The 55805-nt window shown below is 71.4% G+C and carries 51 protein-coding genes and 6 pseudogenes (1 of these 57 only partly in view); 34 read left to right on the forward strand and 23 right to left on the reverse strand.

Annotated elements, in window-relative coordinates; translation table 11 throughout:
* Positions 1-26 precede the first annotated feature (26 nt).
* The 5 genes from ACFWB8_RS01945 (at position 27) to ACFWB8_RS01965 (ending at position 5987) form a co-directional block, all read left to right on the forward strand.
* Positions 27-395, forward strand: coding sequence for a PRC-barrel domain containing protein (locus tag ACFWB8_RS01945; protein WP_385221040.1), 369 nt, complete (start codon positions 27-29; stop codon positions 393-395).
* 82 nt (positions 396-477) lie between these two features.
* A complete protein-coding gene (locus tag ACFWB8_RS01950) occupies positions 478-2061 on the forward strand; it encodes an FMN-binding glutamate synthase family protein (protein ID WP_385221042.1) in 1584 nt (527 codons plus the stop codon).
* 48 nt (positions 2062-2109) lie between these two features.
* Positions 2110-3837 (forward strand): thiamine pyrophosphate-dependent enzyme, encoded by a 1728-nt coding sequence (locus ACFWB8_RS01955; protein WP_385221045.1) that lies wholly within the window; start codon positions 2110-2112, stop codon positions 3835-3837.
* Positions 3838-3938: 101 nt separating this feature from the next.
* Positions 3939-4424 carry a DUF6328 family protein gene (locus tag ACFWB8_RS01960; protein WP_385221048.1) on the forward strand — a complete coding sequence of 162 codons (486 nt, stop codon included), beginning with the start codon at positions 3939-3941 and terminating at the stop codon, positions 4422-4424.
* Between the two features lie 39 nt (positions 4425-4463).
* Entirely contained in the window at positions 4464-5987 is a 1524-nt protein-coding gene (locus tag ACFWB8_RS01965; RefSeq protein WP_385221051.1) for an MFS transporter, read from the forward strand.
* Between the two features lie 214 nt (positions 5988-6201).
* On the opposite strand, the gene ACFWB8_RS01970 is transcribed toward ACFWB8_RS01965, so the two are convergent.
* The 3 genes from ACFWB8_RS01970 to ACFWB8_RS01980 are packed head-to-tail and all read right to left on the reverse strand — an operon-like array spanning position 6202 to position 7863.
* Positions 6202-6699, reverse strand: coding sequence for a flavin reductase family protein (locus tag ACFWB8_RS01970; RefSeq protein WP_385221054.1), 498 nt, complete (start codon positions 6697-6699; stop codon positions 6202-6204).
* Positions 6700-6752: 53 nt separating this feature from the next.
* Positions 6753-7319 (reverse strand): hypothetical protein, encoded by a 567-nt coding sequence (locus ACFWB8_RS01975; RefSeq protein WP_385221056.1) that lies wholly within the window; start codon positions 7317-7319, stop codon positions 6753-6755.
* A gap of 1 nt (position 7320) precedes the next feature.
* Positions 7321-7863, reverse strand: coding sequence for a hypothetical protein (locus tag ACFWB8_RS01980; RefSeq protein WP_385221057.1), 543 nt, complete (start codon positions 7861-7863; stop codon positions 7321-7323).
* Between the two features lie 160 nt (positions 7864-8023).
* On the opposite strand from ACFWB8_RS01980, the gene ACFWB8_RS01985 reads away from it, so the two are divergent.
* The 3 genes from ACFWB8_RS01985 to ACFWB8_RS01995 are packed head-to-tail and all read left to right on the forward strand — an operon-like array spanning position 8024 to position 9800.
* Positions 8024-8527: a hemerythrin domain-containing protein gene (locus ACFWB8_RS01985; protein ID WP_385221059.1), complete on the forward strand. Its 504-nt coding sequence runs from the start codon at positions 8024-8026 to the stop codon at positions 8525-8527.
* Positions 8524-9543, forward strand: a complete 1020-nt coding sequence (locus ACFWB8_RS01990; protein WP_385221062.1) for a cation diffusion facilitator family transporter — start codon at positions 8524-8526, stop codon at positions 9541-9543. Before ACFWB8_RS01985 ends, ACFWB8_RS01990 begins: the two co-directional genes overlap by 4 nt.
* 23 nt (positions 9544-9566) lie before the next feature.
* Positions 9567-9800, forward strand: a complete 234-nt coding sequence (locus ACFWB8_RS01995) for a hypothetical protein (protein WP_385221065.1) — start codon at positions 9567-9569, stop codon at positions 9798-9800.
* 171 nt (positions 9801-9971) lie between these two features.
* Here ACFWB8_RS01995 and helR read toward each other — a convergent pair whose 3' ends face one another.
* Positions 9972-12155, reverse strand: a complete 2184-nt coding sequence (helR, locus tag ACFWB8_RS02000; RefSeq protein ID WP_385221067.1) for an RNA polymerase recycling motor ATPase HelR — start codon at positions 12153-12155, stop codon at positions 9972-9974.
* 279 nt (positions 12156-12434) lie between these two features.
* Positions 12435-13940, reverse strand: coding sequence for a cellulose binding domain-containing protein (locus ACFWB8_RS02005; RefSeq protein ID WP_385221070.1), 1506 nt, complete (start codon positions 13938-13940; stop codon positions 12435-12437).
* 176 nt (positions 13941-14116) lie between these two features.
* Here ACFWB8_RS02005 and ACFWB8_RS02010 point away from each other — a divergent pair, with 176 nt between their 5' ends.
* A complete protein-coding gene (locus ACFWB8_RS02010; RefSeq protein WP_385221073.1) occupies positions 14117-14710 on the forward strand; it encodes a DinB family protein in 594 nt (197 codons plus the stop codon).
* Between the two features lie 229 nt (positions 14711-14939).
* Here ACFWB8_RS02010 and ACFWB8_RS02015 read toward each other — a convergent pair whose 3' ends face one another.
* Positions 14940-15839, reverse strand: coding sequence for a hypothetical protein (locus ACFWB8_RS02015; RefSeq protein WP_385221076.1), 900 nt, complete (start codon positions 15837-15839; stop codon positions 14940-14942).
* A 180-nt stretch (positions 15840-16019) separates the two neighbouring features.
* A complete protein-coding gene (locus tag ACFWB8_RS02020) occupies positions 16020-16664 on the reverse strand; it encodes a PE-PGRS family protein (protein ID WP_385221079.1) in 645 nt (214 codons plus the stop codon).
* Positions 16665-16915: 251 nt separating this feature from the next.
* Between ACFWB8_RS02020 and ACFWB8_RS02025 the strand changes: the two genes are divergently transcribed.
* From ACFWB8_RS02025 to ACFWB8_RS02040, 4 genes and pseudogenes are all read left to right on the forward strand, one after another.
* The gene (locus tag ACFWB8_RS02025) at positions 16916-17341 is read left to right on the forward strand and encodes a glycosyl hydrolase (protein ID WP_385221083.1); all 426 of its coding nucleotides are present in this window, start codon (positions 16916-16918) and stop codon (positions 17339-17341) included.
* Between the two features lie 206 nt (positions 17342-17547).
* Positions 17548-17915 (forward strand): annotated as a pseudogene (locus tag ACFWB8_RS02030) (hypothetical protein).
* A 110-nt stretch (positions 17916-18025) separates the two neighbouring features.
* Entirely contained in the window at positions 18026-18733 is a 708-nt protein-coding gene (locus ACFWB8_RS02035; protein WP_385221086.1) for a hypothetical protein, read from the forward strand.
* Positions 18734-18883: a hypothetical protein gene (locus ACFWB8_RS02040; protein WP_385221089.1), complete on the forward strand. Its 150-nt coding sequence runs from the start codon at positions 18734-18736 to the stop codon at positions 18881-18883.
* A 94-nt stretch (positions 18884-18977) separates the two neighbouring features.
* Here ACFWB8_RS02040 and ACFWB8_RS02045 read toward each other — a convergent pair whose 3' ends face one another.
* The 3 genes and pseudogenes from ACFWB8_RS02045 to ACFWB8_RS02055 all read right to left on the reverse strand — a co-directional run bounded on the left by ACFWB8_RS02045 (position 18978) and on the right by ACFWB8_RS02055 (position 21568).
* Positions 18978-19748: a delta-60 repeat domain-containing protein gene (locus ACFWB8_RS02045; RefSeq protein ID WP_385221091.1), complete on the reverse strand. Its 771-nt coding sequence runs from the start codon at positions 19746-19748 to the stop codon at positions 18978-18980.
* Between the two features lie 45 nt (positions 19749-19793).
* A complete protein-coding gene (locus tag ACFWB8_RS02050; protein WP_385221094.1) occupies positions 19794-20651 on the reverse strand; it encodes an ABC transporter permease subunit in 858 nt (285 codons plus the stop codon).
* Positions 20648-21568, reverse strand: a pseudogene (locus ACFWB8_RS02055) (ABC transporter ATP-binding protein). The gene ACFWB8_RS02050 and the pseudogene ACFWB8_RS02055 overlap by 4 nt, the downstream one beginning before the upstream one ends.
* A 210-nt stretch (positions 21569-21778) precedes the next feature.
* Between ACFWB8_RS02055 and ACFWB8_RS02060 the strand changes: the two are divergent.
* Complete coding sequence (locus ACFWB8_RS02060) at positions 21779-22996, forward strand: sensor histidine kinase (RefSeq protein ID WP_385221097.1); 1218 nt, start codon at positions 21779-21781, stop codon at positions 22994-22996.
* Positions 22993-23676 carry a response regulator gene (locus ACFWB8_RS02065; RefSeq protein WP_385221100.1) on the forward strand — a complete coding sequence of 228 codons (684 nt, stop codon included), beginning with the start codon at positions 22993-22995 and terminating at the stop codon, positions 23674-23676. Before ACFWB8_RS02060 ends, ACFWB8_RS02065 begins: the two co-directional genes overlap by 4 nt.
* On the opposite strand, the gene ACFWB8_RS02070 is transcribed toward ACFWB8_RS02065, so the two are convergent.
* Entirely contained in the window at positions 23657-24565 is a 909-nt protein-coding gene (locus ACFWB8_RS02070) for an aminoglycoside phosphotransferase family protein (protein ID WP_385221297.1), read from the reverse strand. The two genes, ACFWB8_RS02065 and ACFWB8_RS02070, sit on opposite strands and share 20 nt — an antisense overlap.
* A 186-nt stretch (positions 24566-24751) precedes the next feature.
* Between ACFWB8_RS02070 and ACFWB8_RS02075 the strand changes: the two genes are divergently transcribed.
* Both ACFWB8_RS02075 and ACFWB8_RS02080 read left to right on the forward strand, forming a co-directional pair.
* Positions 24752-26362, forward strand: a complete 1611-nt coding sequence (locus ACFWB8_RS02075) for a N,N-dimethylformamidase beta subunit family domain-containing protein (protein ID WP_385221103.1) — start codon at positions 24752-24754, stop codon at positions 26360-26362.
* A gap of 70 nt (positions 26363-26432) precedes the next feature.
* Positions 26433-27764 (forward strand): LCP family protein, encoded by a 1332-nt coding sequence (locus tag ACFWB8_RS02080; protein ID WP_385221106.1) that lies wholly within the window; start codon positions 26433-26435, stop codon positions 27762-27764.
* 20 nt (positions 27765-27784) lie between these two features.
* Here the strand turns inward: ACFWB8_RS02080 and ACFWB8_RS02085 are convergent, their stop codons facing one another.
* On the reverse strand, positions 27785-28774 hold the full coding sequence (locus ACFWB8_RS02085; protein ID WP_385221109.1) for an Acg family FMN-binding oxidoreductase: 990 nt from the start codon (positions 28772-28774) through the stop codon (positions 27785-27787).
* A gap of 634 nt (positions 28775-29408) precedes the next feature.
* Between ACFWB8_RS02085 and ACFWB8_RS02090 the strand changes: the two genes are divergently transcribed.
* Both ACFWB8_RS02090 and ligA read left to right on the forward strand, forming a co-directional pair.
* Positions 29409-31820, forward strand: coding sequence for a SpoIIE family protein phosphatase (locus ACFWB8_RS02090; RefSeq protein WP_385221112.1), 2412 nt, complete (start codon positions 29409-29411; stop codon positions 31818-31820).
* A gap of 90 nt (positions 31821-31910) precedes the next feature.
* Entirely contained in the window at positions 31911-33971 is a 2061-nt protein-coding gene (gene ligA, locus ACFWB8_RS02095) for an NAD-dependent DNA ligase LigA (RefSeq protein WP_385221115.1), read from the forward strand.
* Positions 33972-34085: 114 nt separating this feature from the next.
* Here the strand turns inward: ligA and ACFWB8_RS02100 are convergent, their stop codons facing one another.
* Positions 34086-34526 (reverse strand): nuclear transport factor 2 family protein, encoded by a 441-nt coding sequence (locus tag ACFWB8_RS02100; RefSeq protein ID WP_385221117.1) that lies wholly within the window; start codon positions 34524-34526, stop codon positions 34086-34088.
* 121 nt (positions 34527-34647) lie between these two features.
* Between ACFWB8_RS02100 and ACFWB8_RS02105 the strand changes: the two genes are divergently transcribed.
* Entirely contained in the window at positions 34648-35220 is a 573-nt protein-coding gene (locus tag ACFWB8_RS02105) for a TetR/AcrR family transcriptional regulator (protein ID WP_385221120.1), read from the forward strand.
* Between the two features lie 112 nt (positions 35221-35332).
* Here the strand turns inward: ACFWB8_RS02105 and ACFWB8_RS02110 are convergent, their stop codons facing one another.
* Complete coding sequence (locus ACFWB8_RS02110; RefSeq protein ID WP_385221123.1) at positions 35333-36034, reverse strand: NAD(P)-dependent oxidoreductase; 702 nt, start codon at positions 36032-36034, stop codon at positions 35333-35335.
* Between the two features lie 131 nt (positions 36035-36165).
* On the opposite strand from ACFWB8_RS02110, the gene ACFWB8_RS02115 reads away from it, so the two are divergent.
* A complete protein-coding gene (locus ACFWB8_RS02115) occupies positions 36166-36879 on the forward strand; it encodes a TetR/AcrR family transcriptional regulator (RefSeq protein WP_385221126.1) in 714 nt (237 codons plus the stop codon).
* A gap of 39 nt (positions 36880-36918) precedes the next feature.
* Here ACFWB8_RS02115 and ACFWB8_RS02120 read toward each other — a convergent pair whose 3' ends face one another.
* Positions 36919-37614: an SDR family oxidoreductase gene (locus ACFWB8_RS02120; RefSeq protein WP_385221129.1), complete on the reverse strand. Its 696-nt coding sequence runs from the start codon at positions 37612-37614 to the stop codon at positions 36919-36921.
* A gap of 142 nt (positions 37615-37756) precedes the next feature.
* On the opposite strand from ACFWB8_RS02120, the gene ACFWB8_RS02125 reads away from it, so the two are divergent.
* Positions 37757-38614, forward strand: a complete 858-nt coding sequence (locus ACFWB8_RS02125) for a helix-turn-helix transcriptional regulator (protein WP_385221132.1) — start codon at positions 37757-37759, stop codon at positions 38612-38614.
* Positions 38615-38755: 141 nt separating this feature from the next.
* Here ACFWB8_RS02125 and ACFWB8_RS02130 read toward each other — a convergent pair whose 3' ends face one another.
* Together ACFWB8_RS02130 and ACFWB8_RS02135 are read right to left on the reverse strand one after the other, a co-directional pair.
* Positions 38756-39211, reverse strand: a complete 456-nt coding sequence (locus ACFWB8_RS02130) for a hypothetical protein (RefSeq protein WP_385221134.1) — start codon at positions 39209-39211, stop codon at positions 38756-38758.
* A gap of 448 nt (positions 39212-39659) precedes the next feature.
* Positions 39660-40277: a TOPRIM nucleotidyl transferase/hydrolase domain-containing protein gene (locus tag ACFWB8_RS02135; RefSeq protein ID WP_385221137.1), complete on the reverse strand. Its 618-nt coding sequence runs from the start codon at positions 40275-40277 to the stop codon at positions 39660-39662.
* Positions 40278-40693: 416 nt separating this feature from the next.
* Here ACFWB8_RS02135 and ACFWB8_RS02140 point away from each other — a divergent pair.
* The 4 genes and pseudogenes from ACFWB8_RS02140 to ACFWB8_RS02155 form a co-directional block, all read left to right on the forward strand.
* Positions 40694-41671 (forward strand): annotated as a pseudogene (locus ACFWB8_RS02140) (glycoside hydrolase family 26 protein); the annotation flags it as partial.
* A 475-nt stretch (positions 41672-42146) separates the two neighbouring features.
* Positions 42147-42509 carry a DUF1330 domain-containing protein gene (locus ACFWB8_RS02145; RefSeq protein ID WP_385221140.1) on the forward strand — a complete coding sequence of 121 codons (363 nt, stop codon included), beginning with the start codon at positions 42147-42149 and terminating at the stop codon, positions 42507-42509.
* Between the two features lie 575 nt (positions 42510-43084).
* The gene (locus tag ACFWB8_RS02150; protein ID WP_385221143.1) at positions 43085-43771 is read left to right on the forward strand and encodes a DUF4232 domain-containing protein; all 687 of its coding nucleotides are present in this window, start codon (positions 43085-43087) and stop codon (positions 43769-43771) included.
* 325 nt (positions 43772-44096) lie between these two features.
* Complete coding sequence (locus tag ACFWB8_RS02155; protein ID WP_385221146.1) at positions 44097-45413, forward strand: HEAT repeat domain-containing protein; 1317 nt, start codon at positions 44097-44099, stop codon at positions 45411-45413.
* 214 nt (positions 45414-45627) lie between these two features.
* On the opposite strand, the gene ACFWB8_RS02160 is transcribed toward ACFWB8_RS02155, so the two are convergent.
* The gene (locus tag ACFWB8_RS02160) at positions 45628-46272 is read right to left on the reverse strand and encodes a DUF4304 domain-containing protein (protein WP_385221149.1); all 645 of its coding nucleotides are present in this window, start codon (positions 46270-46272) and stop codon (positions 45628-45630) included.
* Positions 46273-46412: 140 nt separating this feature from the next.
* Here ACFWB8_RS02160 and ACFWB8_RS02165 point away from each other — a divergent pair, with 140 nt between their 5' ends.
* On the forward strand, positions 46413-46868 hold the full coding sequence (locus ACFWB8_RS02165; RefSeq protein WP_385221152.1) for a hypothetical protein: 456 nt from the start codon (positions 46413-46415) through the stop codon (positions 46866-46868).
* A gap of 100 nt (positions 46869-46968) precedes the next feature.
* Entirely contained in the window at positions 46969-47397 is a 429-nt protein-coding gene (locus tag ACFWB8_RS02170) for a DUF6234 family protein (protein WP_385221155.1), read from the forward strand.
* A 176-nt stretch (positions 47398-47573) separates the two neighbouring features.
* Here the strand turns inward: ACFWB8_RS02170 and ACFWB8_RS02175 are convergent, their stop codons facing one another.
* Entirely contained in the window at positions 47574-48191 is a 618-nt protein-coding gene (locus tag ACFWB8_RS02175) for a hypothetical protein (RefSeq protein ID WP_385221158.1), read from the reverse strand.
* Positions 48192-48502: 311 nt separating this feature from the next.
* Here ACFWB8_RS02175 and ACFWB8_RS02180 point away from each other — a divergent pair, with 311 nt between their 5' ends.
* Complete coding sequence (locus ACFWB8_RS02180; RefSeq protein WP_385221161.1) at positions 48503-49294, forward strand: DUF2785 domain-containing protein; 792 nt, start codon at positions 48503-48505, stop codon at positions 49292-49294.
* Positions 49295-49468: 174 nt separating this feature from the next.
* Positions 49469-50785 carry a DUF6236 family protein gene (locus tag ACFWB8_RS02185; RefSeq protein ID WP_385221164.1) on the forward strand — a complete coding sequence of 439 codons (1317 nt, stop codon included), beginning with the start codon at positions 49469-49471 and terminating at the stop codon, positions 50783-50785.
* An 84-nt stretch (positions 50786-50869) separates the two neighbouring features.
* On the opposite strand, the pseudogene ACFWB8_RS02190 reads toward ACFWB8_RS02185, so the two are convergent.
* Both ACFWB8_RS02190 and ACFWB8_RS02195 read right to left on the reverse strand, forming a co-directional pair.
* A pseudogene (locus ACFWB8_RS02190) lies at positions 50870-51068 on the reverse strand (DUF885 family protein); the annotation flags it as partial.
* 1 nt (position 51069) lies between these two features.
* Positions 51070-51435 (reverse strand): annotated as a pseudogene (locus ACFWB8_RS02195) (DUF885 family protein); the annotation flags it as partial.
* A 155-nt stretch (positions 51436-51590) separates the two neighbouring features.
* Between ACFWB8_RS02195 and ACFWB8_RS02200 the strand changes: the two are divergent.
* Genes ACFWB8_RS02200 through ACFWB8_RS02210 form a run of 3 tightly spaced genes read left to right on the forward strand, consistent with a single transcriptional unit; the run spans position 51591 to position 54378 of the window.
* Complete coding sequence (locus ACFWB8_RS02200) at positions 51591-52451, forward strand: CPBP family intramembrane glutamic endopeptidase (protein ID WP_385221166.1); 861 nt, start codon at positions 51591-51593, stop codon at positions 52449-52451.
* A complete protein-coding gene (locus ACFWB8_RS02205; RefSeq protein WP_385221169.1) occupies positions 52448-53770 on the forward strand; it encodes a sensor histidine kinase in 1323 nt (440 codons plus the stop codon). Before ACFWB8_RS02200 ends, ACFWB8_RS02205 begins: the two co-directional genes overlap by 4 nt.
* Positions 53734-54378 carry a response regulator gene (locus ACFWB8_RS02210; RefSeq protein ID WP_385221172.1) on the forward strand — a complete coding sequence of 215 codons (645 nt, stop codon included), beginning with the start codon at positions 53734-53736 and terminating at the stop codon, positions 54376-54378. Before ACFWB8_RS02205 ends, ACFWB8_RS02210 begins: the two co-directional genes overlap by 37 nt.
* A gap of 42 nt (positions 54379-54420) precedes the next feature.
* On the opposite strand, the gene ACFWB8_RS02215 is transcribed toward ACFWB8_RS02210, so the two are convergent.
* Positions 54421-54984, reverse strand: a complete 564-nt coding sequence (locus tag ACFWB8_RS02215; RefSeq protein ID WP_385221175.1) for a DM13 domain-containing protein — start codon at positions 54982-54984, stop codon at positions 54421-54423.
* A 129-nt stretch (positions 54985-55113) separates the two neighbouring features.
* Here ACFWB8_RS02215 and ACFWB8_RS02220 point away from each other — a divergent pair.
* Positions 55114-55293 (forward strand): annotated as a pseudogene (locus ACFWB8_RS02220) (LuxR C-terminal-related transcriptional regulator); the annotation flags it as partial.
* Positions 55294-55509: 216 nt separating this feature from the next.
* Here ACFWB8_RS02220 and ACFWB8_RS02225 read toward each other — a convergent pair.
* Positions 55510-55805, reverse strand: partial view of a chloride channel protein gene (locus tag ACFWB8_RS02225; RefSeq protein WP_385221178.1) — the end only. Its footprint extends 991 nt past the window's final position; the window shows 296 of its 1287 coding nt (coding positions 992-1287); its start codon lies beyond the right edge, outside the window; the stop codon is at positions 55510-55512.

The raw sequence follows: 55805 nt of genomic DNA on the forward strand, positions 1-55805 counted from the left end.
CTGTTGACCGGAGGAGTTGTTTTCGCGTGACTGAGCATGTGTGGAGTTACAAGTCGACCTCGGGCCACCTGGCCGGTGCCGAGCTGACCGGCTACAAGGTCGAGGCGACCGACGGCGGCATCGGCAAGGTGGACAAGCACTCCGACGAGGTCGGTGACGCCTACCTGGTGGTCGACACCGGGGTCTGGATCTTCGGCAAGGAGGTCCTGCTGCCGGCGAGCACCGTCGTCAGCATCGACCCGGAGGAACGGAAGGTCTTCGTCGACCGCACCAGGGAGCAGATCAAGGACGCCCCCGAGTTCTACCGGGAGAAGCACCTCGGCGACGCCAGGTACCGGGAGGAACTGGCCACCTACTACGGCACCGGATTCCCCTTCGGTACCCCGCGCGCCTGAGCGGCTGGGGACAGTGGGCCCGAACTCCCCGAGTTCGGGCCCACCGCTGATTGACGGCCGGACTTCGGGACACAAGCACGACGTGCTGAAATCACTCGCTGTAGCCCTCCTCGCTTCGCTCGCGGTGACCGCCGCCGGCGCCACCGTCCTGGTCTCGCCCTGGTGGGCGGCCGCGGCCGCTCCCCTCTTCCTGCTCGCGCTGGTGGCCGTCCACGACCTCGTGCAACGCCGGCACTCCATACTGCGGAACTACCCGCTGCTCGGACACCTCCGCTTCGCGCTGGAGGCGCTGCGGCCGGAGCTCCAGCAGTACTTCATCGAGCGGAACTTCGACGGCCGCCCCTTCGACCGCGACACCCGCAGCATCGTCTACGAGCGGGCCAAGGGCACCGCGGCGGAGGAGCCGTTCGGCACCGAACTCGACCTCTACCGGCCCGGCAGCGAATACCTCGTCCCCTCCATGGCCCCCCGGCCCGTACGCACCGACCCGCCCCGGGTCCGGATCGGCGGCCCCGACTGCACCCGGCCCTACGACATGGCCCTGCTCAACGTATCGGCGATGAGCTTCGGCTCGCTGTCGGCCCCTGCCGTACTCGCGCTCAACACCGGCGCGCAGCTCGGCGGCTTCGCCCACGACACCGGCGAGGGCGGCCTGTCGGAGTACCACCTGCGCCCGGGCGGGGACCTGATCTGGGAGATCGGCACCGGATATTTCGGCTGCAGGACGGACGACGGAGACTTCGACGAGCGGCAGTTCGCCGAGAAGGCGGCCCACGAGCAGGTCAAGTGCGTGTCGCTGAAGATCAGCCAGGGCGCCAAGCCCGGCATCGGAGGCGTACTGCCGGGTACCAAGGTGAACGCGGAAATCGCGAAGGTCCGCGGTGTTCCGCAGGGGCGGACCGTCATTTCGCCGCCTTACCACCGCGTGTACTCCACACCGCGCGAGCTGGTGCGCTTCCTGGCCCGGATGCGCGAGCTCGCCGACGGCAAGCCCGTCGGGTTCAAGCTGTGCGTCGGATCGCGCCGCCAGTTCCTCGCCGTGTGCAAGGCCATGCTGGAGGAGGGCAGCACACCGGACTTCATCGTCGTCGACGGTGCGGAGGGCGGTACGGGCGCGGCGCCGCTGGAGTTCGCGGACAACGTCGGCCTGCCGCTCGGCGAGGGGCTGATGACCGTGCACAATGCCCTCGTGGGCGTCGGGCTGCGCGACCGGATCCGGATCGGGGCCGGCGGCAAGGTCGCCACCGGCAGCGACCTCGTCAAACGCCTGCTCCAGGGAGCCGACTACACCAACGCCGCCCGCGCCATGATGTTCGCGATCGGCTGCATCCAGGCCCAGCGCTGCCACACCAACACCTGTCCCGTCGGGGTCGCCACCCAGGACGAGCGGCGCGCCCGCGCCCTCGACATCCCCGACAAGTCGCAGCGCGTACGGCGCTACCAGCAGGCCACGGTCGAGAGCGCCCTGCAGATCATGGCATCGATGGGGGTCGACGACCCGCGCGGACTGCGACCCCACATGCTCCTCCAGCGGGTGGACCCGCACACCGTCCGCTCCTACGCCGAACTCCACACGTGGCTCACCCCCGGACAACTGCTCGCATCGGCGCCCGCCGACTGGGCATCCGACTGGCGGGCGGCCGACCCGGACCGCTTCACCCACTGAACCAGGCACCCGCACCCAGGGGGCCGCACCGGACCGAAAGGCACTCCCGTGGCACGCACCGTCGCCCACGTCATCGTCGACGCACTCAAGGAACTGGGCGTCCAGCACGTCTTCGGAGTCGTCGGAGACGCCCTGAACCCGCTGACCGACGCGATCCGCACCACGGACGACGTGGACTGGATCGGCTGCCGGCACGAGGAGGCGGCGGCCTTCGCCGCCGGCGCGCAGTCCCAGCTCTCGGGCACCCTCGGGGTGTGCATGGGTACGGTGGGACCGGGCTCCGTACACCTCCTCAACGGACTCTACGACGCGGCCAAGAGCCGTACACCGGTGCTCGCGATCTGCGGACAGGTGCCCCTTGCCGAGATGGGCAGCGACTACTTCCAGGAAGTCGACAACGACCTGCTCTTCCGGGACGTGGCCGTCTACCGTGCCACCGTCACCTCCCCGGACCAGATGCCCCGCATGCTGGAGTCCGCCGTACGCGCCGCCGTCAGCCAGGGCGGAGTGGCCGTGCTGACCGTGCCCGGAGACCTCGGTGACCAGGAGCTGGGCGACGACCGTCCCGCCCGCTTCGCCCTCGACCGCGCCGTCACCCGCCCCGACGACCCCGCCCTCACCGAGGCCGCCGAACTCCTGAACGGCGCCGCCCGCGTCACCCTGCTCGTCGGCCGCGGAGCCCGCGACGCCCGCACCGAGGTCCTGCGTACCGCAGAGCTGCTCGCCGCCCCCATGGTGCTCACCCTCAAGGCGAAGGAGGGCTTCGAGGAAGACAACGCCTTCCAAGTGGGGCAGACCGGCCTGATCGGCAACCCCGCGGCCTCCCACGCGCTCGAACACGGCGACGCGCTCCTCATGCTGGGCACGGACTTCCCCTACCGCGACTGGTACCCGAAGCGCTGCAAGGTGGTCCAGATCGACACCCGCGAGGAGCACCTGGGACGCCGGGTGCCCGTGGACGTGGGCCTGGCCGGGGACGTGGGGGCGACGCTGCGGGCCCTGCTGCCGCTCCTGGAGGAGGCACCGGACCGGTCCCACCTGGAGGACGCGCGGGAGCGTTTCGCGCACTGGCAGGAAGGTCAGCAGCGCCTGGCCGACCCGACCCACGAGGACCGCTGGACCGGCAAGCTGCGGGCGGCCCTGGACAACAGGGACCACGAGATCCGCCCCGAAGCCCTGGCCGCCGCGGTGGACGCGTACGCCGCCGAGGACGCCGTCTTCACCTCCGACACCGGCATGGCCACCGTGTGGCTCTCCCGCTTCGTCACCATGCGCGGCAGCCGGCGCCTGATCGGCTCGTACAACCTCGGGTCGATGGCCAATGCCATGCCCCAGGCCCTCGGGGCACAGCTCTGGGCGCCCGACCGCCAGACCGTCGCCTTCTGCGGCGACGGCGGCCTGAGCATGCTGCTCGGCGACCTCATGACGATCAAGACGCACCGGCTGCCGGTGAAGCTCGTCGTCTTCGACAACCGCCGCCTGGGCATGGTCAAACTCGAACAGGAGCAGGCCGGCCTGCCCGAGTTCGGCACGGAACTCGACAACCCCGACTTCGCCGCGGTCGCCACCGCACTCGGCATCACCGGCATCCGCGTCACCGACCCGGCCGAGCTCCACGACAGCGTCCGCAGGGCGCTCGAAACTCCGGGCCCGGTCCTGCTGGACGTCCTGACCAACCCGCAGGAGGTGGCCGTGCCCGGAAAGCCGACCGTGAGCCAGGGGTGGGGCTTCGCCATCGCCAAGGTCAAGGAGATCCTTCCGAGCCGGGAAGGCTGAACGGTGCGCCCGCTGCGCCCGGCGCGCGGCGGGCTTCGGAGCATGAGGCGGCGGCCCCGGGGCAGGTGCAGCCGTACGGGACGACGTGCCAGGGAGGCGTCATGCCGGATGTCAGTGGAGCCGGACGGAACGAGACCGTGGAGGAACGCGCGGACCGGCAGTGGCAGGAGCTCATCCAGGAGATCCGCGTCGCCCAGACCGGCGTCCAGATCCTCTTCGGCTTCCTGCTCACGGTCGCCTTCACCCCCGTCTTCCACGGGCTCGCACAGACCGATAAGACGATCTACATCGTCACCGTGGTGCTGGGCTCGCTCGCGACGGGCGCGCTCATCGGCCCGGTCGCCTTCCACCGCATCGTCTCCGGCCGGCGGATCAAGCCCGAGGCCGTCGCGTGGGCCGCGCGCCTGACCTTCACGGGCCTCGTCCTGCTGCTGGCCACCTGTACCGCGGCCCTCTTCCTCGTGCTGCGGGTCGCGACCCACAACGCCCTCGCGCCGTGGCTCGTGGGAGGCGTACTGGCCTGGTACCTGTTGTGCTGGTTCGCGCTGCCCCTGTGGGCGCGGATCCGCTACACCGCCGAGTACTGACCGAGTTTGCGTCGAGGGCGTCCGGGAAAACGCGGCAGCATGTCGCACCCCATGGAGCAGTCGGAGACCATCACCACCAAAGTGCCGGCGCGGTTGGACCGGCTGCCCTGGTCCCGGTGGCACTGGATGATCGTGATCGGGCTCGGCACGGTATGGATCCTGGACGGTCTCGAAGTCACCGTCGTGGGCAGCATCGCGAGCCGGATCTCCGAAGACGGCAGCGGGCTCTCGATCACCGACACCCAAGTCACCGGGATCGCGGCCGCCCTGTACGTGGCGGGTGCCTGCGCGGGCGCGCTGGTCTTCGGCCGGCTCACTGACCTGTACGGGCGCAAGAAGCTGTTCCTGATCACGCTCGGCGTCTACCTGGCGGCGACGGCGCTGACGGCCGTGTCCTTCTCCGCATGGTGGTTCTTCCTCTTCCGCTTCCTCACCGGCTTCGGCATCGGCGGCGAGTACGCGGCCATCAACTCGGCGATCGACGAGCTGATCCCGAGCAGGTTCCGCGGCCGCGTCGACCTCATCATCAACGGAAGCTTCTGGATCGGCGCCGTCGCGGGCGCCCTCCTGTCGGTCGTCGCCCTGAACACCGAGATCTTCCCGAAGTCGGTGGGCTGGCGGCTGACGTTCGCCCTGGGGGTCGTGCTCGGCCTGGTCATCCTGCTGGTGCGGCGCCACGTGCCCGAAAGCCCCCGCTGGATGATGCTCCACGGCCGCGCCGGGGAGGCGGAGGCGCTGGTCTCGGACGTGGAGCGGCAGATCGAAGCGGAGAAGGACCTGCGGCTGCCCGATCCGGAGCAGGGCATCACGGTCACCCAGCGCCACAGCATCGGCTTCGGCGAGATCGCGAGGACGGTATTCCGCTCCTATCCGCGCCGCGCCGTCCTCGGCCTGTCCCTCTTCGTCGGACAGGCCTTCCTGTACAACGCGATCACCTTCGGCTTCGGTTCCATCCTCGTCACCTTCTTCCACGTCTCCAGCGGGGTGACCGGCTACTACTTCGCCGTCGTCGCCTTCTTGAACTTCCTCGGCCCGCTCCTGATGGGGCGCCTGTTCGACACCGTCGGTCGACGGCCGATGATCGCGGGCACGTACATGCTGTCCGGCGCGCTGCTCTTCGCCACCGCATGGCTCTTCGGCGCCGGCCGGCTCGATGCCGTGACCATGACCGCCTGCTGGTGCGTCGTGCTCTTCTTCGCCTCGGCCGGAGCCAGCTCGGCCTACCTCACCGTCAGCGAGATCTTCCCGATGGAGACCCGGGCGATGGCGATCGCCTTCTTCTACGCCGTCGGCACGGCGGCGGGCGGCATCTCGGGCCCGCTGCTCTTCGCGAACCTCACCTCCAGCGGGGTGGTGTCCGACGCGGTGCTCGCCTTCTGCGTCGGCGCCTCGCTGATGGTGGCGGCCGGACTGGTGGCCGTCTTCTACGCCGTCGCCGCCGAGGGCCGGTCCCTGGAGCAGATCGCCCCCCCGCTTTCCGCCCGGACCTCCGCCGCCCCGCTTGAGGCCCGTCCGGCGGGGCAGGTGCACAGCGCACCCCCGAGCCAAGGAACCCCGAGGTGAAGCGCATGGACCGGACCACCGAACCGCAGCCCGAGGGCCCCGGGCCCACGCCGAGGAAGCCGGATCCGGTACCCCGCGATCCGGAGCCCGCGGCTCCCGGTCCCCGGCCCCGTGACCCCCGTCCGGCTCCCGAACAGCCCTCGCCCGGCGAGCGGCCCGTGGTGCCGGAACCCCCCGACTGAGGGAAGCCCCGAGGGGAGCGACGCCGTGGACCTCAGGCCGGGTGGCCCGGCGTGAGGTCCACGACGTCGCTGAAGAGCAGCAGCGGCGGCCGCACCGGACCGGGAGGGCTCTGCTCGACGGGCGAGAGCAGGAATCCGACGTGGTCTCCGCCGTCGATCTGTTCCTCGACCCGGCCGAGGAACCAGGCGCAGGCGTCCTGGAGGACCGGAGCGGCCCCGCGGTCCGGGTCGGCCGGCCATCGCCAGGCGATGTGCTCGAATTTGTCGATGTCGTCCCCGGACCGGCTGCCGAAGAGCTCCGCCGTGTCCTTCTGATCGCCCCGCAACGCGTGCACCGCGAGGTGGGACGCGTCGCGTGCGATCCGGTACGTACGGTTGGCCTTGGAGAGCCACACCATGAAGCGGGGCGGGTCGATCGAGCACTGGGAGGCGAAGCCCACCAGGCAACCGGCCCGCTCGTCTCCGGCCGCCGCCGTCACCAGATACATCGGATAGTCGAGTACGTCGGTGAACGCGTCCAGCTCTCCCACGATCAGGCCCCTGCCTCTATGGCGTGCGCGTCCTGGGCAGCGCTATCGCGCGCTCAGGTGTCGAGCAGCCGGTTGATCAGCGAGCGGTAGGCCCGCAGGGCCTGCCTCAGGTCCTCGGTGGCCACCTGCTCGCCGCGGTCCCACTGCTTCTCCAGCCCGCTCCGGTGTTCGGAAAGGGTGCCCGCGAACGTCTGCATGACCTCCGCCACCAGAGTGTCCGCGGCCCGGACCGCCTCCTGCGGGTCGTCCACGAACCGGCCCTGGATCTCGCTCCAGGTGGTGCGGTAGCGCTCCGCCTCCGCGGCGTCCAGCAGTGGTTCCTCCTCGCCCTCGGACCCTCGACCCGCGTCCGCGTCGCCGGCGGGCCGGTCCGCGGATGTTTCCGTCGCGTCGCCGGTGTCCATGGCGTCGCCGGTGTCGCTGACGTCCCTGGTCTCCATGGCGTCGCCGCGGTCCATGGCGTCGCCGGTCTCGGGCACCTCGTGCCGCTCGCCCGTGGCCTCGCCCGGGTAAACGGCCGCGTCCCGCTCCCCGGTCCGCGACGCCCCGGGGTGTGCCAGGTCTTCCGTCGTCGGGACAGGCTCGGTCGCCCGTCCCTCCTGCTCCTCGTGGTTCTGCATGTCATCGGCTCCTCTGGTCGGAGAGCAGCTCCTCGAACAGGGTGCGGTAGTGCACCATCGCCCCGCGCAGCTCCTCTGTCGTCGCCTCTCCCGCACCGCTGCGCACCTTGGCCGCGTGGGCGGTCCGGTAGTGCTCCAGCGTGGTGCCGTGCTCCACCGAGAGATCCCGCAACTGCCCCTGGTACCCGTCGGTGGGATAGCCGCGCTCACCCATCAGCCGGGTCACCAGCTCGTCGGCCTCGGCGACGCAGCGTTCCGGCTGGTCCACGAACTGCTGCTGCACGCCGGACCACTCGTCCGCGTACTCGTGCCGGCGCTCAGGCGACAGTTCCTTGATGTCGAGTTGATCGTGCCGCTCCTCACGGGCGCGCAGTTCCCGCTCGGCGGAGCGCTTGTCGCCCTCTTCCTCGACCGTGCGCTCGTACTCGGGCCCGAACCGTTCCCGCAGGTGGCGACGTCGGGCCAGGGTCCACAGCAGCGCCGTGAGCGCGAGCACCACCACCGCCGCCACGACGATGACGGCTATCAGCGAATTGGTTGACATCTCTGGCCTCCGTCCGGGGGCTCTTCGTACCCGTTGACGCGGCTGCCCCCGTGGGCGCCCGGGAAACCCGTACGGGCGACCCCGCACACTCCGGGGTTTGAACTCACCGCCATCGAGCAAGCGCCCTGTGCAGCAAACCCGAACGCAGGAGGGACGTGGCATGGCCGCGGACAAGCAGGAGAACCAGGACGTCGTCGCCGTGATCCTCAAGGACCACCGCACCATGGAGGACCTGTTTCGCCGGATGCGCAGTGTGGAGGCGGACCGGGCGGCCGCCCGCGCGAAGTTCTCCGCCCTTCTCATCGCGCACGGCGAGGCCGAGGAGGCCGAGGTCTACGGCGCCCTGAAGAGGTTCAAGGACGTCGACAACGAAGAGGTCGAGCACGGCGCCGAGGAGCACGCCGAGGGCAATGAGGCGCTGCTGGCGCTCCTCGAGGTGTCCGAGGTGGGCTCCGACGAGTGGGACGAGCGCCTGGAGGCCCTGGCCAAGGCGGTCTCCCACCACCTCGACGAGGAGGAACGGACGATCCTCAACGATGCCCGGGAGAACGTCCCCGACGAGCGCAGGGCCGAGCTCGGGGCGGCGTTCCTGCGGGAGCGGGAACGGCAGCTCGCCGCCGACTGCGGCAGCATCGAGAACGTGCGCGCAATCGTACGGGGATGACGGCGACGGCGGAGGTGGAGGGGGCCGCGCAGGAGCCGGACCGCCCATCGGGCGGCGTCGGCCGGGACGGCGAGACGCGCAGGACCGTATGGGTGGCCCTCGCCGCCAACCTCGTCATCAGCGTGGCCAAGGCCATCGGAGGGGTCGTGGCGGCCTCCCCGGCGCTGCTGTCGGAGGCGGCCCACTCGATCGCGGACAGTCTCAACGAGGTCTTCCTGCTGGCCTCCCTCAAGCGCAGCCGGCGCCCCGCGGACGCCCGCCACCCCTTCGGCTACGGCATGGAGCGGTTCTTCTGGTCCCTCCTCGCCGCCGTCGGCATCTTCGTCACCGGCGGCTGCTTCTCGGTCTTCCAGGGCATCGAGGCCTTCCGCTCCGGCGGGTCCGAATCCCGCCACGGCTACGTCATCGGCCTGGTCGTCCTCGTCGTCGCGCTGGCTGCCGAGGGGGCCTCGCTCGCCAGGGCGCTGCTCCAGGTCCGTCGCGCCGCACGGGCTGAGGGCCGGAGCATGGCGGCCGAGGTACGGGCCGGCCGCGATCCGGCCCTGCGGACCGTGCTGGCCGAGGACAGCACCGCCTGCGCCGGTGTCCTCCTGGCGATCGCCGGCATCGTCCTGCACATGGTGACCGGGGAGATCGCGTACGAGGCGTGCGCCTCCATCCTCATCGGGGTCCTGCTCATCTACGTCGCGTACACGCTCGGCCGCGCGGCCCGGGTGCAGCTGGTCGGCGAGGCGGCCGATCCCGGCGTCCAGCGACAGGTGCGCGAGTTCCTGGTGCGGCAGCCGGAGATCGATTCGGTCACCGCGTTGCTGACCATGCGGCTGGGGCCCGACTCGGTCATGGTGGCCGCGCGCATCGACCTGACGCCGGGCTACGACAGTGAGGCCGTGGAGGACGCGATGGTGCGGATCCGGCGCGAGGTCCGCGGTCGCTGGCACGAGCTGGATCAGGTATTCCTCGACGTAACGGACGCGGCGGCGACCCGACAGGGCGCCGCGGCCGACGGACACCCCTGATGAATTGTCCGAAGGAGGACGAGATGACGGCTCACGAGAAGTCCCGGCGTCACCCGCGTACCACCCCGTCCGAGGCAGTGGGCGAGAGCGGCGACCGGGAGGCCCGGCAGCAGGCGGACGACGCCGTCGTGCGGCGTACGGGCGACGGCGACGCGGACGCCGGCGGCCACGCGGCCAAGCGGCAGCGGCCGGGCACCGGCCGCGAGGAGCAGGCCCGCCCGGACGGCCCGCGCGCGTCGAACGGCAAGGACCACTGACAGCAGGGTCGCCCCCCCTCCCGCGAAGGGCCCCGTCGGACCCACGTCCGACGGGGCGCTCCCGCGTGCTTCACCCGGTGGGGATGCGGATGGGGGACTCCGGCCCCCGCTCTCGCCCTAGACGCCGAGGAGCCGCGACGCGGGGCGAGTGGCTGGGGTCGGTGCTACCGATCACGACGGGCTCGTGAGGATGACGAGTTGCCGGGTCGCCCGGGTCATCGCGACGTAGCGGTCCACCGCACCTGCGATGCCCTCTCCGTACGCCTGCGGGTCGAGGAGGACGACCAGGTCGAACTCCAGCCCCTTCGAGAGCTCCGGGGTCAGCGACCGCACGCGGGACGTCGTGCGGAACGCGCCCTCGCCGGTGTCACCAGTACCGATGTCACCAGTGCCGATGACGCAGGCGATCCCGTCGGCATGCGCGGCGAGCCAGGTGTCGAGGACCGAGTCCAGCTCCGAAACGGCTCCGTGTACGACGGGGACGCCGCTGCTGCGGATGGAGGCCGGCACGTTGGCGTCCGGGAGCGCGGCGCGGATGACCAGCTCGGCTTCGCTCATGACCTCCTGCGGCGTGCGGTAGTTGACGCTCAGGGAGGACACGTTGATCCGGTCGAGCCCGACCCGCTTGAGCCGTTCCTGCCACGTCTCGGTGAATCCGTGCCTGGCCTGCGCGCGGTCCCCGACGATGGTGAAGCTGCGCGACGGGCAGCGCAGCAGCAGCATCTGCCATTCGGCGTCGGTCAGTTCCTGGGCCTCGTCCACGACGATGTGAGCGAACGGGCCGGCGAGCAGATCCGGTTCGGCGGCGGGCAGTGCGCCCTCGTCGATCAGGGTGTCCTGCAGGTCCCGTCCCCGCAGCATCGTCACCGCGCCTTCACCGTCGTCGTCGGCCTCCAGCAGGCCGTCGATGACGTCGGCCCTGCGCGCACGCTCGGCGGCGACCGAGGCCTCGCGGCGACGCTTGCGCGCCGACGCCTCCGGGTCGCCGAGCCGCTGCCGGGCCGCGTCCAGGAGCGGCAGGTCGGACACCGTCCAGGCCTGGGCGTCCTCGCGCTGCAGCTTGCGTACGTCTTCGGGGGCGAGCCAGGGAGCGCACTTGCGCAGGTAGGCCGGCACCGACCACAGATCTCCGACGAGGTCACTCGGCTCGACCATCGGCCACGCACGGTTGAGGGTCCCGATGAGTTCCCGGTCCTGCATCAGCGACCTGCGCAGCAGTTCGGGGGAGGCGTCGCTGTCGTCCTTGTCCATCAGGATCGTGAGCAGCTCCTCACGGATATGGTCGCGCGCCTCGTTGTGCGGGGTGCCCGGTTCCACCGCTTCGAACGCCGCCGCCCAGTCATCGGCGCTCAGCCAGATGTCGGACCAGTGGGTCGACACCGTCATCCCCCGGGTGGGCGGCTCCTCGTAGATGCGCACGGCCGCCTCGATCGCCTTCACCAGGTCCGCGGACGACTTCAGGAGGGCCACACCCGGGTCGGTCTCGATCGCCGCCGCGGCTCCCTCGGCGACGAGGTCCCGCACGGTGCAGGTCTGCACGCCCTCCTCGCCCAGGCTGGGCAGGACATCGGCGACGTAGGCCAGGTACGGCTGGTGCGGACCGACGAACAGCACGCCGCCCCGACGGTGGCCGAGGCGAGGGTCGGAGTAGAGGAGGTGCGCGGCGCGGTGCAGAGCGACGACGGTCTTGCCCGTACCCGGACCGCCGTCGACGACGAGAGCGCCACGGGATCCCGCCCGGATCACGGCGTCCTGGTCGGCCTGGATGGTGGCGAGCACGTCGCGCATCCGGGCCGACCGGTTGCCGCCGAGGCTCGCGATGAACGCGGACTGGTCGTCCAGCGCGGCGTGTCCTTCGAGCCCGTCGGCGGTGAAGACCTCGTCCCAGTAGTCGCTGATCCGGCCGCGGGTCCAGCGGTACCGGCGGCGGCTCGCCAGACCCATCGGGTTGGCGTGGGTCGCCGCGAAGAACGGCTCGGCCGCGGGGGAGCGCCAGTCGATGAGCAGCCGGCGCCCCGTGCTGTCGGTGAGGCCGAGGCGTCCGACGTACACGGGCTCGGGATCCTCCGCACTGACGATGTGTCCCAGGCACAGGTCCAAACCGAAACGGCGCAGGGCGCGCAGCCGGCCGGTCAGCCGGTGGATCTCCGCGTCCCGGTCCATCGCCTCCCGGCCGATGCCGCCGGGAGCCCTGCGCTCGGCCTCGAGGCGGTCGGAGACTTCGGCGATCGCCTGCTCGAGGCTCTCCGCGACGGCCGCGAAGTGCCGCTCGTCGCCGTCGACCAGCGCCGGGTCGGCCTTGGGGGAGAGGTGGTCGGGCAGTTCGAACGCGCTGGTGGTGGTCAGGTGGTTCATGTCATCGGCCAACAACACTCGCACTTCGTGAATCTCCCATGTCTGCGGGGTCTGGACCTCGGTCCGCGATTCTGCCCCGCCGTGGGAGCCTTGCCGCAAGCCCCCCAGCGCGCTATAAGTTGTAAGTGGCAAGGAGTGGGTCATCCTCTTTGCCCTGGCCGTGTCCCCCTCCTTCTGCTGCGTCCCCGCGACGCCTGGGCCGGACCACCCGCTGGGCGGCCCGGCCCGCACCTTTCGACGCCTCGTCACCTCGTCACCTCGACGCTGACGAAGCGGGCACTAACGGAGGGAGGCGAAGGCTTTGGTGAAAGCCAGGGGCTGCTGGAGGACGGAACTGCACGTCGGGTCGGCGTAATTCACCGCGCCCGCCGGGCACTGCCGGTCGCGGGCCGCGGACCACATCGCCAGCCGGCCGATCCCCTTCGACTTCGCGAAGTCCACGAGCTGGGACGCGTCGGCGACGGTGAAGGTCTCGCTCGCGACGTCGTTCACGCCGATCATCGGTGTGACGGCGACCGCCTTCCAGGCGGCCGTGTCGGAGAGCCCGAGCACCCCCTTGATCTGCGCTTGCGTGGCCGTCGCCGCCTGGATCGCGTACTGGCCCATGTCGCCGCCGTACGAGGGCCCGTAGTCCATCGCCATGATGTTGACGCCGTCGACCCGCACCCCCGCCCGCTTCGCGTCGGCCAGCAGGGCCACGCCCGGCTGGGTGAGGCCCTCCGGCATCACCGGGAGGGTGAACGCCACGTCCAGGCCCGGGTGCGACTTCTGCAGCGCCGCTACGGCCTGCGCGCGGCGCGTGTTGGCCGCGCTGTCGGGCAGCGCCGCACCCTCGATGTCGAAGTCGACTTTCGTGAGCCGGTACTGGTCGACGACCTTGCCGTACGCGGCGGCCAGTTGGTCCGCGGTCGCGCAGTTCAGGGCCAGCTCGCGCCCCGCTGCTCCGCCGAACGAGACCCGTACGTCGCCGCCCTTCGCCCGCAGGGCCCCGATCTGCGCGGCGACCTTGTCGCTCGCGAGGTCGGTGACGCCGCCCCACATCGGGGTGCAGCCGCCGCCGGAGGTGACGAAGGCGAGGTGGAACTCCTTCACGCCGGTCTTGTCCGCGGTGTCGGCCAGGTCGTAGGCGGGGTACAGGGAGGTGTCCACGTACGGGGCGAAACGCGCCGTGCCCGCCGGGGCGCCGGTCCCCGGCGGCGGTGTGGCGGTGGCCGAAGCGGAGGCGGAAGGGGACGCGGTCCGGGTCGGCTGTGCGGTGGGCGTGGGTGCGGAGGTGGGAGCGCCGGTGCTCGGCGCCGCCGTGGGGGTGACGGTGGGGCGGCCGCCGGGCGGGGGCGTCGCGCCTTGTTCCGCCGAGCACTTGGACCCGTTGATGCGACAGGCCGTCGGGTTGCCGGGGCTGCCGGTCCCGCTCGCCACGAAGCCGACCGTGACCGAGGCGCCGGGCGCCAGTTCCTTGTTCCATGCCGCCGGCTTGACGGTGACGTGCTGCCCGTTGGCCGTGTGGGTGCCGTTCCACAGGGAGTCGATCTTCGTGCCGGCCGGCAGGTCGAATTCGAGGGTCCAATCCGACTGCGCCTGCGTGGTGTTGTTGGTGATCACGTACTGGCCGGTGTAGCCGCCGGTCCAGGAGCTGGCCTTCGTGTACACCGCTCCCACGGACGTGGCCTGCGCGGTGCCCGTGAAGGCGAACGCCGCGCCCGCGATCACCGCCGCCACCGCGACCGCGCCCGCGGCCTTCGTCTTCGTACTCGCCCTGCGCCGGTGACTGGTGGTGCTGCCCATCGCGTGCCTGCCTCTGCATTGCCGGGGGTTGGGGTGAGGCAGCACGCTAGCCGCCCCGGAACGGACATTTGTTCGTTTCGGGGCGGGGGAAGTGAGTCTTAGGTTCCGCTTAAGGAAGTGATCGGAAAGGGTTAAGGGCGGGGCCGAGGCGTTCGAGCGGGCGGCAGACTGGCCCCATGACCGCATCGGATCCCAAAGCTGATCTTCACTTTTATCTGCAGTCCGCCCGCGATGCCCTCCTGTGGAAGCTCGAAGGGCTCTCGGAATACGACGTGCGGCGCCCGCTGACGCCCACCGGCACCAACCTCCTGGGCCTGGTGAAACACGTGGCCGGCGTGGAGTTGGGCTACCTCGGCGACACCTTCGGACGCCCGTCCGGCGAACCGCTGCCCTGGCTCGCGGACGGGGCTGAGCCCAACGCGGACATGTGGGCCACCGCCGACGAGTCCCGGAAACAGATCGTGGAACTCTACCGCCGGGCGTGGGCGCACGCGGACGCGACGATCGAGGCCCTGGCTCTGGACACGATCGGCACGGTGCCGTGGTGGCCGAGCGGCAAGGACGAGGTGACGTTGCATCATGCCGTGGTGCGCGTCATCGCGGATACGCACCGGCACGCAGGGCACGCCGATATCGTCCGCGAGCTCATGGACGGCGCCGTGGGGATGAACAAGGGCAACGACAGCATGGTGCCGGGCGATGCGGCCTGGTGGGAGGAGTACCGAAACCGGCTGGAGCGTACGGCTCGGGAAGCCGGCCGGGACGCGTAGGGCAGCAGTCCGCCCCCGGCATGTGGTGCCGGGGGCGGTCCAGCGCTGGGGGTTGCTGCGGTTGCAGTCCCGGAGGTAGAACTGGGTGCCGCCGTTCATGTTGCCGGCGTCGATGCAGCGTCCGGAGGCGGGGTTGTAGATGCCGCCGGTCAGGCCCTGGTGGTAGAAGTCGGCCTTGCCGTTCTCCTTGTGCATCCCACCACCGCGTCACTGCCCAGGCTGACCCGCCTCAGGTCGCCGGTACGACCGCCACCCCGGTGAGGCGTTTGAAGTCCCCGCCCGAGGCGAGCACTTGCTGCGCGCCGGTCGTGGGGTTCACCCGAAACAGGGTGCCCACACCGTTCAACGCCTCGTTGTCCGTGATCAGGATGCTGCCGTCCGCCTCGATCGCCAGCGCCTGCGGGGCGACGAACGCGCCGCCGGAGGCCACGGTGGTCTGGGCCCCGCTCACCGGATCCACCTTGATCACTCCACCACCGAAGCCCGGGAAGGCGTTGGCATCGGCCACGAGGATGCTGCCGCCGCCGTCGACCGCCACTCCGATCGGGCTGCGCAACTCACCGCCGGAGGTCACCGTCGTACGGGCGCCGCTGACCGGGTCGATGCGCACCACCCGGGCCGAAAGGTCCGCCCCGCCCGCCATGGCCTGCTCGACGACGAGCACCGTGCCGTCCGGAGCCACGCACAGGCCCACGGGCCTCGGCGGGGGATCGCCGACGCCGTCGCCCAGCGACAGGACGACCTGGTCACCGGTGGCGGGGTGGATGCGGATCACGGCGCCGGAACCGGCGGCGAAGCCGTCGACGACCAGGATGTGGCCGTCGGCCTCCACGGCCACGTCGCCCGGGGAGGTGAACTTCCCGCCGGAGCTCACCTCCGTCTGCGTCCCCGTCCCTGCGGGCAGCCGGAGCAGTACGCCGGTACCGGGGAAGAACCGGTCCTTGCTCACCAGGACACTGCCGGCCGCCTCGATGGCGATCCCGGTCGCTCCCTGGAGGTCGCCGGCGCTGGAGAGCGTCCTGTGCTCACCGGTCACCGGGTCGACGCGGAACACCGCACCGGCGCAGCCGAACGCTTGGGAGTCGGACAGCAGGATGGTGCCGGCGGGAAGACGTTCCTGGACAGCCATGGCGGCTCCTCGGGAGTAGGGACGGCCCCGCCACTCAACCCCACCCACCGGCGCCGCCGGGCGGACCGACACTCGCCACGCCGTCCGTCCGGGCGGCGAAACGCCCGTTCGAAGCACCGCCCCCGTACGGGTTCCGGCCCCCGCCCCCGTGCCCGCCGGGCCCCACCGGACGGGCGCTCCTCATGAGGGCCGCCCGTCCACGGCGTCTCCCAACTGCACCGGGGCCCACTTGGCGGTGGCTCCCTCCGGGGCCCCCACACACAGGTAGAGCCGGCACGCCCCGTCGGCATCGCTCAGGGTGATGAGCTGCCCGAGCCGGCCCGCCCCGGGCAGCCGCGGGGCGGCGTCCCCGAACCGGGTGTCGGCCGGATGGGGGGCGAGCTCGATCTGCGCGGCCTCCACGGAAGAGAAGCGGCCGCCCACCTCCGCAAAAGAGCTGCAGGCGATCCCGGCGTCGGTCTCGCTCTGCGCCCGGATGCCGTTGCCGTCCTTGCTCATCCCGATCACCCCGACACCGGTGGCCCGCGCCTCCCCGAGGACCCCTTCGCCGAAGAGGGTCTCGCCGCGCACCCCGGTCGCCTCGCTCCGGCCGCGCACCCCGCATTCGGAACCGCGCCCGGCCACGCCGACCGCACCGAAGCCGGCCACTCCGGTGGAGTTCTCGGAATTGTCCGCGATGCCGAGCACGCCCGCGCGTGCCTCCCGTTCCTTGTCCACGTCACGCGGGGCCGGGCGGGCGTACCCGGCGACCCCGCTCACGCCCAGACCGACCACCCCGGCGGCGTCCTCGGAGGTCATTTCGGCGATCGCGTCGGTGTCTGTCATGGCGAGGTCTCTTTCCCTGGTCACCCGTGGTCCCTCCCGGTTCCCGGGAAGGTGCCCCACCCACGCTACGAGCGGGCTCGCACCCCGCACACCGGAGCTGCTCCAACAGGCCGAGCCGTAGCCCGCCCAGCCCCGGCCGGAGGTGAGGGCCGGCTGGTAGCGTCCGGACCGTTCGCTCCACCCTCCGTGTGTTTCTCGAAGGTGCTCTGTGCACATACGCCGTAGGACAACCGCTCTCGCCGCCGCCCTGGGTGCATGCATCCTGGCGATCACGCCGGGACTCGAAATCCCCGCGGCGGCGCACTCGGTCGTCCCCGCCGGGGCAGTACCCGGCGATCGTCGCCTGCGACTACGCCGACGGCTGGGTGAACGGCAAGGGCTCGACCACGGTCAGCACCTACTGCAACGGCTACCTCAAGGAAGCCTGGAGCAAGGGGAGCCTGCCCTCGGTGAGCGTGCACGCACCGAATCCCGGCGGCGGCTCGATGAACGTTCCGCTCGCCGACTTCTCCGACCTCACCAACCCCGCCACCCCTGCCGGCAAGGCCTGGCACTCGACCCTGGACAAGGTCGCCGCCGGGCTGTACGACGGCGCGGGCTTCTATCCCGGGTCCTCGTACGTGGACGTCGTCGGACTGGACTGCTACATCTCGGACCCGATGGCAGCCCAGGGTTAAGACGAACTGGTCCGGCTGGGCCAGCCGTTCGCGTTCACCGAGATCGGCCCGCCCAACGCCCCCGGCAAGGACTACCGGACCCCGGCTTCGACTACGCGAAGTGGACGGAGGCCCTGCACACCCGCTTCCCGGAGACCACCTGCTTCCTGACGTGGGACAGCCCGTGGAGCCCGGACCGCAACGGCAACCTGCACGGCAGCGGGCTCATGAACGACCCGTGGGTGGTCAACCGCGGGGGGATCGACCCGACCCGGCGCACGGAGCGGTCGGGTGTGGAGCTCGCCGGTTTCGAGCCCGGCGCCCAGGGCTGGGCTTCCGGCAACACGACCGAGGGCCCCTGGACGGTCGGCGAATGGGCCGCTCGCGGGGCCAAGTCCCTCAAGGCCGACATCGGCCTGGGCGGGGGCCGCGAACCGCTCCTGAAGTACGCCACCCGGAGGGCGCGACGCTCACGCTGGATCTGTCCAAGGTCGCCGAGCTGCACGATGTGCGGAAGATCGGGGTCGACTTCGTCCCGGCCGCCGGCGCCACCGGCACCAGCGCCGTCTACGTCGACGACCTCACCGTGGAGTAGCCCACGTGCACGGCTCGTCCGAGGTGGCCGGAGGAGGGATCCGTCGGGCTTCGGTGTGTCGGTCAGCGTGGTGCGGTGTGCTGTCCTTCCGGTGGCGGACAGTGGTGACCGTGATCGATGTGGACGCGGTGACGTGGGAGTTGTACGGGTTGCTGCCGGCGGAGTTCACGGCTGCTCGTGAGGAGTCGGCCGCCCGGGCCCGTAAGGAGGGTGACGCGTCGGTGGTGAAGCGGATCACGGGCCTGCGGAAGCCGACGGTGGCGGCCTGGTCCTCGAACCTGCTGGTCAGGGCGGAGCCGTCCCAGGCCGAGGAGCTGCTGCGGCTGGGCGAGGCGTTGCGCACGGCGCACCGCACGCTGGCGGGGGAGGAACTGCGCGAGTTGTCGCACCGTCAGCACGGGGTGATCGCGGCGATGGCCCGCCAGGCCCGCCGCCTGGCCGGTGAGGCGGGCCACCCCGTGTCGGAGGCCGTCCAGCGGGAGGTGGAGCAGATCCTTCACACCGTGCTCGCGGACCCCGAGGCCGCCGCGGAGTGGGCCCGCGGCACGCTGTCCAAGGCCCCGCCCGCGCCGACCGGATTCACCGGCCTCGACATCGCCCCCGACGCCCACCCGCCCCACTCACCCCAGCCGCCCTCCGCCAATCACCCGGCGGCGCCCGAGGCCAAGCGGGCCCGGGCGGCGGCGGAAACGGCGGGTCGGGAAGCGGCGGAGGCGGAGGATCAGCTGCGTATGGCCGACGAGGAGCTCGCCCGGAGCCGGGAGCCGCTCGACGCGCTGGACGAGCAGATCACCGACCTGGAGCGCCGACTCGCGTGAGTGAAGGAGGAACGCCGCCGGGGACGCGCGGAGGCGGGGGCCGCGGAGCGCCGCCACCGTGAAGCCGGCCGGGTCGCGCGGGCGGCGCGCAAGGCCGCCGATGACGCGGCGCGGGCCGCTGCGCGCCTGGAGCCCGGCGCGGACGGCTGACCGCCACACTCGCTGCCGCCCCCGGCTTCGCCCCGCTGCTCCTTCGTACGGGTCACGACCTGCCGTCCTGCGGGGCGGCCGCCCGGCCACAGCACTAGCCGAAGGCGTCGGGCCTGCCGTCCGCCCGATAGCGGGCGACCGCGAAGCTGGTGCCACCCGCCCCGGCCCCGAGGTCGGCGGACCCCACCGCCACGATGCGGCCGCGCCGGTCCAGGGTCATCGCCTTGAACTGGTCCCGCCCGCCGGCGACATCACGGACCACCAGCCCTCCGGAGCCGAAGCTCGGGTCCAGCCGGCCGTCGGGCAGGTACCGGGCCAGTGCCAGATCGCGGCCCGAGCTGTCGGCGCCGGTGCCCGCGAACCCGGCCACGACGATCCGGCCGTTGCCCAGCACCTGCACCGCCTGCGCCTCATCGTCGCCCGCACCCGGCGCGAGCGCGGTGAACACCCGGCCACCGGTGCCGAAAGACGGGTCCAGGCGGCCGTCCGGCAGATACCGGGCCAGCGCGAAGTCTTCCCCGCCCGTCGCGGTGACGGCGTACCCCACGGCGACGATCTTGCCGTCCGGTTGCAGGGCGATCCGCCAGAGGTGCTCGTCATCGCCCCCGACCCCGGACATCTGCGTCAGCACCGTGCCCCGGTGACCGAAGGAGCGGTCCACCGCGCCGTCCGGGGTGAAGCGCTGGAGCCGCCACCGCCCTCCGCCGCCCGCCGGGCCCAGGTCGGACGAGCCTGACACCACGATCCGCCGCCGCCCGTCGACCACCAGCCCGTTCTGGAAGTCGGCGCCGTCCCCGGGCGCGGTCGCATAGGAACCCGGGGAGCGCGCCGCGGGGCGGGCGCTGTGTGTCGGGCGCGAACCCACCGGATGGCCCCGGCGGATCCGTTCGGGCGCGCCCTGGAGGTACGTTCACACGTCGCGGCGGCGCACGACGACCACTGCGAGGGCGATCGCGATCAGCGGCCAGAGTGCGTACGCGCACCACGAGCCGGAGACGGTGGCGTCGCGGACCGGACTACCGCCGGGGATTTCCCCCCAGCTCTGGACCAGGCGCTTCCAGGCGCCGACCACCATCATGTGGTGGACATCGGCGGACCACTGCTTGGACTGCGAGAAGAGCGTCGGCAGCATCAGCAGGGTGAAGAGAGTGGCGACGATGGCGGCCGCGGTGTGCCTGATGAGCACACCGAGCCCCAGGCCGACCAGTGCGCAGACCGGGGCCACCAGCGCGGACGCCACCATGGCGCGGGCCACACCGGGGTGGGTGAGCGGGACCCCGGCGTGCCGCTCGCTGAGGATGGCCTGGGAGACGAGGAAGGCACCGGTGGAGATGATCGCGCCGACGACCGTCCAGACCGCCGCGACGACGCCTGCCTTGGCCAGCACGACAGGGTGGCGGGCGGGAACGGCCACGGTGGTGGTGCGGATCAGCCCGCTGCTGTACTCGCTGACGATCGTGACGGCCCCGATGCTGCCGGCGAGGAGCATCAGCGTCATGTAGCCGGCCGCCGGATAGGCGTCGAAGCACAGGAACTCGGGGGTCTGCAGGGCGTCCGGGCGGGATCGCCCGAGGTTGTTGAGGTCGGCCAGTGACGCCACCGCCGAGGATCCGATGACGAACAGTGCGGTGAAGGCGAGCGTCCACGGCGTGGAGCGCAGGGACCGCATTTTGATCCACTCGGAGGCGAGCAGGTCACGGAAGCGGGCCGGCGGCTCGGCGACGGGTGTGGCCGAGGGGGGCCGGGTGACGGAGGGGAGTGTGGTCATCGGTGCTGTCCTGCCGTGTATTCGACGCTGTCGGCGGTGAGTTCCATGAACGCGTCCTCCAGGGAGGCGGTCCGGGTGGTGAGCTCGTTCAGCAAGATCCCGTTCTCGAGGGCGAGTGCTCCGATCCGGTCCGCGGGCAGCCCGGTCACGGCGATCTTCTCGGCGCCCCCCGAGCCCTCCGGCTCGACCGACGCCCCTGCGGCGGTCAGTACCGCCGACAGCTCGGCGGCCTGCCGCGTTCCCACCACGACGCTGAGGCGGGTGCTGCGGGCCGCGAAGTCCCGTACCGACTCGGCGGCGATGAGCCGGCCCCGGCCGATGACGACGAGCTGGTCCGCGGTGTTCTCCATCTCCGACATCAGGTGGCTGGAGAGGAAGACGGTGCGCCCCTCGGCGGCCAGGCGCCTGAAGAGGTGGCGCATCCAGAGCACGCCCTCCGGGTCCATGCCGTTGACCGGCTCGTCGAACATCAGCACGGGCGGGTCGCCGAGCAGCGCGGTGGCGATCCCGAGCCGCTGCTTCATGCCGAGCGAGAATCCGCCGATGCGGCGGGTCGCGGCCTCGGCCAGCCCCACCTCCTGCAGTACTTCGTCCACCCGACGCCGCGAGATGCCGTTGCTGCGGGCGAGGGCCGACAGGTGGGCCACGGCGCTGCGTCCGCCGTGGACCTAGTTGGCGTCGAGGAGGGCGCCGACGTGCCGCAGTCCGCGCGGATGGCTGTGGAAGGGGACACCGCTGACGGTGGCGGCGCCGCCGGTGGGCGCCTCCAGGCCGAGGATCATCCGCAGGGTGGTGGTCTTGCCGGCTCCGTTGGGGCCCAGGAATCCGGTCACCTGGCCCGGTCGCACGGTGAAGGACAGATGGTCGACGGCGGTCTTGCCGCCGTAGCGCTTGGTGAGTTCGTTGACTTCGATCACAAGCGCAACCCTGCCGGGAGGCCCCCATTCCGGCATCGGGCCGTGGGCGGCAACCGGGCCGCCGGGTTGGCCCGTGGGCGTACGCCCACGGACCGATGCCGCGCCGGCAGCGGCTGGTTAGTCTCGCGGCATGGACACCACACCGCCCATCCCCTTGCCCGCGCGCCCCGTTGCGCAACGCGACCCCGCCCGCGAAGGGGCACACCGCCGATGACGAGAACGAAGGCCAAGGCCATGGCCTGCGGGGGAGGCGTCCTGTACCTCTTCGTGCCGGGTCTGCTGGTGGGGGGTGCGCCGCGGGCCTCGGGGACGGTCCACGCGATCGGGTCACTGCTGGCTGTGAGCCTGCTCGTGGGCGTGCTACGGCGGATGCCGCTACTGGCTCTGGCCATGACGCTCTTCGGGTCCACTGCCGTGGTGGTGGGCACTCCCAGCTCCGTCCACGAGAGCCTTTCGGTGTCGTATCAGGGCCAGTTCCTGTCGTATCTGGCGGTGGACCTCGTCCTGGGTTTCATCGTCGCCACCTGCACGCGGCGAGCGTCTCTCCTCGCCGCGGCCGCATCTTTCACCGTGCAGCTCTTGGTCATCGGTGGTTTCGCGCACGGGGACAATCTGACCGTCAACGTCGTGATCTCCCTCTTGGCGATGGCCGCGTCCGCCACGGTCGGACTGCTGAGCCGCGAGCGCCGCGAGCACGCGGTGGTGCTGCGCTCGCAGGAGGTGGCCGAGGCGGTGACCGCCGAACGGCTGCGGATCGCGCGGGAGTTGCACGACATGGTCGCGCACAGCATCGGCATCATCGCCATCCAGGCCGGGGCGGGGAGCCGGGTCATCCAGACACGGCCAGAGGCGGCCCGCGAGGCACTGCGAGCCATCGAGGCCACCAGCAGAGAGACCCTGTCGGGCCTTCGGCGCACCCTGGTGGCACTCCGTCAGGCCGATCTGGACGAGGCGGCCACGGGAGCCTCAGGGGCCTCAGGGGCTTCGGGGCAGGCACCCCTCGTGCCCTCGCCGGGTCTGGCGGACATCGAACGGCTCGCGGCAGCCACCGCCGACGCGGGGGTGCGCGTCGACGTGCGCCTCAGTGGTGAGCAACGCCCTCTGCCGGCCGAGATCGACCTTTCCGCCTACCGTATCGTGCAGGAGTCGCTGACCAACGTGGTCCGCCACGCGGGCACCGGGCGCTGTCGGGTGGCCATCGACTACGGGGACGAGGAGTTGTCGGTGGAGATCGTCGACGAGGGGCGCGGTGCCACCGGCAACGGATCGGCCCACGGCTTCGGCATCGTGGGCATGCGCGAGCGGGTCAGCCTGCTGCACGGCCACCTCAGCGCCGGACCGCGTCCCGAGGGCGGCGGCTTCCGGGTGACGGCGCGGCTGCCGCTGCCGCTTCCCGCACCCGTCGGAGTTCCGGTGGACGCCCGATGAGCGACGGTCCCGTACGTGTCGTGCTCGCCGACGACCAGCCGCTGGTGCGGTCCGGCCTGCGCATGATCATGGCCGAACACCCCGACCTGGAGGTCGTCGGTGAAGCCGGCACCGGGGCCGAGGCGGTCCAACTGGTCAGGGAGGTCAGCCCCGACGTCGTGGTGATGGACATCCGGATGCCCGGCATGGACGGGATCGAGGCCACCCGCCAGATCACCGCCGGTACGGAAACGACCCGGGTCCTCGTCCTGACCACCTTCGACGAGGACGACCACGTCTACGGCGCGCTCCGCGCCGGCGCGAGCGGCTTCGCGGTCAAGGACATGGCGCTGGACGACATCCTCGCGGCGATCCGGGTGGTCGCCGCCGGCGACGCACTGCTCGCGCCGGGGGTGACACGTCGTCTGATCGCGGACTTCGTCGAGCGCCCCGCAGGCCCCGGAGCTGCTCCGGGGCGGTCCCCACGGCCGGTCGAGGGCATCACCGAGCGGGAACGGGAAGTCCTGACCCTGATCGGGCGTGGCCAATCGAACACCGAGATCGCGGAGGAACTCTTCATCACGGTGGCCACCGCCAAGTCGCACGTCTCACGGCTGTTCGCCAAGCTGGGCGCCCGGGACCGGGTTCAACTCGTGATCACCGCCTATGAGATGGGGCTCGTCACCACCTTGTCCCGCTGAGCGAGCCCCTTCCCGTCCCGAGGACCTCGCGGATGACGTGCCGCGCGTTGGCGGAAATGATCGGATTGGTCGCCCGGTAGTACGGCAGTTGGATGACCGCCATGGACAACGCCCAGCCGCGGCTGCGGGCCCAGGTCGCGTCGTCGACGTCCACCGCCTCGCGGTACACCCGCCGCGCCGGGGCGGGCAGCAGGTTCCAGGCCGGGATGAGGTCGGTGGCCGGCTCGCCCATGCCCACGGTGCCGAAGTCGATGACTGCCGAGACGCGGTCCCCGGCGAGCAGCAGATTGCTCGGCATGAGGTCGGAGTGCGTCCAGCAGGCCGGGCCCGTCCACAGGGGCGCCGCGAGCGCTTCCTCCCAGGCCGCGGTGATCTCGTCGGCGTCGAAGGGTTCGTCGGTACGGCGCAACGCCTCGATCGCCGCCCGCATCTCCCGGTCTTCGGCGATCAGCGGCGCGCCCCGGTGCGCGGGCGGACCGCCGGGGAGATCGATCTTGCGGAAGGCTACCGCGAACTCCGCGAGGTCACGGGCCACGAGCTCGGGCTCGGCCAGGTCACCCTCGGACGGGTTGCGGCCTTCGATCCAACGGTGCACCGCCCAGGCGAAGTCGTACCCCTCGCCCGGGGCGCCGGTCGCCACTACCTCCGGGATCGGCAGCGGCAGCGACGGCGCCAGCCGGGGGAGCCGCCGTGCCTCCATCGCGATGGCCTCGGCGCCGCCGGGGCGCAGCGGCAGCCGGACGGTCAGGTCCTCGCCGAGCCGGTAGATGGCGTTGACCGTGCCTCCGGAGGCGAGCCGGGTGACCGGCAGGTCCGCCCACCGGGGGAACTGGGCGCGCAGCAGCCGCCGGACCAGTTCGGCGTCGGTCTCCGCTTCGTCCGCGTGCATCTTGGCCATGTGCCCCCCAGATCTCAGATTCCCGAAGGATCATCGCATCGCGGGCGCCCCGAAGGCGCAGACCTCGGGGCGCCGTCGTCTTCGTCCTGGTCGACACCCGGACCGACGGCCTGCGGGGGAGCCGGCTGTCGATGGGCTAGAACAGGGTTCAGACGATTCGGCTTGCGGGGTGATGTGGTGGAGCAGGCAGGAGTTGCGAGCGGCGCCGGGGAATCCGGGAAGGGGCCCGGGCGCAGAGCGATCCTGGGGCTCGCCGCCGCCGCGATCGCACCGTGGCCGGGCGGAACGGCGGCCGCCGTCGCCCGTGCCGGCTCCGGGCTGCAGGACGCCGTACGCGCCACGCCCCCGGGCGACGGGCTCGACGTGCGGGCGGAGAACGCACGGCCCGGCTCCCCTGACTGGCGGATCACCCGGCGCGGCCCGGCCCGGGCCGTCGAAGGATTCGCCGAGCGGGTCAGCACGCGCTCCGGCGAGTCGTTCGTGTTGCGGGTGTCGACGACGGCCGTGTCCTACACCGTCTCCGCGTACCGGATGGGCTGGTACGGCGGGGCCCGGGCCCGTCTGGTGTGGCGGTCGGCCCCCCTGCCGGGCGTCCTCCAGCCATCGGCCCGGCTCGACCCCGAGACGCGCATGGCGCACACCGCATGGCAGCCGACGGCGCAGGTGGACACCTCCGGCTGGCCGGAAGGCAGCTACCTCCTGCGCCTGGACACCCGGGACGGCCACGCCCAGCGGTACGTACCGGTCACCGTCCGGTCCTCCTCGGCCGTGGGGCGTACGGTCGTGGTCAACTCGGTGGCCACCTGGCAGGCCTACAACCGGTGGGGCGGCGCGGACCTCTACAGGGGTGCGACGGGCAAGAGCGGGTCGAGATCGCTGCGGGTCTCCTTCGACCGCCCCTACTCGGGCAGGCAGGGCGCCGGTCAGTTCCTCCCCTTCGAGGCGCCCCTGATCGCGCTGGCCGAGCGGATGGGTCTCCCGCTGGCCTACGCCACCGGGGTGGACGTGGCCCGCGATCCGGAGTTCCTGCGCGGGGCGGCCGCCGTGGTCTCCCTGGGCCACGACGAGTACTGGAGCCCCGAGCAACGCCGGCACGTGACCCGGGCGCGCGATACGGGGACGAACCTGGCCGTGCTCGGCGCCAACTGCTGCTACCGGCGCATCCGCTTCGAACCCTCCGCCGTCGGGCCGGACCGCATCGTCGTCTGCTACAAGGGGGACTACGCCAAAGACCCCGGGTTCCAGCGAGGGGCGCCGCCCACGAACGACTTCCGGCGGGCGCCCGCCCGCGAGCCCGAGAGCGCGCTGCTCGGCGTGATCTACGACGGCTATCCCGTCGACGCCCCGTACGTGGTCTCCCACCCCGATCACTGGCTCCTCGCGGGCACCGGGGCGAGGGCGGGCGATTCCTACCCCCACCTGGTGGGGGTCGAGTTCGACCGCGTCAACCCGGCCCATCCGACACCGCGGCCGGTCGAGGTCCTGGCGCACTCGCCGGTGGTCTGCAAGGGCCGTCACTCGTACGCGGACACCGCCTACCTGTCCCTGCCGAGCGGGGCCGCGGTCTTCGCGACGGGCACCATGCGCTGGGTCGAGGCCCTCGACGCGAGCGGACCCGGCGGGCGCAACGGCCGTCACGGTCTGGACGCACGGGCCGGGCACTTCACCCGTACGGTCACCGCCAACGTCCTGCGGGCGTTCGCGCAGGGGCCGGCCGGGCGCGACCGGCCCGCCCAGGACAATCTGGCCGCCCACTACGGAGACACGGCCGCGACTCCCGGCGCGTAGCACCGTCCCCCGCACCCCGCAGCAGTAATGTCCCAGTTTGTCAGTTATGGCACCATTTCGGGGATGTGTGTTGCGTCGACTCACCGTTGCTCTCACGCTGCTGGCAACCCTCGCCGGGGGCGCCGTCGCAGGCTCGCAGGCCATCTCCGCCGAGCGTGAGGCGCCAGGCGGCCGGGGTACGAACATCCTGGTCGTCGGCATCGACAGCCGCGCGGGCCTCTCGGCTGCCGAGAAGCTCCGCCTCCACGTGGGTGGCAAGGGGTGCAACTGCACCGACGTGATGATGCTCGTGCACCTCTCCGAGAACCAGCGGCGCGCGAGCGTCGTCTCCATCCCGCGCGACTCCTACGTCCAGTACGCCGACGCGGCTTCCCCACCCGCGGTCCCCGGCCCCGCCCGCTTCGGAAAGATCAACGGGGCGTTCGCGATCGGCGCCGGCCCTCTGAGCGTGCGGACCGTCGAGAAGGCCACCGGCCTGCACGTCGACCACTACCTGGAGACCGGATTCACCGGCTTCGAGCAGACGGTCAACAACCTCGGCGGCGCGACCGTGTGCACGGACAAGCCGCTGACGGACGACGGCTCCGGTCTCGACATCAACGCCGGTGTCCACCGCCTGGACGGAAACGGAGCGCTCCGCTACGCCCGCGCCCGGCACATCAACCGCCCCGGAGACCTCGGCCGCGTCCGCCGCCAGCAGCGGATGGTGAACGAACTGCTGGCCCGGCTCACCTCCGAGGGCGCCCTCTCCAGCCCGATCAGCGCGGCCCGCACTGCCCGCACCCTGCTGAAGTCCGTACGCACAGACGAGCGGACCGGACTGGGCGACCTGATCCGCATCGGATGGAGCCTCGGCCACCTCCGGCCCGACCGCATCGAGTTCGCCACCGTACCCATCCGGGTCTTCGACCACCGGGTGCCCCAAGTGGGCTCCACCCTGCTGTGGGACGAGGCCCGCTCCGCCGCACTGTGGGACGCCCTGGCCGCGGACCGCCCCCTCAAGGGCGACGCCCGCATCCAGCCCGTCCCCGAAACGCCGGCCGAGACCAACCCCGGGGGGATCGCGGTCCGCGTGGACGACGGCGCCGTCGCCGCCGCACTGCGCCGCAGCGGCTTCGACGTCACCGACACCTCGCGGTCCGCACCGCCCGCACGCCCCGTGGGTCCGCCGGTCATCACCCACGCACCCGGGCGGGAGGCGGACGCGGCCACCCTCGCGGCCGCGTTGCCCGGCGCGCGGCTCCGGGTCGTCGCGAACCACGACAAGTCCTTCGACGTCACCATCGGCACGCAACCCGCCCTGGTCAAGACCGTCACCTACGACCGCAACAGAGCCGAAGGCGCCCCCGTGACCGCTGACACCCTGCGCTGCCCCGGGGCCGGGGCCGGGGCCAACGGCTGAAGCACTGGTTCCACCTGTGGCTACCGGACCTCGAGCACGTCGGCCGCGGGGCGCCTGGGTGTGGCCGGGCCCTGCGGCCCGTAGCCGAGGCGCAGGACCATGTGGACGTGGCCCATCGTGGCGACCGGGTCGCGGACGGCCCAGCGCAGTTCGGGCCACTCGAGGGGCTGCGAGGTCATGGAGGCGACGAGCCCGTCCGACGTGGCCTGGAGCAGGACCCGTTGCAGCGCTTGGCCGGCTCGGAGCCAGTCCGCCGGGGTGTCGTCCCGGGTACCCAGCAGCGCGATGCGGGGGCGCTGTTCGAACACGGCCGACTCGCGCCCGGGAACGGGGCGCCAACTGCCGAAGTCGCGTACCGGCGCACGGGATCCCCTCTGGCGGGGCCCGAACGCGTAGGCGGGGATGCCCGCGTCGCGCGGCCCGTCGGCCGCCGTGTCGGTCTGCGTCCACCGGGCGGTTTCCTCCCGTGCGTCCGGGTCCTGGGCCTCACGGTGTTCGGAGTCGTGTACGAGGTCCAGTACGGCCTCGGTGTGCCAGGCGTCGGGCAGGACCAGCCGGGCCCCTTCGCGGAGGGCCGCCGCGTGCAAACCGTCCAGTACGGCGGGTGGGATCTCCTCGTCGGTGAAGGGGAAGCGGCTGGTGTGGCGGCGCCGCAGGGCGGGGTGGAGGGCCGCCAGGTCGCGGTCCGCGGCCGCGGTGTCGCGCAGCGTCACCTCCGCCAGGTACAACGGCCTGTCCCGCTCGGGCAGGAGCACGACGGCCGTCTCCAGGCCGTCCGCTGCCGCGGCCACCCGGAGGTTGAACAGGGCTGCGGCGCAGCCGAGGTGCAGGGCCCGCAGATCCGGGTCGGTGTGCGGCATGGCACGGTCGAAGTCGCCGTGCAGCTCGATCGTGCGGTCCTCGGGCCGCAGCACGAAGTGCCACGGCTGCGCGTTGTGCATGGAGGGTGCGGTGACGGCGTCCTCGATGAGGGCGCGGGCGGCGCTGGTGTCGAGGCGTGGTGCGGACACGGTCGGATCCTGTCTGTGCGGGCGCTTCAGTCCTGCGCTTGTTCTCGTTCCAGCGTCCACCTCCTGGGATGCGGCGCGCGAGGGTCCACATGGCCTCCTGGGGGACCGACCGGCCCCATACGGGCTCAGCCCATGGAGGTCACGTGCTCGTCGCCGCCCACGTCGGGGGCGGAACGGCCGGTACCCGCGTCCTGGCGAGGACCGCGACGTCGGGCTTGAGGGACCGCGGGCGCGGGCCTTCTCGGCCGTGGACGCATCACCGGCGACCTCGATGCCGGGTTCGGCGTCGAGCAGGAACGCCCGGATGGCCGCCTCCGCGGAGGCAGGCGCTGCTGCATAGGACATCCACACCCCCAGGGGTCCGTGTCCGCCTCAGCAGCATTGTCGCAGGGGAGCCCCGGATCAGCCCGTGCGAGCTGCCGCGGCTCCCGCCGCCCTTCCGGGCCCAGCGGCAGCCCTGGGGGAGGGGTCTACGAGGGGCCCGCGCGGGCGCGGGCAGCCCGACGGCCGTCGCCGACAGTCCGGACGTGGCCACGCCCGGACGGACCAGCGGGACCGGCGCCCGGGCCGCCTGACCGGAACCGGCTCCACCCGACCTTGAACGTGGCATGCTCGTCTTATGGAGGGCGATTTCATGCTTCCCAACGCCGGTGCGGGGGCGGCACCCGAGGTGCTGGCACTGGCCAAGGTCGTGTCCAAACTTCGTGCCGAAGTCGTGGAGCTGGAAGGCGTGGCCTCGGTGACGGCCGTCCTGGAGCGCGCCAAGGGCGTGGTGATGGCCCAGGCGGGCGTGACCCCGGACGCCGCGTACCGGCTGCTGCTCGACCGTGCCGAGCAGAACCGGCGGACCCTCCTGGAGCAGTGCTGGATCACCCTGGGCCGGACCGGCGCGGAGCCCGTGGCGCCACGGCCGCAGGCTGCCGGGCAGACAGCGCCCGTCGTGCCGCCGAAGCCGGGCGCCTCGCCCTTCAGCACGAGCCGCTACGTAGCCGGCGGCGGCCGTCCGGCCGGGCACCGCACGCTCCTCGCCCGCCTCGCCGAGGACCTGGCCGCCGCCCGTACCCCGGACGAGATCGCTCGGCTGCTGCACGCGGTGCTGGCCGACCCGGAGGACGTCGACGCGGTAATGATCTACACCGTGGCCACCGCGGGGAGCCTGAAGCTGGCAGGGCACGCCGGTATCAGCGACTCGATGGCCGAGCAGTGGAGCCACATACCCCCGCTCAGCGGCGTCGCCGCGATGGAGGCGATCGCGGCCCGGGAGGCGGTGTGGCTCGAAGACCCGGAGCAGGACGCCTCCCGGTACCTCCTGATCGGCGATCCACCCGAGCGGTGGCCCTCGCGCGCCTGGCTCCCCGTACCCGGCAACGGGCCGGTGACCGCCGTCGTGGGCTTCTTCCGCACCCGGCAGGGTCTCTTCGACGCCCGTACCCGGACCCTGCTCAGGCGGGCCGTCAGGCTGTGCGGCGGGCCTCTGCGAGCGGACCGGGGCCCCTACGGACACGACCCGCTCCACGCCGACGTGGACGCCATCCAGACGGTCTTCGACGCCCTGTCCGGACCGGCGATCCTGCTGACCCCGCTGCGTTCCCCGACGGGTGAGGTGGAGGACTACCGGATCGACGCGGCGTCGCCGGAGTCGCTGGACGTGGCCGGGCGGCACGGCAAGGAGCTGGTCGGCCGACGGATACTGGAGAACTACCCGACGGTGGCGGGCACGGCACTGTGGGAGGGGTACCTGGACACCCTGACCATGGGGGAGGTCTACGAGGGAGAGCCCTTCGTCTACGAGGAAGTGACCGCCGGAGTTCCACAGCAGTCCGTGTTCTCGGTCCGGGCGTCCCGGCTGGGGGAGCGACTGGTCGTGTCCTGGATCCGCCACGATACCAGCGAACGGGAAACCCGCAGGCTGGACGACCTGCAGAGGCTGGGCAACCTCGGCTGGGCGAGCTGGAACCTGGTGACGGACACCATCACCTGGTCCGACCAGGTCTACGCCATCTTCGGCCGCGACCCCGCGCTGGGACCCATGCGGCTGGAGGAACTGCCCCGGCACCTGCTGGCGGAGGACCTGCCCCGGCTGGGCTCGGCCGTTCAACGGCTGCTGGCCGACGGCACGGCCATCGACCAGTTCTTCCGCATCACCACCGAGCACGGCGTACGGCACCTGCGGATCGTCGCGGAGGCGCAACGGGACGTGGACGGCAGCCCGTTGGAGGTGCACGGCTTCTTCCAGGACCTCAGCGCACTGCGGGACACCGAACTGGCTCTGCGCGAGAGCGAACGCGCCAACCTCGTCCAGCGCGGCGTGCTGACGGCCGAACGCGCGATCGCCGTCCGGCTCCAGGAAGCCCTGCTGCCGATGCCCGAGCAGTCCCTGGAACTGGCGGGCCTGGGCGTCGACGTCGCGTACCTCCCCGCCGACAGCGGCCTGAACGTCGGAGGCGACTGGTATTCCGCGATCGAGCTGCCGGACGAGAGCGCGCTGTTCGTCGTCGGGGACGTCGCCGGTCACGGTCTGGCCGCCGTGGGCACCATGGCCCAGCTCCGCTTCACCACCAAGGGCATGATCGTCACAGGCTCGCCCCTCCCCGACGTCCTGCGCAGGCTCAACGCCCTCCTGCTCCATACGGCGACGGACCCCGACGGCGCCACCGCCACCATGGTCATGGGGCGCTACCAGCCCTGGGACCGCCGCCTGACCTGGGTGCGGGCCGGGCATCTGCCGCCCTTGCTGATCCGCGGGGGTACGGCGGAGTTCCTGCCACAGCCCGTGGGCTGCCTCCTCGGCGCCACCTTCCACCCCGTGTACGGGCAGGCCGTGATCGACCTGCTGCCCGGGGACCGCCTGCTGCTCTTCACGGACGGCCTCGTGGAGGAGCCGGGCGAGGACATCGAAGCAGGGCTCGACCGCCTCGCCGAAACGGCTCTGCGGCTCGTACGGGAGGGCGGGAACGAGACGCTCGCCAGGACCTTGGCCGCGCTGCGGCCAGGGAACCGGGACGACATCTGCGTCCTCGACATCCACGTACCCGACGAGCCCTGATCCCGACCCGGGAGGCGGCCGCCCGGAGCCAGGTCCCGAGCGATGCCGAGCACATCCTCACTGTCAGACCCTTGAGCGAGGATCATGCTCATGAAGACCCTTCCCGCCGATGAGGCGTTGTCCGTCATGTCCGGCCACACCGACTACGAGGCCGCCCTCGCCCGCCTGCGCGAGGCCTCGCGGGCGTATTACGGCGACGGTGACAGCCCGATCGATGACGCCACGTACGACCGGCTCCGGCTTGCCGTGCTGTCCTGGGAGCAGGCACACCCGGACGGGGCCGCCCAGGAATCCCCGACCGGCCTGGTCGGGGACGGTGCCGCCCCGGCGGGCGACATCGCGCACACCACGCGACTGCTCAGCCTCGACAACGTCTTCGACCCGGCCGGCCTCGTCGCCTGGGGAACCTCCCTCCAGCGCCGCCTGGGCCACGAGAGCGCCGGCGGGTTCACCGTCGAGCCGAAGATGGACGGCGCGGCCGTCGCCGCCCGCTACCGCGCGGGGCGGCTGGAGCAGATCATCACCCGAGGCAACGGCACCCACGGCGAGGACGTCAGCCATGTCATCGGCACCCTTGAGGGCCTGCCCGAGCAGCTGCCCGTGCCCGCCACGTTCGAGGTACGAGGCGAAGTCCTGTTCACCCAGCAGCAGTTCGAGACCGCGAACGAGGTCCGCACCGCGCACGGCGCGCAGGTATTCGCCAACCCGCGCAACGGTACGGCCGGCACCCTGCGCGCGAAGGACCGTCCGTACCGGCTCGCGATGACGTTCTGGGCGTACGGTGCGGTCGAGCTCGACGGCGTCGCCTTCGTGCCTCCCGGGGCCACGCACGCCGAGGCCCTGGCCGCCGTCGCCGAAGCCGGAGTGCAGACCACGGCGGACACACCCGCGGGCCTGCACGTGGTCGCCACCCTCGACGAGGCGCAGCAGAAGGCCGACGAGATCGCCGCGCTGCGCCCCGCCCTGCCGTTCGGTATCGACGGGGTCGTCATCAAGGCGAACGACGCGGCGGAGCAGGCAACGGCCGGTTTCGGCAGCAGGTTCCCGCACTGGGCGATCGCCTACAAGCTTCCGGCCGTCGAGCGGCAGACCGTGTTGAAGGACGTGGTCTGGGACGTGGGCCGCACCGGCGTGCTCGCCCCGACGGCCCTCCTCGAACCGGTCGACATCGACGGATCCACGGTCACCCGGGCCACCCTCCACAACCCGGCCGACATCCGCCGCCGTGACCTCCACCTCGGGGACACCGTGACGGTCTACAAAGCGGGCGACATCATCCCCCGCGTCCAGGCCGCCGTCACCGGCCTGCGCCCGGCCGGGGCGCAGGAGGTGCCGCTGCCCGCGGCATGCCCCAACTGTGGTGGGGAGATCAACAAAGACCAGGAGCGGTGGCGCTGCGCGAAGGGAACCGCCTGCGCGCTGCCCGCTCTGATCGAGTACGCCGCCGGACGCGACATGCTCGACATCGACGGCCTGGGCAAGACGTACGTCAAGGCTCTGATCGAGTCCGGTGACGTCACGGACGTCGCGGACCTGTTCACCCTCACCGAGGACCAGCTCACCGTCGCCTCCGGCAGCGCGAAGCGTGGAGCGAAGCTGGCCGAACAGATCGCCGCTGCCACATCCCGCCCGCTCAGCCGCGTCTTCTGCGCTCTCGGCGTGCTCGGCACCGGGCGCAGCATGTCCCGCCGTATCGCCGCGCACTTCGGCACCATGGATGCCATCCGCCAGGCCGACGCCGCAGCGATGCAGGAAGTCGACGGCATCGGCGCGGAGAAGGCTCCGGTCATCGTCGAGCAGGTGGCCTCCCTGGCTCCGGTCATCGACAAACTGGCCGCAGCCGGGGTCAACATGACGGAACCACAGGAGACGAAGGTGGCCGGCGAGGGCCCGCTGGCGGACGCGACCGTCGTCGTCACCGGCAAAATGTGCGGTCCGCTGGAGAAGCTGGGACGCTCCGAGATGAACACCCTGATCGAGAAGGCGGGCGGCAAGGCGGGCAGCAGCGTCAACTCCAGGACCGCCTACCTGGTGAGCGCGCCGTCCCCGAGCGGCAAGCCGAGCTCCAAGGCCCTCAAGGCCGAGGAGCTCGGCGTCACGGTTCTCACTCCGGAGGCCTTCGCCGAACTCGTCACCGACTACGTGGGCTGATCCGGCGCACCCGTTTCACGCGGGAAGCCCAGGTGCGTCCGCGGGCGGGGGCCAGTACGGTGCTTCAGGTCGGGCCGAGCCGGGCCGGGTGGGACTCAGCGTGGGCGCCGGGGGCTACTTGCCTTCCAGCGCCGCCACCAGCTGAGGAAGGTTGTCGCCGGCCATGACGAGGGCGAGATGGTCGTGGTAGTCCCGGCTGCTGACGATCAGGCCGTCGCGGACCCGCAGTACCTGGATGTTTGCGGCTTCGAACCTCCGCCCGGTCAGCCGGTGGTGCACGTGGTAGTCGAACTCGGCGACGACCACCTCGGCGTCGTCGGTTTCCCGGACGACCACGTTCGCCGGGGTCAGCTCCAGGGGCGAACTCGAGGAGACCAGCGCGAACCGCTCCCTGAGTGCGGCCCGCCCCTCGATCCGGCGCGGACCGACCGGCTCGAAGACGGTCTCCACCACGGCGTCCTCGGCGTAGAGCTCGGCCAGTTCCGTGTACCGCCCGGCGCCGATGCCCTCGATGAGCTTGTGGAAGACCTCGCGCGGCGACAGCGTTTCGGGCATGACCAACCTCCGGTGGGATCCGTGGATAGAATCGGACTAGCGACTCCGTTTTTACGATACGGACTGGAGAGTCCGGTTGTCCATAGTGGTTCTGCCGTAGACGGCGAAAGGTGGGAGAGGGATGGGTGGCGCTCAGGAGCGTCCGCTGCGGGCGGACGCGGCCCGCAACCGGGCCAGGCTGCTGGATGTCGCCACGGAGGTGTTCACCACCCGCGGCGTCGGCGTGCCGACCGAGGAGATCGCCCGTATCGCCGGGGTCGGAGTCGGCACGCTCTTTCGGCACTTCCCGTCCAAGGAGGCGCTGCTGGAGGCGGTGATGGTGCGCAGGCTGGAGGAAATGGCAGCCCAGACCGGGCAGCTGGCCGCCGAGGCGGGCCCCGCCGAAGCCTTCTTCGCGTGCTTCCGCCTGGTGGTGGAACAGTCCGAGGGGAAGAACGAGTTCGCCCAGGCTCTCGCCGCGGCCGGGGTGGACGTACATGCGTCCCTGCAGGCGCCGACCATGGAGATCCAGGCCCGGCTGGCCGATCTGCTGGCCGGGGCGCAACGGGCCGGGGCGGTCCGCCAGGAGCTGGGCCTGCCGGAGTTCATCGCCCTCCTGGCCGGTACCGGCAGGGCGATGGAACAGCTCGGAGCGGATCCCGCGCCCAGGGAGCGCATCTTCGAGGTCGTCTTCGACGGACTGCGGCCACGCTGAACCGAAGGCGCATCAACCGCACCTCCGCCGGCGTCCGGTCACGGCACGCGGCACGGAGGCGCGCCGGCAGAGCCATCCGGCGGGTGCGTCCTTGGTCCGCGGGCGACGTCGGTCAGTAGCCGATGGTGAAACGGCGTTGGACGAAGCGCGGCAGCTCCGCCTCGTCGAGGAGGGCGACGGCGGCGTCCTCCATGGAGATGCGGCTGCGCCCCTCCGCGTCCAGGACCGGCTGGTCGCCGCCGATCCGGAACCGGCCCGTACGTTCGCCGGGTGCGATGTGCTCAGCGGGGCTGAAGTAGGTCCACAGCCGGTTGGAGGTGCGCAGCACGTTCAGGGCGTCTCGGTGGCCGCGTACAGCGGCGGCATATTCCCTCGGCAGGCCGATCTCATCGAGGGCCTCGTGCAGGAGTCCGTCGGAGTCGGCCCGCACGACTCCGGGCGCGACCTCCAGGCTCCCGGCGCCGCCGATGACGATGAGCCGGGTCCTGGGGTGGCTCTCGAGCGCTTTCAGGAGTGCTCGCGCGGCAGTGGCGTACACCGTGGGATCTGCGATCGAGCGGGCCACGGTGTCGGCGATGTCCTTGGCGGCGTTTCCGGGCTGGAACCCGCTGATCAGTACGTCGAGGCCGGGTATCGCCTCCGCGACGGCGTCGGCGTCGAGGACATCGACGCTCTTCCAGGCGACGTTCTTGCGGTCCTCGTCGATCCGGGTGGCGTCGCGGCTGTAGGCCGTGACGTGATGCCCCCGGTCGAGGGCTTCGGTGACGACGCGACTGCCGATGCCGCCCGTGGCCCCGATGACTCCGATGTGCATGGCTCTCCCTGGGTGGTTGCTCCTACCGCCGCGCTCTTCACGGCACGCCGAAACTATATGGCACGCCGAAACTATACGGCGTGCAGTAACAATACGGGGCGCATTATCGCGACGCTGTAGAGTGAGCGGCCATGGGAAGCGTGGGAAACACCAAGGGGCGCCGCGAGCGGCTGAGGGCCGAGACGACCGCTGAGATCAAGAAGGTCGCGCTGGGGCTGATGGCCTCGGGGGGACCGGACGCGATCACGCTGCGGGCCATCGCGCGCGAGATGGGCATGACGGCCAACGCCATCTACGGCTACTTCGCCACCCGCGACGACCTGGTCACCACGCTGATCAACAACGTCTACACCTCACTGGCCGATACCGTGGACGCCGCCTGGGACGCCGCCCCCGCCCAGGATCCGGCCGCCCGGATCCAGGCATGGGCCCGCGCCTTCAGGAACTGGGCGTTGGCCAATCCCGAGGGCTTCCGCCTCATCTACGGGGACCCCGTCCCCGGCTACCGGCCCCCCGAGGGCGGCGCCGCCCCGGAAGCCGCTCACCGTGTCTGCACCGGCATCACCGCACTCGCGGCCGCGGCCTGGCCGCACGCCGAACCCCGTTACGCGGAGAGCGACTTCGAGTGGTCCGACTTCGACCCCGGTCTGCTGGACAAGGTCCGCCCGGCCTTCCCCGACCTGCCCCCGGCCGCCGTGGCCCTCGCCCTGCGCATCTGGAGCCACCTGCACGGCCTTGTGTCCTTGGAGATCTACGGCCACCTGCAGACCCAGGCCCTCAGCCCGGAAAAGCTCTTCCGCGAAGAACTCACCCAGCTCCTCCGGTCCTTGGGCATCGCACCGTAGGGGTGCGTGACGGTCGGCGCCGCCCTGCTTGAGAAGCGGCTACCAGACGACCGGGCCGGCCTTGTCGAAGAAGCCACCGGTCGGGCCGTGGGCTCCGATGACGGCCATGCGGACGATGATCTCCGCGCCCTCTTCGACGGTGTTGCTGCCCTGGTGGCCGTTGAGGTCGGTGGCGGTGTAGCCGGGGTCGACGGCGTTGAATCGGATGGCGGGGTACGCCTTGGCGTACTGCGATGTGATCATGACCAGCGCCGTCTTGGAGGAGTTGTAGTCCAGCAGCGTCACGTGGAACTCGATGCGGCCCGGGTCGGCGCATGCCGCCGGCGAGCCCAGACCACTGCTGACGTTGACGACGACCGGGGCGACGCTCGCTTCCAGGAGCGGGAGGAAGGCGTGCGTGACGCGCACGACGCCGAAGACGTTGGTGTCGTACGTGGTCTGCATGTCGGCCCCGGTGACCTCGCCGACCGGCTTGCCCGCGCCCGCGATCCCGGCGTTGTTGACCAGGACGTCAAGGCGGCCGGCGTCCGCGCGGACGAATTCGGCGGCGGCCTCGACGGAATCCCCGTCGGTGACGTCGATCTGGACGAAGCGGGCGCCGAGCTCCACGGCCGCCGCCTGGCCGCGCTCGGCGTCGCGCGCGCCGACGTAGACGGTGTGCCCGGCCTTGACCAGGCGCCGGGCCGTCTCCAGTCCGAGTCCCTTGTTCGCTCCGGTAATCAGGGTGGTGGTCATGCGCTCACTCCGGTGACAGGTGGGTTGGTGATGCGGTGATGACCCCACCCTCACCGCACCGCGTGCGAACAGGCAGTGCCCGCGTTTGCCTGTGGACTGCCAGTACCAGGCTGTCCGGCCGCGGCCGCCGGATACTGGGGGTGTGAGCGGATCAAGGGAACTCGGCAGGGCATTGCGCGGCTGGCGCGACCGTACGGCCCCGGCCGCGGTCGGACTGCCCGCCGGCGGAGTACGGCGCGCCGCGGGGCTGCGACGCGAGGAACTGGCGCAACTCGCCGGCCTGTCGGTGGACTACGTCGTCCGCCTGGAACAGGGCCGGGCCACCTCCCCGTCCCCGCAGGTCCTGTCCGCCCTGGCCCGCGCCCTGCGGCTGTCGGCGGCAGAGCGCGCGCACCTCTATCTCCTCGCGGGCCAAGCGGCGCCGGGCCCCGGCCAGCTGTCGGCACACATCCCCCCAGGGGTCCGAAGGCTGCTCGACCAGCTGGACGGTGCACCGCTCAGCGTGCACGACGCGGCCTGGAACCTGACCCTGTGGAACCCGTTGTGGGCCGCCCTGTTCGGGGACGCGTCCGCGCAGCGCGGACGCGAACGCAACATCGTCTGGCGCCACTTCGCCGGCCTGCCCAGCCGGGTCAGCCACAGCCCCGAGCAGGAGGCCCGGTTCGAGGCGGCGGTGGTCGCCGATCTCAGAGCGGCGAGCGCCCGCTACCCCGCCGATGCGGGCCTGCGCTCCCTGATCAAAGACCTGCGGGACAACAGCACCGCCTTCGCACGCCTTTGGGACACCGGGATCGTGGGCGTCCACGAGACGGACACCAAAACCATCCACCACCCCGATGTCGGCACACTCACCCTCGACTGCGACGTGCTCGTGGCTCCCGGCAGCGATCTGCGCATCGTCGTCTACACCGCTCCCCCCGGCAGCGACGCCTCCGCCCGGCTGGCGCTCCTCAACGTCATCGGCACCCAGGCCATGACCGAGAACAGTGCCCCGGCGTAGCGGTCAGCCACAGAAGAGCGAGTTCAACGGCCGGCGTCAGACGGGTATGGCCTGCCGGGCTCCCGGTTCCCGCCTCCGAGGACGGCGGAAGCCCAGCAGGTTCTGTCGCGCACGATCGTCGATCCACGCGCGTGGGGACGCTCAGCAGGTGACGGTGACCTCGTGGACCACCGGCCTGGCCGTCCAGGGGAACGAGGCCACGCTGAAGGTGCCGCGGACGGTCGAGCCGCACGGGACGGTGCTGACCAGACCGTGTACCTGGAGGTTCGAAGAGGTGAAGATGACCGGCTTGGACTGGGTGACGGGCGTGGTGCCGCCGACGACTTCTGCGGACAGGGTCGTGTACAGCTCCTTCGCGCTGGGCGCCGGGCCGCCCGGGGAGGGCGGGCCGGCGAGTCCGACCGTGCCGTAGAACTCGACGGTGGTACCGGAGATCTCGGCGCACACCCGCGTGGCCAGACCCGCCTGGAGACCGGAGTTCCCGCAGGAAGTGACGGTTTCGCTGGTGCCGGCCGGCAAGACGGCGGCGCTGGCAGGGGTGATCGCGTATACGGCCAGGCTCACGGCACCGGCGGCAAGCAGTGCTAAACGGTTCATTGGGGTTCTCCTCGTCATGAATCACCGTCCCAGGGGCTTCCGGGCGGTGCCTATGACATGTGATATTTCACATGTTATCAAAACGGGAGATGTTCGAGACCTGAACTTCCCCTGACGGCCGCATGACACTCTCGACGCAGAAGGTCGATGCCGGGTGCGGCCCTGCCCCTGCGGCCTTGCTGCTCGCCCTGCACGGGCGGGGGGACGGGTCGCCGTTCCAGGCCGTGCGGCTGGTGCGATCACAGAAAGCAACGCCGTGCGCGCCCATGGACCGGGGGCTCGGCGGCGAGCCGCAGCCCTGAAGCATCTCCAGGACCGGGCGGCGCCCACCTGGGCACCCGCGGCACCGTGAGCGCCACCGGACACCGGCCCGCCGCCGTGTGCGCACCGGCCGCCAACCTCGAGGTCTGGGACACGGAGAGAGGAGCAGCCCCGCCCGGCACCGCCCTCACAAGCTGGCGAGGAGGTCGTCCAGCGGGGCGGGCACCTGGTCGGGGGCGAGGGCTTCGATCAGGAGGCGGCCATAGCGGATCTTGCGGCCCTTCTTCGTACCGAGGAAGCGCCGCAGCTGCTGGTGCCGGGGCCGGCCGTGCTGGGCGGGCTGCCGTACGAAGGTCTGCCAGGCGCGCAGCTCGTCCTCGGCCTGGATGATCTGTTCGATCCGCGCCGGGCCCAGCGCACGGATGAGCTCGTCCTCCAGGTCCGCCGTGCAGACGAAGACACCCGTGCGCGGCGCCCAGGCCGGGTTGAGGCCCCGGTCGAAGAAGGGCTTCTCGCGCTCGTCGCACAGACCGACCAGGCGCAGGCCGAGACCGGACGGCCCGAGGAGCCCTGCGTAGCGGCCGACGCTCATCGCCCCGCCCATCGGAACCACGCACACCCCCTCGGCCGCCAGGTCTCGGCCCCGACCCGCGGCCAGCGCCTCGACGGCCGCGAGGTCGCTCAGCCCTTCCAGCAGGACCGCCGTGTGCACCCCGAGGAGCTCCGCTTGCTCCCTCGCCAGCCCGCCGGAGCCACCGGCCGCCCAGGCTGTGACCTCGTCCCGGAACATGCGTATGTCGACCATGCCAGGGAGTCTCTACGTCCACCGACGGCGTCGCACGCGATATTCGGCCGCGCGCCCGCGCAGTCTCCGTTCCGGATCGGCCGCGGCCGTGCACCCCGGGGCCGAACGACGGGCGGCGACCGGCCTGCGGGTGAGGTCGAAGACGTCCGGCGTTCCACAGCCGCACGAACGGCGCACGACAGCGCCGGGCCGAAACGGGGTCGAGGTAATCGCCGGCGGGCGGCCCAGCGGACCGGCTGGCGCGTCGGCCACCGCCGCGCGCCGCCGGGAGGTGGCGGCGTTCACCTGGTCGGGTCAAGCGAAAGCGCCCGGCTCCCGCGAATGGCCCAGCATCGGGTCATCAGACAGGCGCGAATCGGATGAGATGCCTAACGTCGATGCCAGACACATCCGTTCGACGAGCGTGTGGAGACGTCATGCCCCATCGAGGCCGCTGGCTGGCTGGCGCCTGCGCAAGTGCGGTTGCTGCCTGCCTGCTTGCCACCGGGGGCGCCCTCGCCGCACCGGCGCAAGAGGATTCCGACGGTAGCGCCGGGAGCGAGGTCGCAGTGGGCGCCTACCTCCACTACGGCTCGCCCGGCGTCGAAAGGATGCGGGAACTCTCACGCTGGCTCGGGGGCGCCGAGCTGCGCGCCGGGCACACCTACCTGCCCGGCGACACCTGGTCGAACATCGAGGGGGCGCCCGATTCCTTGCGCAGCTGGGCACGGTGGCGCAGGGCGAGAGCCGATCGGCTGTTCGTCCTGAACGTGCCCATGCTGGACGACAACGAGGCCGGCGTCCCTGACGGCAGGGTCGCCGAGCTGCTCCGCTCCGGCGCGCAGGGTCAGTACGACCACCACTTCCGGCGGCTGGCCAGGCGTCTCGTCGGCCTCGGGGTCCCGGACACGGTGATCGTGCTCGGCTGGGAGATGAACGGCTTCAACTACACCCACCGATGCCGGCCCGACCCCGGGAACTGGAAGAGGTACTGGCGGCGCATCGTGGCCGCCATGCGCTCTGTGGAGGGGCAGCAGTTCCGATTCGACTTCGCCCCCAACCGTGGCCGTGACGCGATCGCCTGGACCAAGTGCTACCCGGGCGACGACGTGGTCGACGTCATTGGCATGGACTCCTACGACCAGCCGCCCGGCGACACCTTCGACGAGCAGGTCACCCAGCCCTACGGACTCCAGCACCACGTCGACTTCGCGAGGGCGCACGGCAAAGAGATCTCGTACCCCGAGTGGGGGCTGTTCCGCAACGGCGACAACCCCCGGTACATGCGAAGCATGCTGGCCTGGATCGCCGAGCAAGAGCCCCTCTACCACAGCATTACCGACTACTGCCCGCACGGCGTGTGGCAGTGCAGCCAGAACCCGCGCTCCGCCCGAGTGTTTCGGGAGTTCATGTCCAACGAATAGGGCTGGCGGCCGGCGCCGCTCCCCAGCCATGGAGGCCTGGGTCCGATGGAGACCCGTGCGTTCGGTGCGCGGGGTATGTGACGAGGGCCGGGCAGGCGGGTTGCGATCCTGGTTCCGAACTCCCTGGCGAAGCGAACCGCCCAGAACTACGGCTTCCCGGCCGGAAACTGAAATTCGCGAGTCCAGGGGACCAGTTGCGACGCAAGTCCATACCCGGATAACCGCGTCGGCGATCGTTCTGGCCTTGCCGACGGCGCCCTTGGCGCGGTCGAGCCCGGCCGTGCGGTGGGGGAGTTGGGGATGGGCCGATCGCCAGCCCGCGATGAACAGCGACGGTGATGCGGGCGACGGCGTTGGCGCACGTCCTCGACATGGCGGCGACTACCCCAGGGGTAATCGCACCGCCCAAGCCTCCTCAGCTACGTTCCGGCCATCGCTCACACCCCCGGAACGAAGGAGCCCCGTGGTGTCCGCTTATGGCTTCGCTCATCTCCGCAGCCGCCGGAATCACTCAGACGTCATGAAGTACCTAGAGCGCATCCAGGCAACCCTCGACCCGTTCGCGGGCCGTTTCGTCATCCACGGTCCGCCGGCCGAAGTCGTGGAGGGGACTTGGCCCGGCAGCATGGTGCTGATCGAGTTCCCCAGCCTGGCCGAAGCCCGTGCCTGGTACGGCTCTCCCGCCTACCGGGCCATCCTGCGTCTGCGTACCGACCACATCGAGGGCGACTTGCTGCTGATCGAGGGCGTCGGGCCGAACTACGACCCGGCCGAGCGTGCTCGCACATTGCGAACGGAAGCCGGGCGAGCGGGCCAGTCGGCCACGTAGTCCGCGCAGCCGCCCCTCCCGACCTTGGGACAGATCGTGGCCTTCTGGCCGGATCCGCCGAGCTGAGTCGTGCCTTCCGGAGCAGGCCGCCGAGTCAGTCCCCGGCCCTGGCGTCCTGGGGAACGGACTCGGCGGCCTGCGCCGGCTCCCGAAGCGCGAGGTGTTGCACCGGCTTCAGGAATGTCTTCTGCGGACCGAGCCCGGGTTCCTCCTGGTGAACGCGGGCGAAGGCTGCGCGTACCAGTTGCTGGACCGCCTCCGGCGTCTGCCGAGGAACACTTCCTCATCACACAGGCTGCCGCGCCGCTCGGTCTTCACGAGGTGGCCCAGGGAGCCCTCCAGGCGGGGGAAGAAGCCATGCTCGACGGCAACCCACCGGACGGGAATGCTCACGGGAGCCCGTCTGCTCGGCGAGCCCGCCGTGGGCGTACCCCCGGAGGGGGTGACCGTAGGCGCGTCTCGGACGCGTTACGGAACCGCCACAGCGTTGCGTCCCGCAGAACCGCGCAGGACGTGGTGCTGTGTTCACCGACGCGTGCCGGTGTCGGACCGGTCGTGAACCTCGGGGAGACCTCATGCAGTACTCAGCAGGTGTCGGCCGGACCACGGCAGCACTGATGGCGGCGGTGGCGGTCACCGCCTTGGCGGCGGGATGCACCCCGTCCGCCGGCGACGGCGCGATCGCCAAGCCCTCGGGGCCGCCCGCGGGGTCGGCGTCGCCGACGGCGACCGTCGGGTCCTCCTCCGTCGGGGGCACGAGCGGCGGTGCCGGCCACACCGCCCCCAGCGCCTCGGCACCTGCCCCGGGCGGGGGTGGGAAGCCCTGCACCGCCAGCCAAGTCAAGGTCTCCGAAGCCCACCAGGCCGCCGTCCGACCGACGGGCACGGGAACGGGAGCCGCCCTCGTCTCGGTCACCAACTCATCGGCGCACGCCTGCACACTCAGCGGATTCCCGACGGTCGCCGGAGCGGGCAACGGCTCCCCCCAACGGAACACCCCGCTCGCCACCAGCCACACCGGCTCGGCCTCCACGGTGTCCCTGGCCCCGGGCGCCCGAGCCTGGACGAAGCTGACCTTCGTCAACGTCCAGGGCGAAGCCGACGGCTCTTGCGTATCCGGCGCCACGCCCGTCACCTTCCCCACGCTCGTCCTCGGCGTCCCCGGCGCGGGCTCGCACCAGATCGCCATGGACGACGGAGTCCTCGCCGAGTGCGACAACAAGGTGACCGTCACCGCCTTCTCGTCGGCCAAACCCTCCTGAAGGCAGCCCACCAGGGCCACACGGAGGGCGAGGACCACGGACCTGATGGCTGGGGCGGTACGGAGAGGAGTTGCCCCGGCCCGGGGCCCGGTCAGCCGACCTGCAGTTCACCGCGCGCGGCGAGCCCGCCGTGCACCCGGGCCCGATCGTCGCCGTACGCGTCCCGCTGATCAGCCGCTCGGGAGGTGTTTCGCGTACGGCGAGCACACCCGGATGTGGAGGCCTTCCATCGGGGGGTGTGTCAGTGGCCCTGGATATGGTCCGCGTCATGGACACGGAGCAATTGGCCGGGGAGCTCACCGGCTCGTGGGAGTCGACGCGGGCGGTGCGGGACGCGCTGGTGCAGCAGGGCGCCGAGGTCGTGGGACCGGTGCTCGAGGTGCTGTGCGATGAGTGGTCGCCGGTGGAGTGGAGCGTCTCCTCGGACGTGTTGTGCCGGATCGGGCAGCCCGCCCTTCTGCCCCTGGCGGAAACCATCGCGTCAGCGGATTCGCCCGAGGTCGCACGCAGGGCCCGCTACTCGCTCGGACGGCTTCAGGTGTCCGATCCGGCGGTCTACCTCCCTTTGCTCATCCACCCGCATCCCCAGGTCCGTGCCGACGCGCTTTTCGCTTTCCAGCGCCTGGGCGAGGCCGCGCTGGCTTTCGCGGATCGGCTGATCCCGTTGCTGGATGACGCGGACACGGCAGTCCGACAGCGGGCCGTCCGCGTGTTCGAGGAGATCGGCGGGGCGGCGGTTCCCGTGTTGCGGCGGCTCCGCCGGACGCCTGTTCCGGGTCGGCGGCTCCGGAGCGGTGCCCTGGAGGCCCTCGCAGCCATCGGGGGGCCGTCCGCCCTGGACGAAGCCGACCGGAACGCAGTACGCCGACTGACCCGGATCAAGCAGATCGACGAGGTGCCGGAAGGCATGCATCTGTGCGGCTCCTGGTACGCGGTGCCCACAGCGGACCAACGTGCGGTCCTGCAGGCTTTCGACCTGGGTGCAGGGGAGCCGGTCACCGTACGGACGGGGGCTGCCGCCTGGAACCACGATCACCACAACTGGAACAGGCGAGGCCACGACGCGTGCGCGCGGGTGTTCGTCAGCCCCGTACTCGACGGCTACACGCTCGTGTTCGGCGATTCCTCCCAGGACACGCACCGCATCGAGGACGCAGGCGACGACGGCCGCGACGCGGCCATGGAACGCGTCGTGCGCGAGCGGTGCACGGACCTGAGCCGCCGGTTCGGGGCCGCGCAGTGGTACGGGATGAGTTGCGGGGACGGATGGACTGCCTGGTGCATCGCCGAGAAGGGTGAAGTGATCCGCTTCTACGATGCGTTCGACGCGGAAGGGTCCGGCGACGACGGCCCCGGACATTCGGCGGAAGCCGGCTACCTGCTGCCGCACGAGGACCGTTTCCCGGACGACGCCTTCGACGGGGTGAACCCTTCGGATGCCGGGGCGTTCGCGGCCCGGTACGAGCACGTGAAGCGGGAGCTCGAGATCCCCGACACCTGCTACGCCGTCGACATAGCCGCCCGGCTGTCAGTCGACCCGGGATCGGTCGGCGCTGCCACCCTCGTCAGGGGCCATGGCCTTCTTGCTCTGACCGCGTGCGGCCGCGAACACGGCCACCCCGCCGGTGCCCTTCCCGTCTGACCCACCGAACCCGCACGGCCTCCAAGCCTGCTCGTGTGTGCCGCACGCCCGGGTAGAGTCCGGGTTCCGGTCCGCACCCGGGCAGCTGGCCGGGATGCCACCGCCATCAACGTCGGCGACGAGACGGGCTTTGTGGAAGCCCAGGCCATTTGCCGGCCCGAACGCGTCTCGGAGCAGACCCACCGGGAACAGCGGAAACCCCGGCGGGGGCCACTCATCCGGCTGTGCCGTTCCGCGCTGCCAGTCGTTGTCGCGTCCACGTGGCGAAGTTGTCGCCGGGACTCGCCACCTGCACGTCTGTCAGCAGGGATTCGATCTCCTGCTTCGGAGCGTCGTCGACCCGAAGGAGGATCTCCACTCTCGTGAGCGGCACGAGTCGCACGACCGGCAAGGCCGGGTGGCGGCATTCCTCCAGGAGATTGCTTCGGTCGAGAAGGTGGACGATCTGCGGGACGGTCTCATCGCGCAGGACCGCCGCCAGCGCCTCGCCGCAGACGAGGCCGTTGTCCGCGCGCAGGGCCCACCGGTCGCGGAACGACATCCCGGAGTCCGGAGCGTGCGCTGCCTGGAGCGGCGGGATCACGCTGCCGGCCAGCACCGCGGGGCCGAAGGCGATGGGGGCTCGGGTCTCACCGTCGACCGAGTACCGGTCCATCCACTCCCGGTACGGCGCCGGCACGATGCGGTAGCCGACCTCGAAGACCGCCGCACCAGGGTCTACGTAGTGACGGGCGAACCCGAGAACGGCCTGATCGCCATTGCTCGCGATGAGGCGGAAGGTGCGGCCGGACCTTTCGAAGCCAGCGGCTTTCATCACGGGGGCCACGTGCTGTTTGACCAGCAGGTCCAACGGTGTCATCGATGTCTTCCCGGTTCTGCGTCCACGTCCCTCGATCTTCCCCGATGTCGAGCTGAGCGAAGCCGAGCGGCACTGACCGCACCGCGCCTCGAGGGGTCGGCTGGGGGGTGGTGTCGGCATGGAAAGACATAATCCGGGGTGTGGACCTGAGACCGGAGTTGTTGCCGCCACCCGTGAGCCGGCAACGGCTGGACGAGCTGTGTGCCGAGGCCGATCGGATCGCTGAGCTGCTGGCCGCCCGCCCTGAGGCGGCGGGCGAGGCGATCGCGGCCTTCAACGCGATGACCGGTCACGACTACGTGGCCCTCGACTTCGCTGAGTACGACGGAAGCAGGAGCCTGGAGGAGTTCGCGCGGGAGGCGGCCAGGCCAGCCCGCCCCGTGGTCGCGGACACCACCCGGGACGAGCTCGTCGAGATCGTTCGCAGACTCCAGCTGTCCTTCCCGGAGAGCGACCACTATCTCCGGCTTCTGGAGGCGAACGTGCCGCATCCCCGAGTGGGTGACATGGTCTTCCACCCCTCGGACACAATGCAGGGCGCGTCTGCGGAGCAGATCGTCGATGAGGCTCTGAAGTACCGACCCGTCGCGCTCTGACCTGTAACCGAGGAACCGCTCGAGCAGGCCGCGCTTATCGGTCACCGCATGAGTACGCGTACTCATGCGCACCCCTTGGCCGGCTTGGCAGGGTGCGGCCATGACGCATGTACTCCCCGAACCTTCGCCTCGACGCCGATGGCCCTGGTCGAGCAAGACGACCCGTGCGAAGGACGTGGCCATTGGCATCGTGCTGTTCCTGACAGAGGTCGCCGTATACGTGGGGAAGAGCTTCGGCGACGGCATGGAGGTATGGGCTGCGCAGGGGGACGAAGCGAGGATCGAAGCGGCGCGACTCGCGAGCCTCGCCTGGACGGAGCACTGCCTCGTCGTCATTCTGGTCCTTGCCGGGCTCGCGGCGCTGGCCCGCGCACCGTGGACGGTGCTCCTGCAACTCCTGGCGGCTGGTGCCGTGGCCGCGCTCCTCGTGCTCGCGCAGCACGACTACGACCGCACCCACCCACGTCCCGCGCCCATCCCGAGCGCCGGGTACTCGCCCTGCTACAGCGGCAGCGGGAGGTGCAACTGATATGCCCGGTTCCGCCAACTAGACTACGCCATAAGCCAATTGAACCGTCCAGTCGCATGCCGGGAGCGTAGTGAACGGCCCCTGCCGAACCAGGCACTGCCGGAGGCGTGGCCAACGGAGGCTGACCATTGGAGCACCGGGCGCGAACGGAGCGTTCCCACCCGGCGCCACGACAGTCAGTACAGCTTGTTCACCGCGGTCCGCAGGGTGTTCTTCCAGGCGGCCACGGGCGGTTCGCCCCAGTAGCTGGACCACAGGACCAGCGTGACCGTGTCCCCGTCGCGGCCCACACCCCACAGGTAGTTGAAGTCGGGGCGCTCGTGGGCGTCGGCGTTGAAGGTGTGCATCCCCTGGAGGGTGGCGCCCTCTTCCACGTCCACCACGCCGTGGTCATAGGCGGTCGCGGTCACACCGGGCGCCTGTGGGCCGTTCGCGCAATCGGCGTAGCCCTGCCGGGTCGCGTCCGCGAACGTGATGGCCTCGGCCTCCGTGGGGAAGACCACCACCTTCTGCTGAGCGGATGCGGTCTCCGCGGTGCTGAAATCCCGGTTCCAGACGTTCACCTCGGGGCGCTCCGCCGGCCAGCCCGCCAGACAGGTGTGTGCCTCGCCCCAGCCCCGCGAGACCGGGGCGGCGCGCCACGACTCGGTTTTGGGCAGGTCGGAGATGTACAGCGTCCCTGGTCGCGGCCGCCACTGGTCGGCGCCCGCGGCCGAGCCCGACGCCACCCCGACCGCCAGCACCGCGGCCCCCACCGCGATGCCGGCCCCTCGCATCCGTGTACGTACCCCCATGGTTTCCCCTTCCCCCCGTGTGTCGCGATCGCGATGCCCCGTCCCGGCGGGGACGGCACTCCGTTCCAGCGTGAGGTTGCCTCCGTCCCGGCGGCCGGACCTTCGGACACAATGACCTGAAACCCGGCTCCGCTGGCCGAAAACGACAAACAACATCAAAGGGGAGTCGTACGCGAGCGCCACGAGTCCCGCACCGGGGAAGGCGCGCTGGGCAGTTGCCGGGATCGCCCGCGGGCCGACCCGTGGTGATGACACGGCGGCCGGCGGTAACTCGCGGCGCGGCAGGGCGGTGTGGGTCTATTCTGCCCGTCATGATCGACTGGAACAGCATCGAAGCCGCAGACTGCGCCGTGCCCGCCGACCGTCCCATGGAAGAACTGGTGCGCGGACTCTCCCACGCCCTGGCGGATCCCGATCCGCTGATCCGGGACGGAGCGGCCTACTCCGTCCTGTCGGCCTGGATAGACCGCGGGGTGATCGACGAACCCCGGCGGCTGGCGCTGGGAGACGAGATGGCCGCCCGCTTCTCCGACCGGGAGATCCAGGCACGCACGTTCGCTCCCCTCGTGCTCGACATGCTCGTGGGCAAGGGGGATTTCAGGGCCGACTGGGTGGCCGCGTTCGAGCGGTGGTACCCGAGCGAGAGGGACCTGCGCGGCCACGACGAGAAGCTCGGCTGGCTCCACGCGGTCGCGCACGGCGCGGACCTGCTGGGCCGGTTCGGGGGCCACCCCGAGGTGGCGCCCGTACGGATGCTGGACCTCGCCGCCGCCCGGCTGACAGCGCACACCGATCACGTATTCGACCAACTGGAGGACGACCGTCTGGCAACGGCGATCGCCCGTATCCTCACCCGGTCCGACATGAGCGAGCGCGACGCGACGACCTGGCTGGAGCCGGTCGGCACCTGCTTCGGAGCCGATCGCATCAGGACCCCGGTTCCCGCACACCTCACCAACTGCCTGCGCACGCTGCGCATGCTCTACGTATTCGCGGACCGGGGCGTACGGCCGAACGCCGCGTCGGCGCCGCAGGCCCTTCACCACCACGAGGCAGTCAAGGCTCACCTCGCCGCGGTCCTCGATCTGATCGTCAAGCGGTGACGACGATCTACGGCCGGGCTCGACCGTAGGCCCCGCACGCCGCGGCCATCGGTGTGAGTCCCGGGCGAGCGCCGTCCCCCGGCAGACCCCGCGCCGCGATCACCAGCCTCTGGAATCGCGGACCCGCTCGTCGTCCCTTCCGCAGGCGGGCAGCCAGGGGGCATCGTGTCTCCCGTGAATGACGTTGCGCTCTACTTCCCGTACGTCAACTTCCCCGACGACGCATGGGTCAAGGCGGCGGCCCTGCACTGGCCGCAGCTCGGGCGGATCCACCCGACGGGCTACCACGGCCTGCGGGACTCCGACACGGTCAAGCGTCTCCAGGACGAGCTCGACTTCATCGTGGATGTGAGGCCCAACGGCAGCAGCCCGCGTTGGGTGGGCGACGACGTCGTGACGAGGGTCGATCCTGTCGGTGCCCGTTGGAGCCGATCGTTGGGCCACGAGGATCAAGTGGTCGTGCTGTTCTTCGACTTCCTCGACAGATACCAGGATCAGATGATCCCGCGGTACGGGGCCGATGCGCTCGGTGTTGAATCCCTGCGCACTTGGGACGTCTATGACGAACTCCTGCCACTCGATCCCCGGTTGCAAAAGGTGCATCCGGGAAAGATGACTTACGGTCTCGCGCAGCGGCTGGCGGATGTCGGACTGCTGGTGTCAAGGAGCTATCAGTGGCGCCGCGCAGATGACGGGAAGGTCCTCCACACAAGCGACCTGGCGATGCACCACCGCTTGGCCGGCGCCTATTTGGCGATCCTCGCGGACGTGGTCGCTCGGGAGAACGGGATGACCCCGGTCACCGATCAAGCGTCCTTCTGCGCCGCCCCCTTGGGGTGGACAGTCGAGGCCATGGCACAGATCCTGCTCGCCGACGACAACGAGACCTCGGCAGAGGGCCCGACGGACTCCAGCCACATGTTCGCGGTACTGGCCCTGCAAACCGTCGTTCCCCGGGACCTGGCCGAGGTACCGGTCGAACGGATCATTGAAGCGCGGCGGAGGCTGCTGCCGGAACTGATGCGCTATCGCGAGTTCCTCGACTCGCTCACACCGGACTTCGTCGAGATCAGTGCGGTACGAGACCACGAGGTGCGAGCGGCCAAGCTGCGCAACCACGTGGAGAGCAAGATCGGGCAACCGCTCGAGACGATGGAACGTGAGCTCGGACGGCTCGGCCTACAGCCGGTCCGAGCCGCCCTGAGCCTTCAAACGCTCGCACCGTCGGCGGCGTTGGGCGTACTGGCCGGCACCCTTCACCTGCCGTCCTCCGTCACCAGCGCAGGCGTGGTCGCAGGGTGCCTCGTCGGAGCGGCAACCAGTGCCCTCGACCAGCGAAGGCAGGTGCTCGCCGGCCACCCCGCCAGCTACCTGTTGAACCTGCGGCACGAGCTCGGCCCCTCTGACGCCGTCGCACAGATCCGCTCTGCCATCCGTCGGGCGGCACCTCAACGACGACGCCGGGGCTGGCGCAGGCGGGCCCGTCGATGACGACCCTCACCCGGGCGGATTTCCCCTGCAGGAAGTCCTGGCCCGGGAGTCGGTCAAGCAGCACCGGCGCGCTGACCCGGCCGCTCACAGCCGGCCCGGTTCCTCCCTCAAATCGTCCAGCCCCAGGGGAGCCGCGCGACAGCGCGGCCATGTGCCACCGCTTGAGTTCGAAATCCGCGCCCTGCCTGGCCCGGGCCGTCTCCCGGCCCTGCAACCAGGCCCGTTCGCCCAGCTTGTACGTGATCGCCTGCGCCGGCCGGTCCAGGTAGCGGACGATCTCACTGTGCCACGGGCATCAGCGAGAAGATCTTGCGTGCCTGGTGCAGTGGCGAGGAGAGGTTGGCGACCGCACGCAGGTGCTCACCGGCCTCGAACTGCGCCAGCTCCGCCCCGAGCCTCTCCTCCAGCAGGTTCGCGCACCGCCGCTCCACCTCGCTGCCCGCGCCCGGCGCCCGCTCAACAGCCCGGAGCCGTACAAGGGTCGAGCGCGCGAGCTCGGCCACGGCCCGCCGGCCGTCCGGCGAGAGATCGGGGAGCGCGCCCGAAGCGCCGGGTATCCCCAGGACGGTGCCGACGATCGGATCGAGCTCGACCAGGGCGTCGACGGAGGCGTCTGAGATCCGACGGGGCAGGGCGTCCGATGGGTTCAGCGCCCCGAGCGCGTGCTCCGGCGGGGCGCGGGGCCAGGTCGCCCGCCCGGGCGGTGGTGGAGTTGGGTACACCCCCGCCGGGGGGCCAGGTGCAGTGTCCGGGGCCGCCCGGCCCGGCATCGTCGTCTGCGTAGGGACACGAGCAGACGGGTGGGATGGCCATGGAAACGGTGGCGGTGGACGGCGTGGAACCGGCGGGGCGCGGCGGCCTGTGGGGTGCGGCGGGGGTGTTCACCGCGGTGGCCTTCGTGGCGGCCGGGATATTCGGGGCGGTGCAGGCGGGGACCGGTGTGCCGACCGAGGTGGTGCAGTTGACCCAGTTCGGGCCGGCCGTCGGGGTGGGCGCGGTCGCGCTGTACCGGGGGAGGCGGACCCGCGAGCTGCTGCGGGGCGGGGGCAGGGGTAGGGGTAGGGGTGGTGGCGCGGGCGGGCGGGGACCCGGCGGCTGGAGGGCCGTCCTCGGCACGGCCGCTCTGATCGTCGCGCTCACCGTGCTCGTGCACGGGGTGGCTTCCGGCGGAGTGGGCTTCACACCTCCCGGAGCCCTGCACCACCCCTTGGCACTGATCGCGGCTGCCCAGCTGGTGGGGGCGTGCGGCGAGGAGATCGGCTGGCGCTGCTTCCTCCAGCCGCTGCTGCGGACCCGGTACGGGACGCTGGTCTCGTCGGTGACGGTGGGCTTGGTGTGGGGTGCCTGGCACGTACCGGTCTTCGAGCAGGCCCCGGCCTACGCCGCGGGATTCCTCGTCGCCACCGTGGCCATGTCGGTCGTGCTGGGTGTCGCGCTCGACGGCACGGGCGGTTCGTACCGCCTGATGCTCTCGGGCGGCTTCCACACGCTCGTCAACCTCGGGCTGCTCCTCTTCATGGACGAGGAGACCGGGGCGGTCCTCCCGATGCTCTGCTTCGGGCTCTCCTGCCTGGTGGTGGCCATGGCGTGGGCCGGACGGCACGCATCGGCACCCGCACCCGCACCCGCACCCGCACCCGCACCGACTACCCTGCACAGGACATGAGTTCGATCACCTCCCGCTTCCTTACGGCTTCCCTCCGGGGCCTGACCGTCGTCGGCCGGTGCCAGCTGGCCGGCCTGTTGGGCCTGGCGGTGACCGTTGCCGGGGCGGGAGTCGTCGGCGCGTTGCTCCTGCTGCCCGTCGGCCTCGGCCACCGGCTGCTGCCGCCGGCCGCGGCCGCGCTGCGCCGGTGCGCCGACCGCGCCCGCGTACGGGCGGCACACTGGTCGGGGGTGCGGATCAGCCCGCCGGGTCCGCTCCCGCGGACGGCGGGAGCCCGCGCGGTGCTGGCCGACGCGGGGTTCTGGCGGGACCTGGCCTGGGCGTGGCTGGAGCCCTTGGTCGGCGGTCTGCTGGTCGGCATACCCCCGTCCCTCGTCGCGTACGGGGTGTTCGGGGCGTTCGTCCAGCCGTTCGTGTGGCGGCTGCTCGACGACGGGAACTGGTACGCGTTCGTCCCCGTGCACAGCCCCGTCCTGATGCTCGCGGCGCTGGTGCTGGGCCTCGTCTTCACGGCGGGGGGCCTCCTCATCGCACCCCACGTCCTGCGCCTGCACGCCCGCTGGAGCCGGCTGCTCCTCACCGCACCTCGAACTGCCGAACTCACGCGCCGCATAGAGCAGTTGACGCAAACGCGGACCGACGCCCTGGACAGCAGCGCGGCGGAACTCCAGCGCATCGAGCGGGATCTGCACGACGGGGCACAGGCCCGGCTCGTCGCCGTGGGCATGCGCCTCGACAGCGCGATGCGCCTGCTGCACCACGATCCGCCGGGCGCCCGCGCCGCGCTGCTGGAGGGGCGCGAGCTGTCGGCGCGGGCCCTGAAGGACCTGCGCGATCTGGTCCGGGGCATCCAGCCGCCGGTCCTCACCGACCGCGGGCTGGGCGACGCCGTGCGCTCCCTGGCCCTCGACAGCTTCCTCGACGTGCACGTCGAGGCCCGCCTGTCCGGGCGGCTGCCGGCCGCCGTCGAATCCGCCGCCTATTTCGCGGTCAACGAGCTGTTGGCCAACGCCGCGAAGCACTCCGGCGCCGACCGCATCGACATCGTCCTCACACACGACACCGTCCTGGCGCACGACGGCGACGGCGCGCACGACGGCGACGGCGCGGGTGACGGCGACCCGCGGCTGCGCATCACCGTCACCGACGACGGGCGCGGCGGGGCGGATCCCGCCCGGGGGAGCGGACTGCTCGGCGTCCGGAGGCGATTGGCTACCTTCGACGGGAACCTCGCCCTGCACAGTCCGCAGGGCGGACCGACCACCGTGACCCTGGAGATACCGTGCGCGTCGTTCTTGCCGAAGACCTCTTCCTCCTGAGGGACGGCTTGGTCCGCACGCTCGAGGAGCACGGCTTCGACGTGGTCGCCGCCGTGGACAACGGTCCGTCCCTCCTGCGGGCCCTGTTGGCGGAGAAGCCGGACGTCGCGGTCGTCGACGTACGCCTGCCGCCGACCTTCACCGACGAGGGCCTCCAAGCGGCCCTCGAAGCCCGCCGGCACCATCCCGGTCTGCCCGTCCTGGTCCTCTCCCAGTACGTCGACCAGCTCTACGCCAACGAGCTCCTGGCGAGCGGCGACGGTGGTGTGGGTTACCTGCTCAAGGACCGGGTGACGGACACCGGCCAGTTCGTCGACGCCGTACGCCGCGTCGCCGTCGGCGGCACCGTCCTGGACCCGCAGGTCATCGCCCGGCTGCTGTCGCGCGGCGACGCCCGGGGCACCATCTCCGCGCTCACCCCCCGGGAACGCGACGTCTTGGAACTGATGGCGGAGGGCCGCTCGAACACCGCCATCGCGGGCACCCTCCACTTCAGCGAGAGCGCCGTCGCGAAGCACACCGCGAGCATCTTCGCCAAGCTCGGCATCGCCCCGTCCACCGAGGACAACCGCCGGGTTCTGGCCGTCCTCGCATACCTCCGGCGTTAGGTACCACTGGCGCCGGGCGCCCGGCCCTGGCCGGTGGCGGCGTCACACCGTGGTCAGAGCCGCCGCGCCGAAGGAGACGTCGAAGCGGTCGCACCAGATGGTGACGCTCGTGTAGTCGGCCAGCTCCACGTCGGCCGGAACCTCGTAGTTCTGGTCGCCCTTGTTCCCCTTGAGCTTGCCCAGGCTCACGTATGTCCCGTCGTCGAAGACGGTCCAGCCGGCGGCGCCCTCCCGGACCGGAGCGTCGGTCAGCCAGACGCGGAGGTCCGGGCCGTTGCTGGTGTCGAGGTTCTCCAGGCGGAGGATGCGTGAGCCGTCGGGGAGGCGGATCAGTTTCGCCGTGCCCGTGGTGGTGTGCTCGTGGCTGATCAGGGCGCCCTGGGCGAGGGTCTGCGGGCCCGCCGGGGTACGGGACTCGCCGGCCGCCGGAGTCGGCACCGAGGGCCGCGGCGCCCCGGCCGCACTCGGCAACGCCTCCCTGACGGTGTCGTCCTGCCACAGCTTCCACGGCTGGAACCAGTACAGGCCGATGCCCAGCACCACTGCCGCCGCGATCAATGCCCCGGCCCGTACCCGACCGGGCCGCTTCGTATCCGCCACTGCCATCCCCACCTTCTCACCGGTCCACTCACCGCATTCAACGCGGCCGGGACACGAGGCGCCATGGCTGCCCTGGTGACGAAGTGCTTACGTCTGAGGCCGCCTCGGCAGGTGATCCATTCGGTGTGCAGCACCGAGGCGACAGTGAAGACCCACGTGGCCCGGATCTTCGCCAAACTCACCCTGCGCGACCGGGCCCAGGCCGTCGTCCTCGCCTACGAGACAGGACTCGTCGCACCGGGCGCGTCCGCTGACACCGTGTCACCACACCGGGGCGCTGCGAAGGACACCGGAGCCGGCCGGCCGCCGCGCTGAAACGATCGTCCTCGGGCGGGGCCGCTCTACCGTTGACGGGGTGCACAACCTCGTAACAGGCCTTGCCGCGTTCGCCGCCGTCACGAACTCGGGCGCGCGCTCGGGCTGTGCCACAGGCCGGGGAGCGGCAAGAGCGCCGTGCCGTCGGTGATGTGGCCTGAGGTCGCCCGGTACCCCGACGATACGCCGAGCCGGCGGCACGCCGGGTGTTCGCCTTCAGGGGCGTTCCAGTATCCGGCGCCGCAGGCTGTCGTAGATGGGTTCGCTCTCCAGCCAGTCCGCGGTCACGGTCGCGGCGAAACACGCGATCAGCAACGGGACCATCAGCACGGCGGTGCCGGTCATCTCCACGACCAGGACGACGCCCGTGAGCGGCGCCAGTACGACCCCCGTGAACAGGGCGGCCATCCCCACCACCGCGAACGCGGCCGGCCCGGACGCGCGGGCCGGCAGGAGAGGGGAAGCGAGCGCGTGGGCGAGGGTTCCCCACAGGGCCCCCAGGGCCAGCAGCG

This window comes from Streptomyces sp. NPDC060031, from assembly GCF_042736805.1.
Classification (GTDB): domain Bacteria; phylum Actinomycetota; class Actinomycetes; order Streptomycetales; family Streptomycetaceae; genus Streptomyces.

Excerpts from the sequence above, each read along its gene's own strand:
- ACFWB8_RS01960 (WP_385221048.1), top strand. The coding sequence starts at position 3,939 with ATGCCGGATGTCAGTGGAGCCGGACGGAACGAGACCGTGGAGGAACGC.
- ACFWB8_RS01965 (WP_385221051.1), top strand. The coding sequence starts at position 4,464 with ATGTCGCACCCCATGGAGCAGTCGGAGACCATCACCACCAAAGTGCCG.
- ACFWB8_RS01975 (WP_385221056.1), bottom strand. The coding sequence starts at position 7,319 with ATGCAGAACCACGAGGAGCAGGAGGGACGGGCGACCGAGCCTGTCCCG.
- ACFWB8_RS01980 (WP_385221057.1), bottom strand. The coding sequence starts at position 7,863 with ATGTCAACCAATTCGCTGATAGCCGTCATCGTCGTGGCGGCGGTGGTG.
- ACFWB8_RS01985 (WP_385221059.1), top strand. The coding sequence starts at position 8,024 with ATGGCCGCGGACAAGCAGGAGAACCAGGACGTCGTCGCCGTGATCCTC.
- ACFWB8_RS01990 (WP_385221062.1), top strand. The coding sequence starts at position 8,524 with ATGACGGCGACGGCGGAGGTGGAGGGGGCCGCGCAGGAGCCGGACCGC.
- ACFWB8_RS01995 (WP_385221065.1), top strand. The coding sequence starts at position 9,567 with ATGACGGCTCACGAGAAGTCCCGGCGTCACCCGCGTACCACCCCGTCC.
- helR (WP_385221067.1), bottom strand. The coding sequence starts at position 12,155 with ATGAACCACCTGACCACCACCAGCGCGTTCGAACTGCCCGACCACCTC.
- ACFWB8_RS02005 (WP_385221070.1), bottom strand. The coding sequence starts at position 13,940 with ATGGGCAGCACCACCAGTCACCGGCGCAGGGCGAGTACGAAGACGAAG.
- ACFWB8_RS02010 (WP_385221073.1), top strand. The coding sequence starts at position 14,117 with ATGACCGCATCGGATCCCAAAGCTGATCTTCACTTTTATCTGCAGTCC.
- ACFWB8_RS02015 (WP_385221076.1), bottom strand. The coding sequence starts at position 15,839 with ATGGCTGTCCAGGAACGTCTTCCCGCCGGCACCATCCTGCTGTCCGAC.
- ACFWB8_RS02020 (WP_385221079.1), bottom strand. The coding sequence starts at position 16,664 with ATGACAGACACCGACGCGATCGCCGAAATGACCTCCGAGGACGCCGCC.
- ACFWB8_RS02050 (WP_385221094.1), bottom strand. The coding sequence starts at position 20,651 with ATGACCACACTCCCCTCCGTCACCCGGCCCCCCTCGGCCACACCCGTC.
- ACFWB8_RS02060 (WP_385221097.1), top strand. The coding sequence starts at position 21,779 with ATGACGAGAACGAAGGCCAAGGCCATGGCCTGCGGGGGAGGCGTCCTG.
- ACFWB8_RS02065 (WP_385221100.1), top strand. The coding sequence starts at position 22,993 with ATGAGCGACGGTCCCGTACGTGTCGTGCTCGCCGACGACCAGCCGCTG.
- ACFWB8_RS02070 (WP_385221297.1), bottom strand. The coding sequence starts at position 24,565 with ATGCACGCGGACGAAGCGGAGACCGACGCCGAACTGGTCCGGCGGCTG.
- ACFWB8_RS02090 (WP_385221112.1), top strand. The coding sequence starts at position 29,409 with ATGCTTCCCAACGCCGGTGCGGGGGCGGCACCCGAGGTGCTGGCACTG.
- ligA (WP_385221115.1), top strand. The coding sequence starts at position 31,911 with ATGAAGACCCTTCCCGCCGATGAGGCGTTGTCCGTCATGTCCGGCCAC.
- ACFWB8_RS02100 (WP_385221117.1), bottom strand. The coding sequence starts at position 34,526 with ATGCCCGAAACGCTGTCGCCGCGCGAGGTCTTCCACAAGCTCATCGAG.
- ACFWB8_RS02105 (WP_385221120.1), top strand. The coding sequence starts at position 34,648 with ATGGGTGGCGCTCAGGAGCGTCCGCTGCGGGCGGACGCGGCCCGCAAC.
- ACFWB8_RS02110 (WP_385221123.1), bottom strand. The coding sequence starts at position 36,034 with ATGCACATCGGAGTCATCGGGGCCACGGGCGGCATCGGCAGTCGCGTC.
- ACFWB8_RS02115 (WP_385221126.1), top strand. The coding sequence starts at position 36,166 with ATGGGAAGCGTGGGAAACACCAAGGGGCGCCGCGAGCGGCTGAGGGCC.
- ACFWB8_RS02120 (WP_385221129.1), bottom strand. The coding sequence starts at position 37,614 with ATGACCACCACCCTGATTACCGGAGCGAACAAGGGACTCGGACTGGAG.
- ACFWB8_RS02130 (WP_385221134.1), bottom strand. The coding sequence starts at position 39,211 with ATGAACCGTTTAGCACTGCTTGCCGCCGGTGCCGTGAGCCTGGCCGTA.
- ACFWB8_RS02135 (WP_385221137.1), bottom strand. The coding sequence starts at position 40,277 with ATGGTCGACATACGCATGTTCCGGGACGAGGTCACAGCCTGGGCGGCC.
- ACFWB8_RS02150 (WP_385221143.1), top strand. The coding sequence starts at position 43,085 with ATGCAGTACTCAGCAGGTGTCGGCCGGACCACGGCAGCACTGATGGCG.
- ACFWB8_RS02160 (WP_385221149.1), bottom strand. The coding sequence starts at position 46,272 with ATGACACCGTTGGACCTGCTGGTCAAACAGCACGTGGCCCCCGTGATG.
- ACFWB8_RS02170 (WP_385221155.1), top strand. The coding sequence starts at position 46,969 with ATGACGCATGTACTCCCCGAACCTTCGCCTCGACGCCGATGGCCCTGG.
- ACFWB8_RS02175 (WP_385221158.1), bottom strand. The coding sequence starts at position 48,191 with ATGGGGGTACGTACACGGATGCGAGGGGCCGGCATCGCGGTGGGGGCC.
- ACFWB8_RS02180 (WP_385221161.1), top strand. The coding sequence starts at position 48,503 with ATGATCGACTGGAACAGCATCGAAGCCGCAGACTGCGCCGTGCCCGCC.
- ACFWB8_RS02200 (WP_385221166.1), top strand. The coding sequence starts at position 51,591 with ATGGCCATGGAAACGGTGGCGGTGGACGGCGTGGAACCGGCGGGGCGC.
- ACFWB8_RS02205 (WP_385221169.1), top strand. The coding sequence starts at position 52,448 with ATGAGTTCGATCACCTCCCGCTTCCTTACGGCTTCCCTCCGGGGCCTG.
- ACFWB8_RS02215 (WP_385221175.1), bottom strand. The coding sequence starts at position 54,984 with ATGGCAGTGGCGGATACGAAGCGGCCCGGTCGGGTACGGGCCGGGGCA.